Below are 56,753 nucleotides of genomic sequence, written 5' to 3' on the forward strand. Positions count from 1 at the left end.
GTACACAGTTGGGGAAAGTGACGTACATGCAGAAAACAGGACATATCATTCCGGGTGTGGACAGGGAGTGTGAAGGGCGTCGCATGGAGACTCCGGAGTTCGAGGAATTCGCCCCCAGGGCCGGCTGCGCGTGTGCGGGCTGCGTCCACTGGCGCCGTGCCGTCTCCGCCTCCTCCCGCTCCGGACGTACCGGCCGTCTGACGGCCCGTAAGGCCGTCGCGCTGGCCGCTGTCGCCGGCGCGACCCTCGCCGCGGGCCAGGCGATGCCCGTGGCCGCCGCCGCCCAGGCTCCGCTCCGCCCGAGTGTCCCGAGGGGTGACCAGCCGCCGGACACCCCACAGGGCCGGACGGCTCCACTGCACGGCAGTGCCGGGGCGTCGGCCCCCGCGCTGGCCCCCGCGACGACCCGTGCCCAGATCATCAACCGGGCCAAGGTGTGGGTCGCGGCCAAGGTCCCGTACAGCATGGACGACTACTGGTCGGACGGTTACCGGCAGGACTGCTCGGGATACGTGTCGATGGCCTGGAACCTCGGCAGCAACGAATGGACGGGCAGCCTGGACAAGTTCGGTGTCCGGATCTCCAAGGAGCAGCTGCAGCCCGGCGACATCCTGCTGTTCCACAACGCGGCCAACCCGGAGCGCGGCTCACACGTCGTCATCTTCGGCGGCTGGACGGACTCCACGCACAAGAGGTACACGGCCTACGAGGAGACCCCGCCGAGGGCGCGGAAGCTGGCCACCCCGTACGCGTACTGGACCAATTCCAGCCGTTATGTTCCCTACCGCTACAAGAACCTGAGCGACAGCAAGGCCGGTGTGGAGAGCGCGGACGAGCAGCCGTCGGCGACCGCCGGTGTTCCGGGCCTGCCCGGCTATTCGGGCGGCGCCGCCGCCGGTTCGGGCGCCGTCGCGCTGCCCGGTTCCTCGGCCTGGCCCCTGACGCAGAAGAACGGCGGGGGCGTGGCCGCGGCCGGTTCCGCCCTGGCCGTCGGATCGCGATCCGTCCTCCCGGACGGCACGCCCGACTTTCCGGGCCCGGGCATGTTCCGTCCGGGCGCGGACAACCCGCACATCACCCGGCTGGGTCGCCGGCTGATCGAGAAGGGGTTCGGCAAGCACTACACCGAAGGACCCGGGCCGCGCTGGGGCGAGATGGACCGGCGCAGCGTGGAGGCGTTCCAGCGCGCCCAGGGCTGGCGCGGTGGTGCGGCCGACGGCTTTCCCGGGCCGGAGACCTGGCGGCGCCTGTTCTCCTGACTCTTCTCCCGCATGTTCCCGATTCCTTCCCCCGGTCCGTAACCCGACGCACCGAGCACGACGACTGCCGGCGCGGAGGCATGGAGGCACGCATGACCACGAAGACACCGCAGAACCCGGAGCCCGAGGGGGCGCCGGAGGAGGCCGACACCCCTCCCGCCCGGCTCATCCAGAGCGAGTCGACCACCGACATCCCCGTCCACCTGCTGTTCCGGGAGGACTCCGACATCGGCGAGCCGACCGTCTCCCCCTCGGTGGTGGGGCGGCGGCTCGGCACCGGTGAACAGCCGCGGGTGCGTCCGCCCACTCCGCCGCGCCGTCAGCCCCCCGACGTCGACCCCCAACTCGTCGAGCGGCCCGCCCGGGTGCTGCCCGGTCTGCTGGGCGTGCTGGTGGGGCTCACCGGAGCGGTCGGCAGCGGGGTGATCTCGTGGTGGGCGGGCTTTGTGTCGCCGTCCGCCGTGCGCCTGCTGGAGCTGCCTCCGTCGGCGTCCACGGGCCTGGGGTTGCCGCAGGTGGCGGCGTACATCGGTGCGGGTGTGCTCTTCCTCGTCGGCTTCGGCGGACTCATGCGGGGGCACACCGGGGGTGCCTGGGTGCTCAGTGTGTTCGGGCGCTACCGGGGCACCATCCGTCGCACCGGGCTGATGTGGGTCAACCCGCTGGTGCTGCGCCGGCGGGCCGACGTACGGCTGCGGCACTGGCGCAGCGAGCCGATGGCCGCGGTCGACGCCAACGGGCTCGCGCTGCAAGTGGTGGTGCTGGTGACCTGGCGGGTCAGCGACACCGCGCGGGCCGTGCTCGGCATCGACGACCACGAGATCTATCTGCGGGAGTGCGTCGAGTCCGCGCTGGCGCGGGTACTGCCCCAGGTGCCGGCCGACCTGCCAGGGACGACGGCGGTCGTGAGCCTGCGCAACGTCGAGGCGGTCGGTGACGCGCTCAGCCGGTTGGTGGCCGCGGAAGCGGAGCCGGTCGGCCTCGAGGTCTTCGCGGTGCAGCCGACCCGGATCGAGTACGCCCCCGAGGTCGCGGCGCGGATGCAGCGCCGCCGTATCGCCGCGCTCGACGCCGAGCACCGCGACACGGTGCTCAGCTCGCTCGTGGACTCGGTGGAGGACACGGTGATCCGGCTGACCACACGAGGCCTGGTCGAACTCGACGACTACGAGCGCAAGGCGCTGGTGAAGGACCTGACGGTGGCGTTCTACACGGGCCGCACGGGTGACGGGGCGTGAAAGGGAGTTGAATTGGTATGGACATGTTCAACTCCCGGTAATACCGTGGGGCTTGGTCTAGACCTGAACGCTGCGCGCACGGCTCAAGGAACTCCCCACATCCTCCAGGAGCGGCAGCATGCGCATCCGTACGACCAGGAAGGCGAAGTGGTACGCGGCCGTGCTCGGCCTCGCCACCGCGGGCACGTTCGTGCTCTCCACGGGCGGTGCCAGCGCCCACGGTTACACCGACCAGCCGCTCAGCCGGCAGAAGATGTGCGCCGCGAACGGCGGCATCGTCTCCGGCTGCGGCGACATCCAGTGGGAGCCGCAGAGTGTCGAGGGCCCCAAGGGCTTCCCGGCCGCGGGGCCCGGCGACGGGCAGATCTGTTCGGCCAACCACACCAACTTCGGCGCACTCGACCAGCCCAGGACGCCCTCGGGCACTGCCTGGCCGACGACCAGGGTGACGGGCGGGCAGAGCTACAGCTTCCGCTGGCAGTTCACCGCCTCGCACTCGACGACCGACTTCAAGTACTACGTCACCAAGCAGGGCTGGAACCAGAACCACGCCCTGACCCGGGCCGATCTCAACACCACCCCGTTCCTGACGGTCCCGTACAACGGTCAGCGTCCGCCGTCCACGCTCAGCCATGCCGGCACGCTGCCGACCGGGCTGAGCGGGCACCACGTCATCCTCGGGGTGTGGACGATCGCGGACACCGCCAACGCGTTCTACTCGTGCGCCGACGTCACGTTCTGACCGGTCCCGCCTCCCGGCTCGCTTTCTGAGCCTTCCTTGAGGAGCACCGGCGCCCCGCGCGGGTACGTTCCACGCACGTCGTCGCCATGACCATGACGGCGTGCGTGGAGTCGTACTCAACTCGGGGGAGTCATGGACTACTTGTTCTACGCGGTGCCCGGCCTGATCATGACGGGGGCACTGGTCCAGGCGGTCGCGGTGGTCCGTCGCTCGCTGCGGTTGCGCAGCAACTGGAACAGCGGTCTGACCGCCGAGGCACGCTGCCTGCGGACGTACACGACGACCGGCGGGGGCGGCGAGACCTCCGTGAGCACCACGCTGCACCATGTGTACGAGTTCGCGACCCGTGAGGGCCGCACCGTGCGCTTCGAGGAGGCGGGCGGCCCGCGGACCACGGTCGAGGGCGACATCGTCCCGGTCCACTACACGGCCGCTCACCCCGAACGCGCCACGGCGTACACCCCGAGCCGGGGCAGGGCCCTGGCGGGCGCCGTGGGCGTGCTGGTGTTCCTCTCGGTGATCGTCGCGTTCTGTGTCGGTTTCATGGTGACCTACGCCGAGGCCTTCGCCGCGGACGACCCGTTCACGGGCATGCCGTAGGGCGGCCGCGCTCCCGGCCGGTTCCACGGGTCTCCCTGTCTGACGCTTCGTCAGCTAATCTGCGCGCCCATGGAGTCCACGAGGGGTACCGTCGCGGAACTGGTCGCGCAGGGGTGGAACGACCACCGGACGGGACTGTGGTTCGAGGGGCGGTCGCTCACCCGGCACGAGGTGACCGCGGGGGCCGCGGCCAGGGCGGCGCTGTTCGCCGATCTGCTCGCGCCGGGAGACACGCCGCACCTCGGGGTGCTGCTCCACAACACGCCCGAGTACCCGCTCTGGCTGAGCGCGGCGGCCCTCGCCGGTGCGGCCGTCGCCGGGATCAACCCCACCCGCGCAGGGGCGGAGTCGGCGCGCGACATACTGCACACCGAGTGCCGCGTCCTGGTCACCGAACGGGCCTTCCTCCCCCTGCTGGACGGGCTCGACCTGCCGGGCGTCCGGCTGCTGGTGACCGACACCGACGCCTGCGCGGACCTCCTCGCCGGGTACGCGGGGGCCGCGCCGGACGTCTCGCGGGCCACCCCCGCCGACCGCCTCCTGCTGTACTTCACCTCCGGTTCCACCGGAGCGCCGAAGGCCGCGATCTGCACCCAGGGGCGGCTCGCGGCAGCAGGCCGCTCCCTGGTCCGCCACTTCGGGCTGGGTGCCGACGACGTCCACTACATCTGCATGCCGATGTTCCACGGCAACGCGGTCATCGCGGACTGGGCACCGGCGCTCGTCTCGGGCGCCGCGATCGCGCTCAGGCGCCGCTTCTCGGCCTCGGGGTTCCTGGACGACGTGCGTGCCTGCGGGGCCACGTACTTCACCTACGTCGGACGCGCCGTGAGTTACGTCCTGGCGACGAAGGAGCGGCCCGACGACCGGGACAACCCCCTGCGGCTGGGCTTCGGCACGGAGGCGGGCGCTGTCGACGCCGCCGCCTTCGAGCGGCGCTTCGGGGTGCGGCTCATGGAGGGCTACGGCTCGTCGGAGGGCGGAGCCGCCGTGCAGCGGACGGCGGGGACCCCGGCCGGTGCGATCGGCAGGGCTGCGCCGGGCGACGACCTCGCCGTCGTCGACCCCGTCACCCGCGAGGAGTGCCCGCCCGCGGTCTTCACCGGGAACGGCCGGCTGTTGAACGGCGACGAGGCCATCGGGGAACTGGTCAACCGCGGGCCCCATCACTTCGAGGGGTACTGGCGCAACCCGGCCGCGGACGCCGCACGCCGCCGCGAGGGCTGGTACTGGACAGGTGACCTCTTCTACCGGGACGCCGACGGGTTCCTGTACTTCGCCGGCCGTACCGACGACCGGCTCCGCGTCGACAGCGAGAACCTGGCCGCCGCGACGATCGAGGGCATCCTGTCCCGGTACCGGGGCGTGCGCTCCGTGGCGGTGTACGCGGTGCCGGACCCGGTGGCGGGGGACCAGGTGATGGCGGCGATGGCGCTGGAGCACGCCGGGTCCTTCGATCCGGACGGCTTCGCCGCGTTTCTGGCCGCCCAGCCGGATCTGGGGACGAAGACGGCGCCCCGCTTCGTGCGGGTGGTGGACGTGATGCCGGTCACGGCCACCAACAAGATCCACCGGGTGGGGCTGCGACGGGAGGCATTCCGGTGCGCGGATCCGGTGTGGTGGAGGCCACCGGGGGAGTCCGCCTACCGGCGCCTCACCGATGAGGACGTGGCCGGGTTCGTGGCGGAGTACCGGGCCCGGGAGAGGGAGGAGCTGCTGCCGCCGGCCGTCGTGCGGCCCGCGGCAGGGGATCGGCTCCCGTGACACGAGAAGAGGCCCCTCGCTTTCGCGAGGAGCCTCTCGTCCGTGCGCCGCCAGGGACTCGAACCCCGGACCCGCTGATTAAGAGTCAGCTGCTCTAACCAACTGAGCTAGCGGCGCAGACTCTGTCGCGTTTCACTTTCGTGTCCGGCGACAAAAGAAATACTACCTGGTCCGCAGCGGTGCTCGTGACCACCCTCAGATCGCGAGCGACAGCAGAACCGGGGCCGCCCCCTTGTTCAGGCGGTCCGCCGCCTGCCGCAGCCGGTGTGCGTGCTCCACCGGCAGGGACAGGGCCAGACAGCCGACCGCGCTGCCCGCGGTGATCGGGACGGCGGCGCAGACCGTGCCCACCGCGTACTCCTGCAGATCGAGGACCGGGACCGTCGGCGGATGGGCGTCGAGGCGGGACAGCAGCAGCTTCTCGCTGGTGATCGTCCGCGAGGTGAGCCGGGCCATCTTGTGCCGGGCGAGGTGGTCCCGGCGGCCGTTGACGTCCAGCTGACCGAGCAGGCTCTTGCCGACCGCGCTGGCATGGGCCGAGGAGCGGAAGTCCACCCACTCGTGCACCGCGGGTGTCGCGGGACTCTCGGCGCACTGGGTGACGAGCACCTCGCCGTCGACGTAGCGGCTCATGTAGATCGCGGCGCCCACCGACTCGCGCAGATCGTCGAGCGTGTGCTGGAGCTTCTCGCGCAGTGCCTGCTCGCGGTCGTGGGCGGAGCCGAGACGGCTCAGGACGGCACCGGTGACGTACGCGCCGTCGGCGGTCTGCTCGACGTACCCCTCCCGGTGCAGCATCCGCAGGAGCGAGGTCAGCCGGTGGGTGCCGAGACCGGTCCGGCGGGCGAGCTCGGCGTCGGTGACGCCGGAGGCGCGCCCCGCCACCGTCTCGAGGACACGCAGTGCGTCCTGGGCCGAGTGGTACGGAGCGGTCGGCTCATGAGTCAGCGCCACGGACTCCCCCTGCGCTTTTCGGGCCGTACTCGGGACAGCTTCGCTGCCTCCACGATACGGCTCAAGCCCGCGCCGGGGAGTGGGAGTTGACGAACTCCGTGGCGTGATTCGGCCCCCTCAGCAGGGGCCCATCACGCTGGCATATGCCATGGTCATGAACCGACCGCCCGTGCCGGGCGGTGCCGCGATCGGCTTCCCGACGTCACAGCACCGCGCTGAGGAATTCCCGCGTTCGCGGCTGCTCCGGCTCGCTGAAGATCTTCTCCGGCGCGCCCGCCTCGATGACCTGGCCGGAATCGAACATCAGGACCCGGTCGGAGATGTCCCGGGCGAAGTTCATCTCGTGGGTCACACAGAGCATGGTGATGTCCGTGGTGTGAGCGATGTCGCGGAGGACGTCGAGCACACCGGCGACCAGTTCCGGGTCGAGCGCGGACGTCACCTCGTCGAGCAGCAGCACCTGGGGGCGCATCGCCAGGGCCCGGGCTATCGCCACCCGCTGCTGCTGCCCGCCCGAGAGCTGGCTCGGGTACTTGTCGAGGTGCTCGCCGAGTCCGACCAGGTCGAGCAATTCGCGTGCCCGCTGCTCGGCCTCGTCCTTCGACATGCCGAGGACGGTGACCGGCGCCTCGGTGATGTTCCGCAGCACCTTCATGTTCGGGAACAGATTGAACTGCTGGAAGACCATGCCGATGCTCTTGCGGATCTCGCGGACCTGCTTCTCGCCGGCCGGGAAGAGCTGCTGCCCGGCGACCGTGATCGTGCCCTCGTCGGGCTTCGTCAGGGTCATCAGCATCCGCAGGATCGTGGTCTTGCCGGAGCCCGACGGGCCGATCAGGGTGACGTGCTTGCCCGCGTCGACCGTGAAGTCGAGCCGGTCGAGCACCGTGTGGTCGCCGAAGCGCTTGGTGACCTTGTCCAGCCGGATCAGCTCGCCGGTGGCCCTCTGCGGGTCGGCGTGGGCGTCGGGTTCTTTCATGAGAGGGGTGTCAGCGGACAAGGCGTCGCTCCAGGGCTCGCAGGAGGAGGGAGGCGGGATAGGAGATGAGGACGAAGGCCACACCGATGACCGTGAGCGGCTCGGTGAACTGGAAGTGCTGCTGGGAGAAAAGACGTGCCTCACCGAGCATGTCGAGGACGGTGATCGCCATCAGCATCGGCGTGTCCTTGAGCATCGAGATCACGTAGTTGCCGAGGGCGGGCACGACCCGGCGGATCGCCTGCGGGAGGATCACCGCCGTCCAGGTGCGGCGCATCGGCAGGCTCAGCGCGGTCGCGGCCTCCCACTGGCCGGCGGGCACCGCCTCGATCCCGGCGCGGTAGACCTGCATCGTGTACGTGGAGTAGTGCAGACCGATCGCGACCACACCGGTGGTCAGCGCGGAGAAGGCGAGGCCCCACTCGGGCAGCACGTAGAAGAGGAAGAACAGCTGGACCAGCAGCGGCGTGTCGCGGATGAACTCGGTCACGACCCCCACCGGCCAGCGCACCCACCGGGTCGGCGTGCGCATCAGCAGCGCCCACACGAGACCGAGGACGAAGGCGATCAGCGAACCGAGGACCAGTGCCTGGAGGGTGACGAGCAGGCCGTCCCAGAAGTGCGGCAGGAAATCGCGGACGGCACCCCAGTCCCACTTCACGAGACACCACCTCCGACCGTTGTCGTCTCGGACCGCCGTACGGAGCGGGCAGGCTCGGTCGCCTTGCCGGCCCCGGCCTTGAGCCGGTTCTCGAGCCCGCGCATCAGCCGGGTGAGAAGGAAGGCGATCACGAAGTAGATGAGCAGGATGTACGTGTAGATCTGTGCGCTCTCCTGCAGCGCGAGCCGCACCAGGTTGCCGCTGAAGGCCAGGTCGCCCATGCCCATGACGGAGACCAGGGCGGTGCCTTTGAGCAGTTCGACCAGCAGGTTGGAGAACGGCGGGATCATCTCGGGCACGGCCTGCGGCAACAGGATCTTCCGCATCCGCTGCCACGGCGTGAAGCTCAGCGCTATCCCGCCCTCGCGTTGCGCGGGGTCGACGGAGTTGAGAGCGCCGCGCACGATCTCGGCACCGTAGGCCCCGTACGTCAGACCCAGGGCGAGCGTGCCCGCCCACAGGGGCACCAGCTGCCAGCCGAAGGCGAGGGGCAGCACGAAGAACACCCAGAAGATCATGATCAGGGCCGAGGTACCGCGGAACACCTCGGTGTAGAAGCCGGCGAGGAAGCGGACGATCCAGCGCCGGTGGGTGCGTGCGATGCCCACCGTGAAGGACACGGCCGTCGCGAGCACCGCGCTGAGCACGAGCAGCTGGACCGTGGTCCATATGCCCTTCAGTACGAGTTCCCAGAGTCCGGAGGTCATCCGCGGCACAGCTCCTTCGCGGTCATGTCCGTCATCTCGGCCTTGCCGAAGCCGAACGGACGCAGGACACGGAAGAGCTCGCCGCTCGCCTTCATCTTCCTCAGCTCGGCGTTGAAGGCGTCCCGCAGCCCCGTCTCGGTGGGCCGGAACGCGAAGCCGCCGCCGTCGACGTGCGGCTTGCCCTTCACCAGCGGGGCGAAGGGCCTGGTGGCCTCGGTCTTCCGGGAGTTCTTGACGACCTCACGGACGGTGAGCGCGGTGCCCGCGAACACGTCGACCCGGCCCGCCTCGACGGCGTTCAGCCCGGCGACCTGATCGGGGACGATCAGTATCTCGCTCTCCTTGTAGCCGGCCTCGACGGCGTACTGGATCTCCGCGTATCCGGTCCCGGTGGCGAATTTCGCCTTCTTCGCGACGACGTCCTTGTACGAGTGCAGGCCCTTGGGGTTTCCCTTGCGCACGATGAAGGAGTCGAGCATCTGGTAGTCCGGGTCGGCGAAGATGACCTGCTGGCAGCGCTCGGGGTTGATGTACATCCCGGCCGAGACGACGTCGAACTGCTGTGAGTTCAGCCCGGGGATGAGGGAGCCGAACTCGGTCGGCACGGGCTGGACGCGGTCGACGCCGAGGCGTTTGAAGATGACCTTCGCCAGCTCCGGGGCCTCGCCGGTGAGGTTTCCGTTCGTGTCGATGTAACCGAAGGGGATCTCGCCGGCGATGCCGAGGCGAACGACGCCCTGGGCCTTGAGCCGGCTGAGCAGATCTCCGCCGCGCGTCGTCGACGCCGTGGCCACACGGCTGCAGCCGGCGGCGCCGAGCGCGCCGACGGCGGCGATGCCGGCGAGCAGTGACCGTCTGGTGGTTCCGGGTTTTTCTGCGTCATTCGTCCGTGGTGGAGCCATGGGCGCGCGGCTACCCGGGACCATGCGATGTATTCAGGCCGATTTTCGGCACCGCGCTCCCGGAGCGGTGTGCGCGAGGGCCGCGTCCCCGCTCCGTCGCGGCGCTGAGCGGCCACGACTGCGCTCGGTGGGCGCTCAGTGACCCGGCACGTATCCACGTTTCTTGTCGACCACGTTCACAAGCGGTTTTCCCGCCTCCCAGCGTTCGTACAGTCCGACGAACTGTGCGCCCAGTTCGTCGCGCCAGCCCACCGTGTCGCCGCTCATGTGCGGGGACACGAGCAGCCCCGGCACGTGCCACAGCGGGCTGTCGGGGGCGAGCGGCTCGTCGCGGAAGACATCCAGCGCGGCGCCCGCGATCCATCGTTTTGTCAGTGCCTCGGCGAGCGCGCCCTCGACCACGAGGCCCCCGCGTCCCACGTTGACGAAGCGGGCCGAGGGCTGCATGACGCCGAAGCGGCGTGCGTCGAACATGCCCTGTGTCTGCTCGGTCAGCGGCGCCGCCGCGACGACCCAGTCGGCACGGGCCATCAGACGGTCGAGGTCGGCCGGGCCGTGGACGCCTGTACGCGGGACGCGGCCCACGATCGACGTCGTCACGTCGAGCGCCCTGAGGGTGCGGGCGATCGCCCGCCCGATCGGTCCGGAGCCGACCACGCATGCGCGCGTGCCCGCGACCCGTGTCGTCTCGCGGTGCCGCCAGCGGCGTTCCCGTTGCAGGTCCCATGTGCGGGGCAGGTCCTTGGCCATCGCCAGGACGAGCGCGGCCACGTACTCGGCGACGGGGCGCTCGAAGACGCCGCGCGCGTTCGTCACCACCGTGTCGGACGCGGCGAGTTCGGGGCACAGCAGATGGTCCACGCCCGCACTCGCGGCGTGCACCCAGCGCGGCCGCGGGCCGTCACCGGGCCAGGCGTCGCGCACGGCCCGCGAGGTGAAGTCCCAGACCAGCAGCACATCGGCGTACGGCAGCCGCCGGGCGAGGGCCGAGTCGTCCACGTGCTCGATCCGCACCCGGCCGGTCAGCCGGCCGAGCCGGGGCAGCGGCTCGGCGTCCAGGACGAGCAGCGTGGGACGGCCGGGCGGGCGGGCGGTCATACGGGAACCGTGCCTCCGTTCGGCGGAGACGGCCGGGGGCGGCCGGGCGGGCGTCCGACATGCGCGGATGGAACACGGTCGCACCCGGGGCGACGGCCGTCAATCGCTCGGGACGCCGCGGTGGCCGCCGCGTCGGCGTTACTCGGCGCGTGGTTCGGGAAGGCGTCCCAGCACGCCGGGATGGGCGTCGTCTCCGCCAGGCAGGTGACGGGGGCGGGCGGCTCAGCGCCACCTGGGTACCCGGGCGGCGCGTCCCCATCAGGCTCTGTTGGGGGGACGCCTCCCACGCCCCGCGGGCGGTGGGAGGGACAGGCAGCACACCAGGGTCCCGCACTGCCGGAAGAACAGGAAGGTTGGGCATGACCGCACTCGGATTCCTCTACCCGGGCCATTACGCCGAGGACGACTACCCCCGGATCGAACAGCTTCTGGCCAGCGACATCCGGGTGGATCTTGTGCACACCGACGCGGGGGAGGGCGCTCACCGCGTGGACACGCTCCGCCGGATCGGCTCGCCGCAGCTGCTCGCGGCGGGGGTCGAGGAGCTGCGGCTCTCCGGCGTCGAGGCGGTGGTGTGGGCGTCCACCAGCGGGAGTTTCGTGCTCGGCTGGGAAGGCGCCCACGAGCAGGTGCGCACCCTCGCGCGCACGGCCGGTATGCCGGCCTCCGCCACCTCGTTCGCGTTCGTGCACGCGGCCCGGGAGATCAGGGCGCGGCGGGTGGCCGTCGCGGCGCCGTATCCCGCCGATGTGACGGACCTGTTCGCCGCGTTCCTGCGGGCCGCGGACGTGGAGGTGGTGTCCGTCCGCTCCGCCGGGGTGGCCACCGCGGGGGAGGTGGCGGTCTGGAGCGCGAAGGAGGTGAGCGCGCTCGCGCACGAGGCGGACCACCCCGATGCCGAGGCGGTCCTGCTGCCCGACACGGCGCTGCACACGGTCGCGCATCTGGCGGCCCTGGAGAAGGAGCTGGCGAAGCCGGTCCTCACGGCGAACCAGGTCACGGTGTGGGAGGCCCTGCGCCTGGTGGACCGCCGTGTGAACGCCCCCGGTCTCGGGACCCTGTTCACCAGGGAGCCGATCGTCCAGGTGTGAGCGCCCGGTCCGGGCTGACGGGCCGGGAATAACCGGGGACTGCCTCCTGTTGTGCGTCGAAGTCGCGACACACACGCAGGAGGCAGTTCGGTGGACGAGATCCGAGGCACGGCACAGGGCACCGCGCCCGTACCCCTGTCCGTACTTGACCTGGTCACGGTCGGTGCGGGCCGTACCGCCACCGACGCACTCCGGACCAGCGTCGCCCTCTCACGTCTCACGGAGTCCCGCGGCTACCACCGCTTCTGGGTCGCCGAGCACCACTCGATGCCGGGCGTGGCGTCCTCGTCGCCCGCCGTGATCCTCGCCCACCTCGCCGCCCACACCGAGCGCATCCGGCTCGGCTCGGGCGGAGTGATGCTGCCCAATCACGCCCCGCTCGTCATCGCGGAGCAGTTCGGCACGCTCGAGGCCCTGGCCCCCGGCCGTGTCGACCTGGGCCTCGGCCGCGCTCCGGGCACCGACGGCGCCACGGCCGCCGCACTGCGCCGTACCGACCGGCTGAACGAGGGCGCGGACGACTTCCCCGAGCAGCTCGCCGAGTTGACCCGATTCCTCGACGACGACTTCCCGGACGGTCACCCCTACTCCCGTATCCACGCGGTTCCGGGCCCCGTCCAGTCCACCTCACCGGGGGGCGTCCAGTCCCCGCACCGGCCGCCGATCTGGCTGCTGGGCTCCTCCGGTTTCAGCGCCCGCCTGGCCGGCATGCTCGGCCTGCCCTTCGCCTTCGCCCACCACTTCTCGGCGCAGAACACCGTCCCGGCGCTCGACCTGTACCGCGAGTCCTTCCGGCCGTCCGCGGTGCTCGATGCCCCGTACGCCCTCATCGGTGTCGCCGCGCTCGCCACCGACGAGGAGAAGGAGGCCCGCCGCCAGGTGCGGGCCGCCGCCCTGAACATGCTCCGGCTGCGTATGGGCCGTCCGGGTCTCGTTCCCACGCCGGAGGAGGCGGAGGCCCACGAGTTCGGTCCGCTGGAGCAGGAGTTCTTCGAGTCCTGGACGGCGAACGTGATCCACGGCACGGCGGACGAGGTCCGCGCGGGCCTGGACGATCTCCAGAAGCGCACCGGTGCCGACGAGCTGATGCTCACCTCCAACGCCCACGGCGGCGACGTACGCGTGCGCTCCTACGAGCTGATCGCGGACGCCTACGGTCTGCCGACCGCCTGAGGCCGCCCGCCCGCACCGGGGAGGACCGCGCGGACGGGGCCGTCGCGGTCATGATGGGTGGCAGGCCTCCGGGTCCACCAGCTCGGAGATGCGGTCCGGTGGCACCGGCCGGGAGTACAGCCAGCCCTGGCCGGTGTCGCAGCCGATCCGTCGCAGCCGGCTGGCCTGCGCGGAGGTCTCCACGCACTCGGCGGTGACGGTCAGGCCCAGCCGGTGCGCGAGCTGGATCATGGCCTCCACGATCACCTCGTCCGCGGGGTTGGGGTGCACGCCCGTGCCCTCGTACTGGAAACCGCGGACGAACGATCCGTCCAGCTTCAGCACCGACACCGGCAGCCGGCTGAGGTAGGCGAGGTTGGAGTACCCCGTCCCGAAGTCGTCGATGGCGATCCGCACCCCCATGTCGCTGAGCGCCTGGAGCGCCTGGAGGGGGCGGCCGGCCGATCCCATGACCGCGGACTCCGTGAGCTCCAACTGCAGCAGACGGGGTGCGAGTCCCGTCTCGGCGAGGGTTCCCGCCACATCGGCCACCAGGTCGGAGTCCCAGACCTGACGCACCGCCACGTTCACACTGACGAAGATCGGCGGCTCGTCCGGACGCTCCAACTGCCATCGACGCGCCTGACGGCAGGCGGACTTGAGGGCCCAGCGTCCGAGCTGCACGATCGAGCCGTCCTCCTCGGCCAACCCGATGAACCGGTTCGGCGTGAGCGTGCCGAACTGCGGGTGATGCCAGCGCACCAGTGCCTCCACACCGCGCACCCGTCCGTCCTCCATACCGACGAGCGGCTGGTACTCCAGGGCGAACTCACCCCGCTCGATGGCCGGGCGCAGACCGGAGGACAGGGCCTGCCGGGTCATGCGGTGTGCGTTGCGCTCGGGGTCGAAAAGGGTCCAGCGGCCCTTGCCGTCGGCCTTCGCCCAGTACAGCGTCGTATCGGCGGCCTGCATCAGACCGGTCGCCGTCGTCCCGGCCGCGTGCCGCTCCACCACGCCGATGGACGCCGAGACGGACAGGCGCTGCCCGGCCAGGTCGAACGGTGCCTGAAGCGCCTTGAGCACCGACTCGGCCAGCTCGGCGAGTTGGTCGGTGCCCGTCGAGTCCTCGACGAGCAGGGCGAACTCGTCGCCTCCCAGCCTGGCCACCAGGGGAGTGGCCGCCCGCGCGTAGCCCGCCTCGTCCGCGCACGCCGTCAGGCGCTCCGCGACGGCCGCGAGCAGCCGGTCCCCGACGCGATGCCCGAGGGTGTCGTTGATGGCCTTGAAGCCGTCGAGGTCCAGATAGCACAGTCCGACCCGGCCGGTGCCGCTCTCCTCGTACGATTCGGCCTCCAGTGCGGCCGACAGGCGTTCGAAGAACAGGGTGCGGTTGGGCAGCCGTGTCACCGGATCGTGCATCTGCAAGTGACGTAGCTGAGCCTGGAGTTCGCGGCGGGCGCCGATGTCGGCGACCGAGAGCAGTACGGCCTGCTCCGACTCGGGCAGCGGGGTGACGGTCACCTGGACCCAGAGCGAGTGGCCGTCGGGATGTTTGAGCCGGCGCGTGCAGCGCAGCCGCGCCTGGCGGCCGCGCAGCACCTCGCGGTAGGCGTGCCAGGTGCGGGCGTCCGAGGACAGGTCGACCAGATCGGCGGCGGCCTTCCCGGCCAGAGTGCCCGTGCCGGTGGCGAGCAGTGACCCCATCGTCTCGTTGGCGGTGACGACCAGGCCCTCGCGGTCGACGACCGCCATGGCGAACGGGGCCGCGGTGAACGCCGCTCCCAGCGGGTGGGACCGGGAGGCGTGCGGTGCGGGGTCGGTGGCCGGTGGGATCGGATGTCCCCCCGGGAGGGACGACGGTTCGGACGCACCGGACGTGCGGTCGTTACTTCCTGTGACAGCCGGGCCGACGAGGTCTGCCGCGGGCGTCGGCCCTTCGGACGTTCCGCTCACCGATCGCTCCCGCAGTGCACTCGTTCTTCGTACGGATCTCGTGTGTCTCGCCGGGGTCGACGGTCGCGTGGTCGGCGACCGTACGCGTCGTGTTCGTGCAGGAAAGTGTGCCGATCATAGAGGCCGGCCCAGAGGCCTTGCAGCCGCTGTCCGGTACCCCGGAGCGGGCGCACGCTCTGACAGATCGTTTCTGCCCGCAGCGGGCGCCGGTCTATCAGGCCGTCCGCGGTTGTGACGTTGCGTGAGTGGTGGGGGTGTCGGCCCGCATCGGCCGCCCCGTCGGTTTTCCTGCGCCGTCGTGCGCTCCCGCGGCGCACTGCCCCTCCCTCGGTCGACGCGGTTTCCCTCTGCCCTTTTCCCCCGTCTGAGGGGGTCTCACCCTTCTGGTGCAGACAAACAGGACGTAGTAATACAAGTCGGACAAAGCTGGGTGCGGAGCCCCTGAACCGCACCCGGAGGTCGACGTGCCGCGTCCGCTCCCCGCCAAGGGGCCAACCAGGTACGTCCCCAAGGCGCTCGTACGGGGCAGGACGCCCATGCTGCGCAGGACCGCGGCCATGGCGACGTCGATGGCCGCGCTGGTGGCGACCTCGCTCATCGCCGGACCCTCACTGGTCGGACTGCCCACGGCACCCTGTGAACTTCCGCGCAGCGAGGCCCATCACTCGGAGGGCGTCGACACCTGGAACACCGACTACACGCGGCCCGCCCACCCGCTGGACGCCGTCCTGGTCTTCCTGTCCTTCCCGGACGCGACTCCGGTGACCACGCCCAACGAGCTGACCAGCGACTACTTCCCGGCCACCAACCGCTTCTTCGAACGTGCCTCCTACGGCCGCTTCTCGGTGCGCCCGCATCCCCTGAGCCACTGGATCCCCATGCCCCGCCCCTCCGACTGGTACGCCATCGGACGGGACTGGGACCCCGAGCACCGGTCCGCGTATCTGAACGACGCGGTCGCCGTGGCGGACAAGGAGGTCGACTTCTCGAAGTACGACATCGTGTACTTCGTGGCCGACCCGGACGCGCCCGGAGTCGACTCGGACGCCACGAAGGTGGTCAACCTCGACACCCCCATGCGGGCCGACGGCACCGACATCCGCCGGATGGTCACGGTCTTCGAGAAGCATCCGCCGGACCACCTGGTCCTCGCCCATGAGACGGGCCATGTCTTCGACCTGCCCGATCTCTATCACCGCCCCACCGACGGCAAGGGCGACTGGGACACCTACGTCGGCGACTGGGACCTCATGGGCAGCCAGTTCGGCATGGCTCCCGATCTGTTCGCCTGGCACAAGTGGAAGCTGGGGTGGCTGGATCCGCGGCAGGTGGTGTGTGTGCGGGGCGCGGTCACCCGGCTGACGCTGGAACCGCTCGAGTCCAGCCCGGCCGTGCCGCAGGTGCCGGTGCACGCGGACACGGAGCGGGACACCGGGACGTCCGGTGCGGCGGGCAGTCCGGGGGAGCGCTTCCTCGGGCCCGGACTGGAGGCGTTCGGTTCGGGGCGCGGCACCAAACTGGCGGTCGTGCGGACGGGGTCGGACAGTGCGCTCGCCATCGAGGCACGTGGGGCGCTGGGCAACGACACCGGGGTCTGCCTGCAGGGCGTCCTCGTCTACCGCGTCCACGGCGAGACGGAGTCGGGCGGTGGGCCGATCGAGGTACTGGACGCCCATCCGCGGACCGCCGCCTGCTGGGGCAACTCGGTCTATCCGGCCCTCGCGGACGCCCCGATCTCGGTCGGCGAGAGCTTCACGGTGGCGGCCGGCGCGGTGAAGGTGAAGGTGGAGGTGGAGGACCGCACCGCGACCGGGGCGTGGACGGTGAAGGTCACCAAGAAGTGACTCCGGGTGTGCGGTCACCACGGGGCGTCTGCTCGCGGTCGGAGGGCAGGCCCCCGACACCCGTATGAGCCGAACCGCACGACGGGGTGTGGCTGAGGGTCGGCGGGGAGGGGCTCACGCCCGCGGTTCGCTGTGTTCGTCCCGGAGGCAGGGCCTGTGCGGGGGGTGGCTCGGGCCTGCGGTCCACCGTGGCCGGTGCTCGGCGGCCACGGCCCCGGACAGGTGAGGCCTCCGGATGCGCCCCGAAGGCCTCGGGACGGCTGCGGACGCCGGTCCACTGGAACCGACTCGAAAGGGGGTGTGGATGGCGAAGCCCCCACCACGAGCGGCGACACCGCGCAAAAACGACGATGGCGACCCCGTTCGCGCTGTCCGCGAATCTGGATCGCCATCGCCATCGTGCGCCGCCAGGGACTCGAACCCCGGACCCGCTGATTAAGAGTCAGCTGCTCTAACCAACTGAGCTAGCGGCGCCTGCTGACGTCGTAGACCTTAGCATCCTGGTCGGTGGGAGGAAAAATCGATATCCGTACAGCCGCGGAGGTGGCCGTACGGGCCGCCCGGACGGCCGCCCACAGCACGACCTCCGGCCCGGGAAGCCATGGGTGACAGGTGTCGGGCGCGACCAGCCAGCGGGATTCGGGGCGTGTGGCGGCGGTGCCGGCGGGGCGGATCGCGGGCACGGTCACGGCGTCACCGGGGCCATGGCACAGCAGTGGCGGAATGGCCTGGACCCGGCCGCCCCACTCCTCCCAGTCGAGCAGCGCGGGCAGCCGGCGGGCCGTACCGGGCGCCGCGAAGAGCAGCATGCGCCCGCGGTGCTCGGCGACGGGCCCGGAGCCCGGGCCCTCGTCCCAGAGCCGGTCGAGCATGCGCCGCCCGAAGATCGCGGGCGCGTTGATGATGTCGAACGCGGTGCCGCAGGGCAGCACGACCGGGGCGGAGGGACGGTCCGCCCAGTGCGCGAGCATGCTGCGGGGGCAGGCTCCCGCGGAGGCGAGCCAGATGGCTCCCTCCGAGGTGACGCCGGAGACGTCGAACCGGTCGGGGAGGTGTCGGCGGGATTCGTCGGACGGCGCTCGACTGCTCATGACACCCAGGTCTACCCGCAGTGAGCGAACCGTCTCCGAGGGTTGCCGAAAACCGGGACAGGGTGGGGCGGGAAGGGGTATTGTGCCGCCCGGCATATGCCAAAAGATCATTCGGGTCGGCGGCCGGGGCGGTTCCCCGCCGCCGCACCGGTCAGCCCAGGTTCTCGGGCCCGCTCGCCTCGACGCCGCGCATCAGATCGTGGCCGAACTCCACCATCTTCTTGGCGTAGTCCTCGGTCCACTCCGCCTGTTCGGCGATCGCGGCGGGCGTCAGCCGGTCGAAGCGGCGTGGATCGGCGAGCTGGGCAGCGGCTACCGCCTGGAACTCCACCGCCCGGTCCGCGGCCGCGCGGAAGGCCTGGGCCAGTTCCGTGGCGCGCGCCAGCAGGGCCCGCGGGTCGTCGATCGACTCCAGGTCGAAGAAGTGCTCCGGGTCGGAGGCCGCCTCCGCCGGCTCGAAGAGCAGGGGCGCGGGGCGTAGCCGCGGCTCGTTCCGACGCGGCGTGGGCTCCGCCATGTCTTCTCCTCCTCGTAGGGTCCGAGTGGCACCGCCCTTCGGGTGGGCCACCGTCCATTGTCTCGCGTCGACGCAAGAGGGCCTCGACGCGCGAGTCCGCGGGAGCGGGCGCCGACCGGGCCGCACGCCTCGCGCAGTCTCAAGGCCGCCCGCTCTCGTGATGTTCCCGTCGAACGGAATTTTCCGGCCGCCGGGGCGTTTTTGCCGGTCGGGGACCTGCCGGCCCGGCGACTGGTGCCGCCGGGCGCCCGGCCCCGGGGCGGGCGCCCGGTCAGGCCGTCCCGGTGTGCCGTCGGTCACCGGCCGTACGGCCGTCCCGGTGGCCCGCCCGTCAGGGACGCCAGGCCACCCGGTGTTCCGCCAGACGGGTCAGCACCGCGTGGTTCGCCTCCCATCCGTCCGGGAACTTCACGGTCACCCCCAGCTGCACCGGTTCCGTCGACGGATGGTCGTCCAGCAGATCCGAGACCCCGGCCCGGCACACCACGATGCATGCATGGCGGTGGCGGGAGGCCAGCACGCACAGCCGGCCCGTCTCCAGGTGGAACGCCGTCGCGTCCGGACGGCCCGACAGGGGATGCAGCACCACCGTCACGTCGAACTCCCGGCCCTGCAGCCGGTTGGCCGTGTCCACCGTCACGTTCGTCACGCCGAGGTCCGCCAGCGCCGAGCGCACCGCCGCCGCCTGGTCCCGGTGCGCCGTGCCGACGGCGATCCGGTCCGCGGTCAGCGGCGCAGGATCCGCGGCCCGCTCCGAGACCGACGCCCCGCCCCGCTCCAGCAGACGCCGTACGACCAGGGCGACCGCCCGCACCGCCTCGGGATCCGTGCGCGGGGTGTACCGGGCGGGCAGCTCGAGCAGCCCCCAGCCCGACTCGGCCGCCTCGTCGATCACCCGGTCGGGTCCCGAACCGTCGGAGTCCACGCCGAAGGTGAGCCGCCGGTCCCCGTGCCCGGTACCGCTGCGGAACGGTGTGTACGGATAGAACGCGTCCGACACCAGAGGTGCCGCCGACGCCGGAAGCCGCCATGACACCGGCAGCCGGTGCTGCGGGAGCGTGGGGTTGTGGGCGAGGAGCGTGGTCACGGCGGACGCCGAGGGGTCGTACGACAGTCCGGCCCACTGCTCCGCGCCCACGATCGCGAACGGGTCCAGCTGCCCCGGATCGCCGACGAACAGCGCCCGCTCGAACAGGCTCGCCACCGCCAGCAGCGCATCGGAACGCATCTGGTAGGCCTCGTCGACGATCGCGTGCGGCCACGGCTCGACGTCCTTGACATGCGCCCACTTGGCGGCGGTGGAGATGACGACGTCCAGGCCGGCCAGATCGCCCGCCTTCGCCGACTTGCGGACGTGCGGCAGCTCGTCGAGAGCTCTGTCGTAGGGGTCCGGATCACTGCTGTGCAGCCGGCCGACCGGAAGCCCGGGGTCCTTCTCCGCCAGCCGCAGCACCAAGTCGTCCACCTGCGCGTTGGTCTGCGCGATGACCATCAACGGCCGTCCCGCGGCGGCGAGTTCCCGCGCGGCCCGGACCACGAGTGTGGACTTCCCGGCGCCCGGCGGTGAGTCGACGACAACTCCGCGGTGCGCCCCGTGCAGCGTGTCGTGGAGGATCGCCTCGGTGGCCCGGGCGGCCGCGGCCCCCGGATCGAGGGCCCCGCCCGGCTGGGCGAACACGGTCACAGAACGTCCTCCTCGGTCACCGGATCCGGCTGCGGCACGGTGTCGGCCTCACCCGGAGGCCCGCCGTGCGTCCAGGGCGTCTCCTCGGGCTCGGGCAGCTTCGCCCCGCCGCGCTGCTCGTGCTCGAAGAGGGTGAAGCAGACGCGGTCGCCCTTCTCGGGCACGGAGCCCGCCTCCGGCTCCTTGCCGCGCCCCATCTTGTCGACGATCCGAAGGACCACGAGACCGCCGCCCTCGGCGAGTTCCTCGTGCCCGACGAACTCGGCGGCCTGGGGCTTGCCGGCCAGTGACCGGTACACCTTGGTGCGCTCCCCGAGATGGGGCCGGTCCTCGGTCCGTACCGTCAGCAGCGGGCGCGGGCTCGGCCGCTTGCCCTCGCTGTACGTCATCACGACGTCCGTGACCTCGCCCGCGAACGCCTCGCCCGACAACCGCCGCCCGGCCATGACGAGCGGGTCGTCCAGCGCCTCCTGGGCGTCGAGGCGGGCCTGTTCGCGCTCGCGCGCGGCGAGTTTGTTCGCCGCCGTGACCGCGTCGTCCCGGCGCGGCTGCGGTGGTTCGCCCGCGGCCACGCGGTCCCGGTGGCCGGTGAACGACCAGCGGTCACGCGTCCACCGGTCCGCCACATGGCCGCCCTCCTCGAGTTCGTGCAGCAGGTCGAGTCCACGCCACACCGCGTCCCAGGTCGGACGCGTGCACGTCTCGACGAGCGCGCGGATCGAGTGTTCGGCGGCGGTGAGCTCTCCGAAGCGGTCGTCCGCCTCGACGCCGTCCTCGGCGGCGGCGAGCCGGGTCCGCACCTGGTCGTAGCGCTCGATGGCCGGGGCGAGCAGCTTGTTGTCGAAGGCCGGGTCGGTGGCCGGCCCGGCGGGCGGGCACAGCAACTGACCGTTCCCGTCCCGCGCCAGCTCGGCCCGCAGCGCCGCGTCCGCGCCCGATGTGCCCTCCGGCGGGTCGATCCAGGCCAGCAGCGCTCCCAGGTGCTGGTCCTCCAGAGAGGACTGCCCGGTCGCCCAGTGCCGCGGCAGCAGATCCGTGACGGCGAGCAGCAGCGAGGATCCGGGGACCCGGGAGCGCTCCCCGAAGTGGGTGAACCACCGGCCCAGCAGCGGTACGCGGGTGGGTGCCGGGAACGGGGTCTCGGGGTCCTGCTCGGCGGTGCGGCGGAACCGCATGGAGCGGCCCAGGAGCCGGACGAAGTCGATGCCCGCGCGGCTCGGCACGATCAGCTGCGGCGCGTCCGCGCACAGGTCGACCTCGACCTTGACCCGCTTGCCGGTCTCCGGGTCGGTCTCGGAGCGCTCGGCGGCCTCGACCGCCTCGGCGAACCCGTCGATGTACGGCAGGACGACGTCCGCGAGGTCGGCGAGGAACGCGAACCTGAGGTCGCGGTCGCGTGGTTGCGGCACGACGAGCAGCCGCGGCGCGGCCCGGTCGGTGCCGACGAGCGCTCCGAGCGGTGCTCCGGCCTCGCCGGCGGTGGTGAGCGGAACGAGCACGAGGGGCCGCTCGGACAGGTGCCGGTGCCGGACGGTGGCGAGGGCCTGGGCGCGGCCCGACCGGACGGCCTCGAGCCGGGCGAGGGTCGCGATCAGCGACATACGGCGTCCTCCCGGCCGGCGAGTGCCTCCGCCCGCAGTTCCGCCGCCCTGCGCAGCGCCGCCACCGCCGGGTCGTCCGGGTCGCCGGCCGTGCCGTGGGCGGCGGCCAGGACCTCGTCCACCGTGGTCAGCCCGCCCAGCTCGGCCCGCAGCGACCTTCCGAAGGAGGTGACCGCGCCCTCGGCGCGTGCGTGGTCCCGGCAGTGGAAGGCCAGTTCGCACGCGGCGAGGCACTCGGGTGCGTAGGTCGCGGGGACCGACTCCACCGCGCTGGTCAGCTCCTGCCGCGGGAGGTCGGGCGCGAAGCACGTGCCCTGCGGGAGGCCGTCGGCGATCTCCTCGATACGGACGAGGCGGGTCAGCTGGCGCCGGGTGACCGCACGCTGCTTGCGGACGTCGAGCGCGGAGGCGGTCGGCAGGTTGCTGAAGTCCTTCGGGCAGACCAGCAGGACCCGGTGGCGCACCACGGGAGGGGCGGCGTCGCCGTCCGGGGCGCTGCCCTCGGCGTCGGGCCCGTCAGGCTCCGCGCCGAGGCGTGCGGCGACCTCCTCCAGAGCCAGCACGTACACCGCCGACTGGCGGGCGGCCGCCCCCACCTTCGCCGGGTCGGCGGCTCCGTCCAGCATCGGGAAGGACTTGATCTCCACGACGGTCCAGCTGCCGTCCGGGTGCACCACCACGGCGTCCGGTTCGAGGAACGCGAGGGAGCCCGCCACGGGGAGGGCGAGCAGGGGGTGGTCGAGCAGGGTCCAGCCGCCCTCCTGGACGGCCTCGCGCAACGCCAGCGCCGTCCGGGCCGTGCGCCCTTCGGGACCGGCCGCGGTGAGGTCGGGGACACGCGCCCCCGCCGGCGCGTCGGCGCCCGGGTCCAGCTTCTCGTGCACCAGCCGCAGCAACTCCGCGCCGCCGTCGGCCTTGACCCTGGCCTCGAACGCGTTGCCCCGCACGAAGGCGAACTGCGACTGCCCGAACGCCGAGGGCGCTCCCAGCGCTCCCGCCAGCGCCGCCTTGTCCACCCCGGCCCCGTCCAGGAGCGCGCGGCGCCTGCACCCGGGGTTCGCGGCGAGGGCGGCGAGGGCGCGCGCGTCCAGCGGCTTGGGCGGTACGGAGGGGCCGCGCAGGTCAGCGAGCCGCTGCCGCAGCGCCGTCCCCCGCGTCCGCGGAAGAGGCACCCGGCTCGGCTCCCGATCCGGAGCGGGAGATGCGCTGTCGGGGAATTCGCTCACCCGTCGAAGTCTGGCACCCGGCACTGACAATTGGGGAACCTGTGGTGCGTGGTGCGTCCGCCGCGGACACGGACGGCCGCTGCAGCCGGGTGCGCACCACGTCCGCCGCACGCATCACCGACGGGGCCAGCAGGAAGCCGGCGCCCATGACGGCGACACCCGCGACCGCGTCGAGCGAGTAGTGGTTCGCGGTGCCCATCACCACGATCGCGGTCAGCAGCGGATAGGCGACGCCCGCCACCCTCGTCCAGCGCCTGCCGCCGAATCGCCACAGCATCACCCCGCACCACAGCGCCCAGCCGACGTGCAGGCTCGGCATCGCGGCGTACTGGTTCGTCATCCCGCCCAGGCCCCGCGGTGCGCTCGCGTCGCCGCCCCACCAGCCGTAGGAGCTGTACTGGGCCATCGTGTCGACGAAGCCGTGGCCCGGGGAGAGAAGCCGGGGCGGGCAGGTCGGCAGCAGCGTGAAGCCGATCAGACCGATGAACGTGGAGGTCATCAGCCAGGTACGGGCCGCCCGGTAGTGCTCCTGACGGCACCTGAACAGCCACACCAGGATCACCGGGGTCACCACGTAGTGCAGTGACGCGTACCAGAAGTCGGCCGGTATGCCGAGCCACGCCTCTCGGGTGAAAAGACGGTTCAGGGGGTGCTCGGCGTTGATGCGCAGCAGCTTCTCCAGGCGCAGTATCGCCAGGCCGTGGTCGACGGCGGAGGAGACATCGCCCCGGGCGAGCAGCCGGCCGGCGGAGTAGCACATGTACACCAGCAGGATCAGGGGCAGTTCGGTCCACCAGCGCAGCCGGGTCAGCGGGCTTCCCCCGATGCCTGGTGCCTCGGCCTGCGGCATACGATTCGCCCTCCCCGTTCCGCTCTGCTGCGGCTCCCGTTGCCCGGTCTGCCACCTTACGGCGTATGCGCCCCCTCTTGAGGGGCACCCCGGCGGACAAGACGCAGAGATCGCCCACCGGGTTGCCCGGTGACAGGGTGCGCGATGATGGTCTGACGTTCTTGTTGACTTCTGATGGATTCATCCCGAAAGGTCGCTCATGGCACCGCGCATCCTGCTGGCCCGGCACGGACAGACGGAGTGGTCGCTGTCCGGCAAGCACACCGGCAGGACCGACGTACCGCTCCTGGAGGAGGGCAAGCGGGGTGCCGAGCTGCTGGGCCGGCGCCTGCACCGGGCACCGTTCGACGGGCTGGACGGTGTCGAGGTACGCACGAGTCCGCTGGCACGCGCGCGTGAGACGTGCGAGATCGCCGGGTTCGGCGAGCGGGCGAGCATCTGGGACGCGCTGCTGGAGTGGGACTACGGCGCGTACGAGGGCAGGACGCCGGCCGAGATCCAGGCGGTCCGGCCGGGCTGGCTCATCTGGCGCGACGGGGTGCCCGAGGGGGAGACCCTGGCCGAGGTCGGCGCGCGGGCGGACGAGGTCGTCGCCTGGGCCCGCGCGGCGGATCGCGACGTGCTGGTCTTCGCGCACGGGCACATCCTGCGCTCCGTAGGGGCGCGGTGGCTCGGGCTGCCCCTGGAGTTCGCGGCCCGCATCCGTCTCAACCCCACGTCCCTCTCGGTCCTCGGGTGGGCCTACGGGGAGCCGGCGATCGAGTCCTGGAACGACTGCGGTCACCTCACGGCATGACCGCTCACCGCGGGGGCACGGCTCAGGTCGTGCGCGGCAGGCAGGCGTGGCGGTCCAGGAACGCGGACACCCCCGCTGCCCGGCGGTGCGGCAGCAGGACCCGGGCCGTGCCCGCCAGCATCGTCTGGATCCGGGACGACTGGACCTGGTCCAGGAGGTCCAGGACGCGCAGCCCGGCTTCGGCCGCCTCGTCGGGGCGGCCGCCGCGGGCCAGGTCGTCGGCGAGTTCCGCGGTGTAGAGGGCGATGTTCCGGGAGAAGTGCGGGTCCTGGAGATGAGCGGCGCGCCGGGCGTGCCGGGCGGCGCGCGGCCAGTCGCCCACGGCCGACCAGCACTGCGCCTCCAGGCCCTCCAGTTCGGCCTCGCCGTAGAACGTCATCCACTCCGGGTCGGTCTCCGACGGCCCGCGTTCGAACAGGGCCTGCGCCCGGGCCAGCGCCTGCTCGCAGCCCGCCCGGTCGGCGAGCCCCGCCCAGCCGCCCGCCTCGCGCAGCGCGAGCAGCGACATCAGGCGCTGGGACCCCAGTGGGCGCGCGGCGCGCTGGGCCGCCTGCGCCGCCCGTACCGCCTCCCGGGGACGACCGGCGTCACGGGCGAGGAAAGCGGTGTTGCAGAACGCGTGCGCCTCCAGGGCCGGGTCCCCGGACATCCGGGCCGTGGCCAGTGCCTCCGCATAGTGCGAGCGGGCGTCGTCGAACCGCCCGGAGTCGTGGGCCAACCAGCCGACCGAGATGGCCAGTTCACCGGCGCCCACGTACAGCCGGTCGGTGACCGACTGCCGGGTCGTGCCCGCGTCGAGCAGCGCGTACGCGGTGCGCAGCGGAGCCGCCGCACGGCGGTACAGGCCGTCCGCGCCGTGCCGGTCGTCGAGCAGTCTGATCTTGCGTACGGCCTCCTCGAGCGCGCTCGCCTCGGACGAGCCCGCGCGAGGGACGGGGCGTCCGGCGGCCGCTGCCGCACCGCCGAAGGTGAGCCCGAAAGGGCCGAGGGATGCGGTCGCCACCGTGACGGTGCCGCCGGTCATGAATGCGCGACGCAGCACGTCGCTCTCCTCGTGGTTCTGTTCGCCGTACGCGTGTCCGTCGTACGACTCGTGCGTCTCGTAGGTGTCTGGCGTCTCATACGTCTCGAAGGCCTCGTGTGTTTCACCTGAGGCGAACGGACGGCGGATGGTGTGGACGGGGGGCGTTTCATGGGTGGTCCGCGCCCCGCGGCCGCGCACCGCGGAGCGGGGGGCGAACCCCAGGTCCGTGAGAGTGCGTCCGGGGAACATGTGGAGGAACACCCGTTCGTAGGCGTAGTTGGGGCAACGGATCTCGCCGGCCTCCACACGTCCGATGTACCGGGCGTCACAGCTGACCCGCTCGCCGATCTCCCGCGCGGCGCGTCGTACCGCCGCGGCGAACTCGCCCGGTGAGCGCTGCCCGCGCAGCTGCCGGAAGGCGAGGTTCGGCCGTGGTGGTCGGGGGTGCTGGGACGAGGTCATGGTCGGGCTCCTTCGTGCGAACCGTCGAACCATGCCGGATTCGGGAGGACTTGCCCGCGTGGTGCCAGTTGTTCTCTGCGTCCGGCGGTGCACGAACGTACCCGTCCCGCGAGAGCCGTCACGCGAGGTTTGCCTACAAACCGGATATCTCATGCGCGATCTGCCATGAACTGCCATCCTTTGCGGCGGCGTTCTGCCCGTTGCCGTTGACGTTCCGGAGCGTTTAACCCGATGGACCGGGAGCCCCCCGAACTCCCGACCCAACTCACGCGTCGAGGAGGGGTTCCGCCATGGAGGCCGGGATGCAGAGCACGCAGAGCACCGATTTCCGTACGTCGCAGTCGACCGCGCGGCACATGCCGACCCGGGAGTGCAGCGCACCGCCGCAGCAGGCCCCGGACCTCGTGACCGTGCCGGCCCGGCAAGGACTCGAGGCCGTCGACATCCTGCGTCGAGGCGCGGGCGACTGCGTCGGGCCCGTCATTCACGACGACGGCTGCGACACCCTGGGTTTCCTGGTCCCCCCCGGTACCGCGGACGCCTGGGACGTGCCCGGCAGCACGTGCACACAGACTCAGGGGCGCGGCGCCGGCCAGGCCGCTCCGGTCCCTCCGGTCGAGGGCACGGGCTGGCTACTGCCTCCGGGCGACGCCGAACTGGCCACGGACCCCACCGTGCTGCGCGAGGCCCTCGGGGAAGCGGCGCGCACGCTCGAGGCAGCCGACAGCTGTCGGTGAGCGGGTGGTGACGGTCCGCGTCGGCCGAGCGCCCAGCACACCGCCGGTGGGCCGGCCATCGCCTTCCCCTCGATAATGGCTGAATGGGCAGGTCACGGAATGCGCGGCGCGGGCAGGCCGCGGAGGCCGTCGTCGAGACGGTCGAGGGCGGGCTCGCCCAGCTGATACCCGACCGGGAGCGGGTGCGCGCCTGGACCCTCCTCATCGACGGCGCACCCCAGTCGCACGTCGACCTCGACGACCCGTCCTACCTCGCGTTCGAGTATCAGCGCCGCCTCGGTCATGTCATCGACCTGACCGCTCCGCCCGGCCGTCCGGTGCACGCCGTGCACCTCGGCGGCGGCGCCTTCACCCTCGCCCGCTACACCGCCGCCACCCGGCCCCGCTCCACCCAGCAGGTCGTCGAGCGCGACGCGGCGCTCGTCCGACTCGTGCGGCGCGCTCTGCCCCTGGATCCGAACGCCCGTATACGGGTGCGCTCCACGGACGCCCGGGAAGGGCTCGCCAAGGTGCCGGACGGCTGGGCGGACCTGGTCATCGTGGATGTGTTCAGCGGAGCACGCACGCCCGCGCACCTGACGTCGGTCGAGTTCCTCACCGATGTACGCAGGGTGCTGAACGACGGCGGCCGGTACGCGGCCAACCTTGCCGACGGGCCACCGCTCGCCCATCTGCGCGGCCAGATCTCCACCGCCGCGGCCGTCTTCCCCGAACTCGCCCTGATCGCCGACCCCGCGGTACTGCGCGGCAAACGCTTCGGGAACGCGGTGCTCGTGGCCTCCGCCCATCCGCTTCCGGTCGCCGAACTGACCCGCCGTGCCGCCTCGGACCCGCACCCGGCACGCGTCGAGCACGGCAAAGCACTCACCGACTTCACCGGGGGCGCCGCGGCGGTCACGGACGCGGCGGCCGTGGCGTCACCCGCGCCGCCGCCGTCCGTCTTCCGCTGATCCGGGCCCCGGCCCTCAGTAGTTGCCGATCTCCACGTGCGGCGGACCGTCGTGCCACGTGCAGAACACCGACACCCGGTTCACGCCCGAGGCGAACTCCACCCTGATCCAGGACTCGGTCTTCCACACCTGCATCGACCAACCGGGCCCCGGCGTGGCCGACACCAACGACGCCGATGTGCTGCCCAGGTCGAAGACCGCGCGGCCGCCGTCGGTGTCGTAACTCTTCACCCGGCCGTACCCGGAGGGCGACGAGGACGTCGTGGGAGCGGGACTCGGACGCGCGCCGGCTGTCCTCACCGGGGTGGGCGCCCGGCTCGAGGCGGGCCCGCGGCTCGTGCTCGGGGACGACTCGGGGCGTTCCGCCGGCGACGCCGCCGGCTTCGCGCGCTGCGTGGTCGCGTCGCCCGCCGTGATGGGCAGCGCGCGCGGCGGATCGTAGGCGGTCCCGGCCATCACCGTATGGACGCCCCACCACGACAACGTGACCGCCGCGCCCGTGGCGACCGACCACGCCAGCACGTGTACGAATCCCTTGACCATCCCCGCCATACTGCCCCACGCGCCCCACCGGTGTCTCACGGGTCGCACACAGTTCCGGCCGTCCCCGCGGGGCCCGGGCGGCCGGTCCCCTTACCACGGTCGTCGCCCCGCCGGCTTCGCCCGACCGGGGGGATCGTCGTCCCCGTATGGCGTACGGTGCCGCCCATGGCACGTGTGCTCGTGGTCGAGGACGACCAGTTCGTACGCTCGGCGCTCATCAGGCACCTGACGGAGGCCGGGCACACCGTGCGCAGTGTCGGCACCGCACTGGAGGCGCTGCGCGAGGTCGCCCATCTTCCGTTCGACGTCGTGATCCTCGACCTCGGACTGCCCGACCTGGACGGGTCGGAGGCGCTGAAGATGCTGCGCGGCATCACGGACGTGCCGGTCATCATCGCCACCGCCCGCGACGACGAGGCGGAGATCGTCCGCCTGCTCAACGCGGGCGCGGACGACTACTTGACCAAACCCTTCTCGGTCGAGCACCTGTCCGCACGGATCGCGGCGGTCCTGCGCCGTACCCGCGTCGCCGAGGCCGCGCCGCCGTCCGTCATCCGGGTCGGCGGCCTCGCGATCGACCCGCTGCGCCGCCTCGCGGAACTGGACGGTGCGCAACTCGAACTGACCCGACGCGAGTTCGACCTGCTCGCCTTTCTCGCCGGCCGGCCCGGCGTCGTCGTGCCGCGCCGGGAGCTGCTCGCCGAGGTGTGGCAGCAGTCGTACGGGGACGACCAGACCATCGACGTCCATCTCTCCTGGCTGAGGCGGAAGCTGGGTGAGACGGCGGCGAGGCCGCGTTATCTGCACACCCTGCGGGGAGTGGGCGTGAAGCTGGAACCACCGAGGACGGAGCCGTTGTCGTGAGGTGGGCGCTGGTCAAGGTCTGTGTGGCGGTGACCACCATGGTCGTGGTGGCCTTCGCCGTTCCGCTCGGGCTCGTCATCAAGGAGATGGCACGCGACCGCGCCTTCTCGAACGCGGAGCGGGAGGCCGCGGCGATCGCGCCCGCCCTGTCCATCACCACCGACCGGGACGAGTTGGAGAAGGTGGTCGCCTCGGCGGGTCCCGGCGATGCGATGGCCGTGCACATTCCGGCGGGCGAGGGCACGAAGGCCGTCGACATCGGGTCCGGTCGCGCGCCGGCCAAGGACATCGCGACCATGCGCCGGCTGGGCCGGGCGTCCATGGCGGAGGTCCCGGGCGGCTCGGCGCTCCTCCAGCCCACCGCGCTGAGCTCCGGCGACATCGCCGTCGTCGAGGTGTACGTCCCGGAGTCCGAGGTGTCGAACGGCGTCGCCACGGCCTGGGCGGTGCTTGCCGCGGTCGGCGTCGCCCTCGTCGTCGGCTCGGTGGCGGTCGCCGACCGGCTCGGAGTGCGGATGGTGCAGCCCGCCCAGCGCCTGGTCGAGGGCGCTCACGAGCTGGGGGAGGGGCGACTCGCGGCCCGGGTGCCGGAGGAGGGGCCGACCGAACTGCGCCTTGCGGCCGTCGCGTTCAACTCGATGGCCGACCAGGTCGTCCAACTGCTCGCCAACGAGCGTGAGCTGGCGGCCGATCTCTCCCACCGTCTGCGCACTCCGCTGACGGTGCTGCGGCTGAACGCGGCCTCGCTCGGCGACGGCCCGGCCGCCGAGCAGACGCGGGCGGCGGTGGCGCAACTCGAGCGCGAGGTCGACACGATCATCCGTACGGCACGGGAGGCCAAGCCGCAGACCGCGGCGGCGGGTCCGGGCGCCGGGTGCGACGCGGCCGAAGTGGTGCGCGAGCGTATGGAGTTCTGGTCGGCGCTCGCCGAGGACGAGGGCCGCAAGTGGCGGGTGGCGGGGGTCGACCGGCCCGTGCGCACACCCGTGGCCCGGGCGGACCTCGCGGCCGCGCTCGACGCGCTGCTCGGGAACGTCTTCCGGCACACTCCGGAGGGCACGGCGTTCGCCGTCGACGTGCACAACGGCGAGGACGCGGTGATCGTGCTGGTGTCCGACGCGGGGCCCGGCATCCTGGATCCGCAGGCCGCGATGGCCCGGGGCCGTGGCTCGGGCAGCGCCGGATCCACCGGCCTCGGTCTGGACATCGTGCGGCGGCTCGCCGAGTCGACCGGCGGAGATGTGCGGATCGGCTCGTCCGTGCTGGGCGGCACGGAAGTGCGCATCTGGTTCCAGCTCGACGGGCGGGCACCGGTGCGGCGCGGGCACCGAGTGCGCCGCAGACGCGCCTTGGTCTCTGCCTTTAACCGGCCCCGATCCCTTCCTTAAGCGCACCCTAAGATCCCCGGGTGCCGTCCGGATGATCTGATTTGTGCGATTCCGGCTCGCTAGCGTGCTGCCGCATCCCACCCCCCGTGAGCAGCGAAGGCAGGCACGCGATGAGCAGTACGCACCGGCGCAGGGTCAGCGGCAGGAACAAGGCGATCGGCGGGGTCGTCGCCGCCCTTGTCGTGGGCGGCGGAGCGCTTCTGGTCACCGGCACCGCGCATGCCGCCGGAGTCGGTGCCGCCTACACCAGGACCAGCGACTGGTCCACGGGATACACCGCGCAGTACGTCGTCTCGAACGACGGCGACCGGACCAAGGACGACTGGACGCTCCGGTTCGATCTGCCGGCCGGTGCGAAACTCAGCTCGCTGTGGAACGGCACGTCGACGGTCAGCGGGCAGCACGTCACCGTGAAGCCGCCGTCCTGGGACAAGGACGGGCTGGCGGCCGGCGAATCTGCGACCGTCGGCTTCGTCGTGACCGGCTCCGGGAACCCGACGGGCTGCCTGATCGACGGCGCCAGGTGCTCCGCCGACGACGGAGCGACGCCGGAGCCCAGCGGGCGTCCTACCCAGTCGGCGACCCCCACCGCGACGCCGACCGGGACGCCGATCCCCACCGGGACACCGACCCCGACCGGCACGCCGTCACCCACCGCCTCCGGGACCCCCGGCTCCGGGACGAGCACGAGCGCCGGCTTCGCACCGTACGTCGACACCTCCCTCTACCCGGCCTTCGACCTGATCGCCGCCGCCGACGCGACCGGCGTGAAGAACTACAACCTGGCCTTCGTCACCGACGGCGGCGGTTGCACCCCCAAGTGGGGCGGTGTCACCGCCATCGGCAGCGACGCGGTGGCCGCGCAGACAGGCGCCCTGCGCGCCAGGGGCGGCGACGTCCGTGTTTCCTTCGGCGGCGCCTTTGGATCGGAACTGGCCACGGGCTGCTCCTCGGCGGACGCGCTCGCGGCGGCGTACGGGAAGGTCGTGGACGCGTACAAGCTGACCAAGGTCGACTTCGACGTGGAGGGCGGCGCGCTGCCGAACACGGCCGCCAACTCCCGCCGCGCCCAGGCCATCACCAGGCTCCAGCAGCAGCACCCGGGTCTGGACGTCTCGTTCACCCTCCCCGTCATGCCGGAGGGGCTGACCCAGGACGGCGTGAACCTCGTGGCCGACGCCAGGGCCAACGGCGTGAAGATCTCCACCGTGAACATCATGGCGATGGACTACGGAGCCGCGTACAGCGGTGACATGGGCACCTACGCCACCCAGGCCGCCACCGCCACCCAGGCTCAGCTCAAGAGTGTGCTGGGGCTCTCCGACGGCGCGGCCTGGAAGACGGTCGCGGTCACCCCGATGATCGGCGTCAACGACGTGTCGTCGGAGATCTTCAAGGTCGAGGACGCCGCCCAGCTGGCGGACTTCGCCCGGTCCAAGGGCCTCGGCGGGCTGTCGATGTGGTCGGCCACGCGGGACAAGCAGTGCGACGGCGGCGCCAAGCCCACGGCCGACCCGACGTGCAGCTCCGTCGTCCAGGACAGGTTCGCCTTCTCCAAGGCGTTCGCCGCCTTCAAGTAGGGCTCGGCGCACCGGACCGCCGGGGACGCGGCACCTCCCTCCCGCGCCGCGTCCCCGGCGGTCACTCCTGCGGCGGCGGCAGCTTTCCGGTGCGGGCCGCCAGGGAGTACCAGTGCGCGCTCGACTTCGGCTGCCGGGCAAGCGTCGTGTAGTCCACATAGACGACCCCGAACCGCTTGCTGTAGCCGTGCGCCCATTCGAAGTTGTCGAGCAGGGACCACAGGTAGTAGCCACGCACATTGGCGCCGTCCGCGATGGCACGGCGGATCTCCGACAGATGGCTGTGCAGGTACGCGATCCGCTGCGGGTCGTGCACGCGCCCGTCGGGGTCGGGCTTGTCGTCGTAGGCCGCGCCGTTCTCCGTCACGTAGAGCGGCAGGCCGGGCACCTCGCGGTTGTACCGCATGATCAGCTCGTGCAGGCCGGCCGGGTCGATCGCCCAGCCCATCTCCGTGCGCTCGCCGGGGCTCTCATGGAAGGCCACGTCCTCAGCGCCCGGCCAGGGTGTGCCCGCGGCCCTGCCGTGACCGCCCGGCCGCGGACGGCCCGTGGCCGGCTGCGTCGCGGCCGACACGAGGGTCGGGGTGTAGTAGTTGAGGCCCAGCGCGTCCAGCGGCTGGTTGATCGTCGCAAGATCGCCGCCCTGGACGTACGACCAGTCCGTGAGCGACGACGTCGCCGTGAGCAGGGTTTCCGGGTAGGCCCCGTGCAGCATCGGGCCGTGGAAGACGCCGTTGGCCAGATCGTCGATCTTCCGCCCGGCCGCCAGGTCCGCCGGATCCTGTGACACCGTCCGCACCGGGCACGAGTTGAGGCTCACCGCCACGGTGTTGCGGGCCGGCATCACGGACCGGAGCGCGGACGCACCGAGGCCATGGGCCAGGTTCAGATGGTGGGCCGCCCGCAGTGACGCCGCCGCGTCGGTGCGGCCCGGAGCGTGCACCCCGGCGCCGTAGCCCAGGAACGCGCTGCACCAGGGCTCGTTCAGAGTGATCCACTGCTCGACACGGTCGCCCAGCGCCTCACCCACCAGCCGCGCGTACTCGGCGAACCGGAAGGCGGTCTCACGCTGCGGCCAGCCGCCCGCGTTCTCCAGGTCCTGCGGCAGGTCCCAGTGGTAGAGCGTGATGGTCGGCCTGATGCCGTGCGTGAGCAGCTCGTCGACGAGGCGGCGGTAGAAGTCCAGACCCCGCTGGACCACGGGCCCCCGGCCGGTCGGCTGCACCCGCGACCACGAGACCGAGAAGCGGTAGGCCCCCAGGCCGAGTTCGGCCATGAGCGCGACGTCGTCGCGGTAGCGGTGGTAGTGGTCGACGGCTATGTCACCGGTCTCGCCGCCGACCGTCTTGCCCGGGGTGTGGCTGAAGGTGTCCCAGATGGAGGGGGTGCGGCCGATCTCCCGCACCGCGCCCTCGATCTGGTACGCCGACGTGGCGGCCCCCCACAGGAAGGCGCGGGGAAACGTCACCTGCGGCGCGGACACGGTCATCGTGGGGGCTCTCCTGGGTCGGCTGACCCCATTGTGCATGGGAGCGCTCCCATTCGGAAGAGGGTACGCGGTGGAAAGTCCGTGCGGGGCGTGCGCCCGCCGCCGGTACCGCACTGCGGCCGAGTCCCGCCGCCGGGTCCGCCCGGTGTGCGGTGCCGGTCAGGCGGACTTCCGGACCACCAGTTCCGTCGGCAGGACGACCTCCCGGTGGCCCTTGCCCCGCTGGGCGATCTCCTCGAGCAGAAGGCGCGCCATGGTGCGGCCCATCTCCTCGATGGGCTGGCGCACGCTGGTCAGCGGGGGATCGGTGTGCCGGGCCACGATCGAGTCGTCGAAGCCGATGACGGCGACGTCGTCGGGCACCCGCCGCCCCGCCGCACGCAGTTCGAGCACGGCACCCGAGGCCGTCACGTCGGAGGCGGCGAAGACGGCGTCGAGGTGGGGGCGCCGGCGCAGCAGCTCCCGCATGGCGGCCCGTCCGCCCTCCTCCGTGAAGTCGCCGACCGCGATCAACTCCTCGTCGACGGTGATGCCCGCCGTCTGCAGGGCCTCCCGGTAGCCGTCGAGACGGGCCCGGGCGACATCCATGTCCAACGGCCCCGTGATGGTGGCGATGGTCCGCCGGTTCCCCTCCAGCAGGTGCCGGACCGCGGCCCGGGCGCCGCCTCCGTTGTCCGCGCGGACGTGTCCCAGCGGCTCCGGATGGCCGCGCCGTCCCGCCAGCACGGTCGGAATCGCCAGTTCGTCCAGCAGGTCCGGAAGCGTGTCGTCGCGGTGGACGGCCACCATCAGCACGCCGTCCACCCGCTGCTCGGTCAGGTACGTGGCGAGCCGCGCGCGCTCGCTCTCGTCGCGCACCAGCACCAGCAGCAACTGCATCCCGGCGCCCGAGAGCCCGGAGGACACGCCCCGGATGATCGCCGAGAAGTACGGCTCGGAGAAGAGCCGGGTCTCGGACTCGGGGACGACCAGGGCGACCGAGTCCGTGCGGCGGGTGACCAGGGAACGGGCGGCGCGGTTGGGAACGTAGCCGAGTTCGGCGATCGCCTGCTCCACCGCCGCCCGGGAGTGGGCGCTCACCTTGGGGGAGCCGTTGATCACCCGCGAGACCGTGCCGCGGCCGACGCCGGCGCGAGCGGCCACGGCGTCCAGCGTCGGGCGCCTGTCGCGGGCGGCCTCAGGCGGCTGTGCGGCAGAACTCATTGTTCACCTTCCGGCGTTCTGTAAGGGGTGCTTCATTGTGACCCGGAATTTTCGGCGATCGCTTCCACGGACCGGTCGGCCCTGCTCCTGCATGCCTGCATTCCATCCGTGACCTGCGCCGATTCCCCAACAGTACGGCGGGCACCTCGACACTGAGCGGCCCGCGGCGCGACACGTTCACGTGACGTACGGGACACGCTCGCGCAACAACGCTGTTTTCAAGTCTTGACACATGGCCCGCCAGGAAGGAGTCTTCCGGCATGCCGCGTGGGAGCGGTCCCACGGGTAGCCCCGGGGGCCGTCTCGCGCGGCCCCGAAGCACCGATGGCCTTTCCCTCTACCTCGCATGGCACACCGTTGACCAGCATCTTCGCACTGCACGCCCGTGCTGTGGGCTGGCCGCTGCTCGAACCGAGAGGGGCAGGTCCGGACCGTCGACCGCTGGCGGTCCGAATCCTGAGGTCCGTTCCCCCACTGGAACAAGGAGTAGTGGAATGCGCATAACTGGCACCGGCGGCGGTCGCGGCCGCAGAGCGGCGGTCCTGACCACCTCGGTCCTGGCGGCCTCGGCCCTGCTGCTCACGGGCTGCAGCAGCGACGACGGCGATTCGGACGCCTCCGGCTCCGACGGCAAGATCACCCTCACCGTGGCCGACTTCGGGCAGTTCGGCTACAAGGAAGCCGATCTGTTCGCTCAGTACCACAAGCTCCACCCGAACATCACGGTGAAGGAAGAGACCACCGCCAACGAGCAGGACTACTACCCGAAGCTCCTTCAGCAGCTGAACACGGGCAGCGGTCTGGCGGACGTCACGGGCATCGAGGTCGGCCGCATCAAGGAGGTCGTCGACACCCAGGCCGACAAGTTCAGCGACCTGAGCAAGTCGATCAACGTGAGCGACTGGGTGTCCTGGAAGGAGAAGCAGGCCACCACGAAGGACGGCGCGGTCATCGGTGCGGGCACCGACATCGGCCCGATGTCGCTGTGCTACCGCAAGGACCTCTTCGAGAAGGCCGGTCTGCCGACCGACCGCGAGGCCGTCGCCAAGGCCGTCGCGGGCGGCTGGGAGGACTACCTCAAGCTCGGTGAGCAGTACAAGAAGAAGGCGCCCTCCGGGACCTACTTCATGGACTCCGCGAGCGCCATGTACAACGCGGTCGTCAGCTCGGACGCCAAGCAGTACTACGACGCCGACGGCAAGCCGATCTACAAGGACAGCCCGGCCGTTCAGCAGGGCTGGAACCTGGCCGCCGAGGCCGCCTCGAAGAAGCTGAGCCAGGGCCTGCCGCAGTTCACCGACGCCTGGACGGCGGCGCTGCGCAAGGGCTCCGTGGCCACGGTGGCGTGCCCCGCGTGGATGGCCAACCAGATCTCGAACAACTCCGGTGACGCCTACAAGGGCAAGTGGGACATCTCCCGCGCGCCCGGTTCGACCGCGGCCAACTGGGGTGGCTCGTTCCTGGCCGTCCCCAAGAGCGGCAAGCACGTCAAGGAGGCCACCGACCTGGTGAAGTGGCTGACGGCCGCCGAGCAGCAGGCCGCCGTGTTCAAGGCGGCCGGCATCTTCCCGTCGAACCAGGGCGCCTACGAGCTCCCCGACGTGAAGGACGCCAAGCTCGCCTACTTCAGCGACGCCCCCATCGGGCAGATCTACGCCGAGGAGGCCAAGACCATCCCCGAGGCGGTGCTCGGCCCGAAGGACGGCGTGATCAAGGACACGATCTCCACGCAGATCAACAACATGGAGCAGCGGGGCACCAAGCCCGCCGACGCGTGGAAGGCCGCGACCGACACGATCGACAAGGCGATCGGCTGACGCTCGCCGGTGCGGGCGGCTCCACGGCCGCCCGCACCGGCCCGGCCGCGAAGTCGGTCCGGCGGACCCCACGGCAGGAAGGGTCCGATCCGTGTCCGGCCGAGCGTCCGGCTCCGTACGGGTGGAGAGCGTCGCGGCGCCCGCCGGCGCGGCCCCTGGTGCCGTGCCGGACGCGCCACGTGGTCCCTCTGCCCGCCGGTGCACGTCCGGCAGCGCGATCGGGCCCGGCACCTGAGCCACAGGGCCGGGCATCCGGCGGCCGGGTCCGCACCGCACGGACCTCAAGGCCAGGGCGTGCAGCGGGCCGGTGCCCGAACCGACGTGCTTCAGGCGCGTCGGTACCGGCGCCCGGCCCTGGACGCGTCTGCGGCCCCGTACCCGGCCGAACCCCCAGAGAAGGACTTCCTCCGTGGCAACAACAACCCCCACCCGGGGCGCCTACAGCCCGCCGCCCGGCGGCTCCGGCGCCGCGTCGAACGGAAGCGACCGGCGATCGTGGCGCAGCCGGCTCTGGCGCTTCGACGACGTGGCCTCCCCCTACGCGTACATCGCCCCCTTCTTCCTCATCTTCGGCGCCTTCGGGCTCTATCCGCTCCTCTACACCGGCTGGATCGCCCTGCACCGGGTGGAGATGACGAGCCTCAGCCAGTCCGAGTGGGTCGGCTGGGACAACTTCGCCAAGATCCTCCAGGATTCCGAGTTCTGGACGGCCGTCGCCAACACCTTTGTGATCGGCGTCATCTCGACCGTCCCGCAGCTGCTCGTCGCGCTGGGCCTCGCCCATCTCCTCAACTACAAGCTGCGCGCAAGCACCTTCTGGCGGACGGTGATCCTCACCCCGTACGCCACCTCGGTGGCGACCGCGGCCCTGGTGTTCGCCCTGGTCTTCCGGGCCGACGGCGGCCTGCTCAACTGGGTGCTGCACTTCGTCGGGTTCAGCAACATCGACTGGGGCAACGGGGAGTGGACGTCCAAGATCGCCATCTCCATCATCGTGATCTGGCGCTGGACCGGCTACAACGCGCTGATCTATCTCGCGGCCATGCAGGCCGTGCCGACCGATCTGTACGAGGCGGCCTCGATCGACGGGGCGACGCGCTGGCAGCAGTTCCGCAAGGTGACCATTCCCTCGCTGCGGCCGACGATCCTCTTCACGATCGTCATCTCCACCATCGGTTCCATGCAGCTCTTCGGTGAGCCGCTGCTGCTGCAGGGCGGAACCCTCGGCTCGATCGGTGGCAACGAGCACCAGTACGAGACGCTCAGCATCTACCTCTTCAACTACGGCTGGAAGCTGGGGCACCTGGGTCCGGCCGCGGCCGTGGCCTGGGCGATGCTCGTCCTGCTGCTGCTCATCGCCCTGATCAACTGGATCGTCAGCCGGTTCGTGCGCAAGAGCGCGGCGTGACGGGAGCGAAATCGATGACCACGACCAGTCCCACCAAGACCGCACCGACCCTCCTCCCGGCAGGACAGCCCCGGACCGAGGGCACGGGCCGCAGCCGTTTCAAGCTCGGCGCCGGCCAGCAGCTCAAGGGCGGCCCGCTCACCTACGCGGCCCTCGTCATCGTCGGCCTGGGTTCGCTCTTCCCCCTGTACTGGACGCTGGTGGCCGCCTCGCATGACCAGCAGCGGGTCCTCGACACCCCACCGCCGCTCGTGCCGGGCGGCCGTCTGTGGAGCAACCTCCAGTCGGCCTGGGAACAGGCGCACCTGGGGAAGGCCATCGTCAACAGCATCATCGTGTCCGGCTGCATCACGGCGGCGACGCTGTTCTTCTGCACCCTCGCGGGCTACGCCTTCGCCAAGATGCGCTTCCGCGGGCGCGGTGCCCTGATGACCGCCGTCATCGCCACGCTGACCATTCCGCCGCAGCTCAGCGTCGTTCCGCTCTTCATGATGATGTCGGACATCGGGTGGGGCGGAAAGCTGGAGTCGGTGATCTTCCCGACCCTCGTCGGTGCCTTCGGCGTCTTCTTCATGCGGCAGTACCTCTTGGAGGCCCTGCCGTACGAACTCATCGAGGCGGCCAAGGTGGACGGTGCGAGCAACATCAGGATCGTCTGGAACGTCGTCCTCCCCGTGGCCCGGCCCGCGATGATGGTGCTGGGCATGCTCACGTTCGTGCAGGCGTGGAACGACTTCTTCTGGCCCTTCCTGGCCCTGAACCAGGAGAACCCCACCATCCAGGTGGCCCTCGGCCAGCTCAGTGCCTCCTACACCCCCGACCAGAGCATCGTCATGGCCGGAGCCCTGATCAGCACACTGCCGTTGCTGCTGGTGTTCGTGATCTTCGGCAAGCAGATCGTCGGGGGCATCATGGCGGGCGCCGTGAAGGGCTGACACCGTCCACGCCGGGCCGGCGCCCCGGCAGTAGCCCGCGCCTGCCCCGTCATCCGCCGTCCGGCAGGGCCCGCCCCGCACGCGGGCTCCACCGGACGGGCCCGGCCCGCGCCCGGCCCGCATCCTCCTCCCGCCGGACCACTGTCCGGCCTTTTCCCCCGATACTTTGGGAGCGTTCTCACGATGACCGCCGTACGACCCGAGGCGACCCCCTTGTCGGCTCCGGCCACCTCCTTCCCCCAGGGCTTCATCTGGGGCGCCGCCACCGCCGCCTACCAGGTGGAGGGTGCCGCCTCCGAGGACGGCCGCACCCCGTCCATCTGGGACACCTACAGCCACACCCCCGGAAGGGTCCGCAACGGGGACACCGGGGACATCGCCGCCGACCACTACCACCGCTACCGCGACGACGTGGCGCTGATGAAGGACCTCGGCCTCAAGGCGTACCGTTTCTCCATCTCCTGGTCCCGGGTGCAGCCCACCGGGCGCGGACCCGCCGTCGAGCGTGGCCTGGACTTCTACCGCCGGCTCACCGACGAACTGCTGGAGGCGGGCGTCACCCCCGTCGCCACCCTCTACCACTGGGACCTGCCGCAGGAGTTGGAGGACGCGGGCGGCTGGCCGCACCGCGACACCGCATACCGTTTCGCCGAGTACGCCGACATCATGGCCCGGACCCTCGGTGACCGGATCGGGGTGTGGACGACCCTCAACGAGCCGTGGTGCTCGGCGTTCCTCGGCTACGGCTCCGGTGTGCATGCGCCCGGCCGGACCGACCCGGCGGCCACCCTGCGCGCCGCCCACCACCTCAACCTGGCCCACGGTCAGGCGATCGGGGCGCTGCGCGCGGTTCTGCCCGCGTCCGCGCAGACCTCCATCACCCTCAACCTGCATCAGGTGCGCCCGCTCACCGACAGCGCCGACGACGCCGAGGCCGCCCGTCGTATCGACGCGGTCGGCAACCGGGTCTTCACCGGCCCCATCCTCGACGGGGCGTATCCCGAGGACCTGCTCGAGGACACCGCGCGCATCGTCGACTGGGGCAGCCTGGTGCACGACGGCGACCTGGCGGAGATCTCCCGTCCCATCGACGTGCTCGGCGTCAACTACTACTCGCCGACCGTGGTCTCGCTGGCGGCCGGCGGCGTCGGCGCCACCAAGAACGACGGGCACGGCGCCAGCGACCACTCGCCGTGGACCGGCTCCGACCACGTCGCCTTCCACCTCGCCAACGACAACCTCACGGCGATGAACTGGGCCATCGACCCCAGCGGCCTGCACACCCTGCTGACCGACCTCGCGAAGTCGCACCCGCAACTGCCGCTGATGGTCACGGAGAACGGTGCCGCCTTCGACGACTACATCTCGCCCGAGGGTGTGGTGAACGACCCGCAGCGGATCGCCTACCTCCACGCCCATCTGGACGCGGTGCGCAGGGCCATCGCCGACGGGGCGGACGTCCGCGGCTACTTCCTGTGGTCCCTGCTGGACAACTTCGAGTGGTCCTACGGCTACTCGAAGCGCTTCGGCACGGTCTACGTCGACTACTCGACGCAGCGCCGCATCCCCAAGGCGAGCGCCCACTGGTACGCGGACGTGATCCGGAGGAACGCGCTGCCCGCCGTCGACGAGCAGAACAACGGCTGATCGCCCGGCCGAGGGGCGCCACCACTCAGTGGCGGCGCCCCTCACCAGTGCCCCACGGCCGGGAGTCCCCGCCGGCGGAGGATGATGGGAGCGGGGGCGTCAGGACGGAGACTGTTACATTCCTGGCCGAACGGCCGCGAGCACGATCCTGGCCTGGCGGCTGCGAACGGGAGGCGGAGACCATGGCAGTCAACGCAGGGCGGGGACGGAACGGTCGACGGCCGACGCTGGAGGAGGTCGCCGCACGCGCCGGTGTCGGCCGGGGCACGGTCTCCCGGGTGATCAACGGCTCGCCCCGGGTCAGCGACACGACGCGGGCGGCCGTCGAAGCGGCCGTCGCGGAACTGGGCTACGTCCCCAACACGGCTGCCCGCGCCCTCGCGGCCAACCGTACGGACGCGATCGCCCTCGTCGTCCCTGAGTCGGAGACCCGTTTCTTCGCCGAACCGTACTTCTCGGACATGCTGCGCGGCGTGGGTGCCGAACTGTCGGACACCGAGATGCAGCTGCTGCTGATTTTCGCGGGCAGCGACCGTGAACGCCGAAGACTGGCCCAGTACCTGGCGGCCCACCGGGTCGACGGCGTTCTGCTGGTCTCGGTGCACGCCCACGACCCGCTGCCCGACCTCCTGGCGCAGTTGGACATCCCGGCCGTGATCAGCGGCCCGCGCTCGGAGCACGAGGCGCTGCCCTCGGTGGACTCCGACAACTACGGCGGCGGCCGCTCGGCCGTGGAGCACCTGATCGACCGCGGCCGTGCCCGGATCGCCACCATCATCGGCCGCCTCGACGTCTACGGCGCGCAGCGACGCATCGACGGCTACCGTGACGCCCTGCGGGAGGCGGGGCGGGAGGTGGACGAGGGGCTGATCCTGCCCGGTGACTTCACGGAGGAGGGCGGCCGCCGCGCCATGACGGAACTCCTCGCCCGCCGCCCCGACGTGGACGCGGTGTTCGCGGAGTCGGACGTGATGGCGGCGGGTGCCCGTCAGGTGCTGCGCGAGGCGGGCCGGCGCATCCCGGACGACGTGGCCCTGGTGGGCTACGACGACTCGGCGATAGCCCGCCACATGGATCCGCCCCTGACGAGCGTGCGCCAGCCGATCGAGGAGATGGGCCGCGCGATGATCGACCTGCTGCAGGACGAGATAGCGGCCGCCGGCTCGTCGGCCTCGCGGGGCCCGGCCCCCCGTCAGGTGGTCCTGCCGACGGAGCTGGTGGTGCGCGCGTCCTCCTGAGCAAGGACGCGGCGGTGTACGGGAGTTCGCCGCGGTGCGGCGGGCGGGGCCGCGACGATCGGGCCGTACCGGTCAGGTGATCCGTCGTGCCCGGGCATGCCGGTCGTGCGGTGTGCCGCGGGACGGGACCGAGGACGATCGGCCGGTGGTCGTGCCGCCCCGGGGAGGGAGATCCGGTCCGGGCTGTCGCGCCGGCCGAGTGCGACGCCCTTCCAGGAGATCCGCGTGTGCATTCCGACCGACCCCACGCCGCCGACGCGGTCGACCGGGCCGCGGGGGTTCGGCGCTCGTCGGGCCCGGGGCGCGGCGCACGGAGTGGGGCCGGTGTCCCGAGGACCCAGGCTTCGTGGTGCCGGCGGACCCGGACTGCAACCGCTTCTACGTCATCGGCACCGGGAGGGGAGCGGACAGCGCCGGAAACGCAACCGGTCGGTGACCCGCTCCCACGGGTCACCGACCGACTTCGAAGGGTGAGTGACGGGACTCGAACCCGCGACATCCTGGACCACAACCAGGTGCTCTACCATCTGAGCTACACCCACCATGACCGGTGTTCTTCAAGTGGTTCCCCCACCGGCCGAGAAAAAGTGTACAGGGTCCGAAGGGGTGCTCGCGCCTGCGTTTCTCCGAGGTCCGTCAGGGTCTCGTCAGGGCCACGGGGAAACCCCTACCGGGCGGGCAGCACATGACGGGCCGCGATCGAGCGGGCCGTGTCCGAATCGGGGCCCGGCTGCGGCACGAAGATCGCCTCCCGGTAGTAGCGCAACTCCGCGATGGACTCGCGGATGTCGGCCAGTGCCCGGTGGTTCCCGTTCTTCTCGGGACTGTTGAAGTACGCGCGCGGATACCAGCGGCGCGCCAGCTCCTTGACCGAGCTGACGTCCACGATCCGGTAGTGGAGGTAGCCCTCCAGCGTCGCCATGTCGCGGGTCAGAAAGCCGCGGTCGGTGCCGACGGAGTTGCCGCACAGCGGGGCCTTGCCGGGTTCCTTGACGTGCTCCCTCACATACGCGAGGACCTGCTCCTCGGCGTCGGCGAGCGTCGTGCCGGCCGCCAGTTCCTCGAGCAGTCCCGAGGAGGTGTGCATCTGACGCACCACCTCCGGCATCGTCTCCAGCGCCGCGTCCGGCGGCCGGATCACGATGTCCACCCCCTCGCCGAGTACGTTCAGCTCGGAGTCGGTGACCAGCGCGGCCACCTCGATGAGCGCGTCGTCGGACAGCGAGAGTCCGGTCATCTCGCAGTCGATCCACACCATGCGATCGTTCATGTGTCCCACCTTATGGCCCTGCCGGGCCGTGCGGACCGCTCCTGCATGCGGGAATGCGGCCGGGCGCGGTCCGGCGCGGGTACGGGAGCCGGGCGGTCCTCGCTGCCGGCCCACCCGGTCCGCGGGCCGGTGGGCCGGCCGAGAGCCCGCGGGGCGGCCGGAAAGCCTGCACGGTCCGCCCCGAAGGCAGCCGGGCCGGCGGCGCGGCGGAAGGCGCCCGAGCCGGCCGGCGTGGGACGCGTCACACGACGTACGGTCCCGGGGATCTTTCAGGACGTACGCGGGCCGAGCGGGATCCGGTGGCCTGTACGGCCGTCCCGGCTCCCGCCCGTGCCCGGCGGCACCGCGGCGTCAGTGCGTGCTGCGCTGGCCGGGCAGGCCGCCGCGGCTCGCCGCGTACAGCTCCGGGACGTGCTTGCCGTTGTCCGTGGAGAGCGATGCGGAGGGGCCGAGCGCGCTCGCGGCCGCCGTGCGGCGGGTCTGCATCGGCACCGGGGCTGCCTCCTGCGGGGCCTGCGGTGACGCCGTTCCTCCGATGCCGTCCGTGTCCCCGGGACGGTCGCCCTGCGGGCGGCGCGCCCGGTACGCGGCCCGGTACGCGGCGGGCGACGAGCCGAGCTGGCGCCGGAAGTGCCCGCGCAGCGCGACCGGTGAGCGGAAGCCGCAGCGCCCGGCGACCTCGTCGACCGAGTAGTCCGAGGTCTCCAGGAGCCGCTGTGCCTGGAGCACTCGCTGGGTGATCAGCCACTGCAACGGTGCGCTGCCCGTGAGTGAGCGGAAGCGTCGGTCGAACGTGCGCCGGCTCATGTACGCGCGTGCCGCCAGCGTCTCCACGTCGAACTGTTCGTGGAGGTGTTCCAGGGCCCAGGCGACGACCTCCGCGAGCGGGTCGGCGCCGATCTCCTCGGGTAAAGACCTGTCGAGGTAGCGCTCCTGACCGCCGCTGCGGCGCGGCGGGACCACCAGGCGCCGGGCGAGCGCGCCGGCCGCCTCGTTGCCGTGGTCCGTGCGCACGATGTGGAGGCAGAGGTCGATGCCCGCCGCAGTGCCCGCGGACGTCAGTACGTCCCCGTCGTCCACGAACAGTTCGCGCGGATCGACGTGCACCGACGGATAGCGCTTGGCCAGCGTCGGCGCGTACATCCAATGTGTGGTGGCCGGGCGGCCGTCCAGCAGTCCGGCGGCGGCCAGGACGAAGGCGCCGGTGCACAGCCCGACGATGCGGGCGCCTTCCTCGTGGGCGCGGCGCAGTGCGTCCAGCGCCTCCTCCGGTGGCGGTGAGGTGATCGACCGCCAGGCCGGCACGACGACGGTGCCCGCCCGCGAGATCGCCTCGAGGCCGTACGGCGCGGTGAGTTCCAGGCCCCCTGTGGTCCGCAGCGGGCCTTCCTCGCCACTCGCCACCAGCAGTCGGTAGCGCGGCACTCCGGCGTCCTGGCGGTCAATCCCGAACACCGACAGCGGTATGGAACTCTCGAAGATGGGGCCGCCGCTGAACAGCAGCACCGCGACGATCTCCTTGCGCCGTCGCCCGGACAGTTTCCGAGCCGCGGCATCCGGCGCGGCAGTGGAGTCGTGGCTCATCCTGCTAAGCCCCCCTCGGTGGTCGCGGCTCCTCGGTTGCGTCGTTCCTGCACGTTTCCCCTCGGTCCTGCACGAGTCCCCCGCCGTAGACAGTCATGATCGAATCTACTGTGTCCCGTGGTGCCGGCGTGACCAGTTCACCATCCGGCACATTGTCGACATGGCAACTTGGCGTGAAGCATTCGATCACGAAGCGTTGCACTCGTGGGCCGTGCAGGGAAGTGCGCCTCGCCTCGGTGGCCAATCCGCATAGGGTGCGTGCGCCTTCGGTGACCCTTTCGGTGCAGGTCGAACGGGGGGTGGCGGGGTGTTCGACGCTCCCATGCGCAGGGTCGAGAAGTTGGCTGAAAAGAAGCGGGGGCGTGCGCGGAAACCGGTCAGTCGACCGGAGTGCTTTCCCCAGTGTGACGCCCGCCCCTGTGCGCCCCCGTTCCGGTCCCGCCGTGCGGTGCGCGTGCCTCGGCCCTCAACTGCGCCGCGCCGCGCTCCGACTGCCGCAGCAGCGCGCGACACGCCGAGGTGACGGCCGTCAGGCCCAGCGCCGCGCTGATCGCCGCGGCCGTCGAGATGCCGTACCAGACGAGCACCACGGGGACCAGGACACAGCAGAAGGCCGCCCAGCGGACCACATCGCTCGCCCTGTCCGGCGCGGGGTGCTTCCGGGCGGTGCGGGGTGCGGACACGACGTGCTCCCTAAAGCGGTGGGTCACCGGAATCAACGCGTCCCCGCCCGGCGGGTCACTGCCGGATTCCGCCGGACACGGCTCCGCGCTCCGGCGTACGGCACCGGGCGGCGCCCTGTGCCGAGCCGTTCCGGTTCCTGAGTGAACCCCGGGCAAACCGCCTGTACGGGGCAGCAGCCATTGCGTTACGGGTGCCCCCTCGTGCATGCTCCCTGGAACCCCGCGAAGGGGGTCTCCCGGTTCGAGCGGAGCAGAGAGCCGGGGTGTGCGCGGGATCTGGGCTAAGGAGGCGTGCCGCCGTACCCTTGGGGGTATGGGGTTGGGAAGATGATTCCCGGACACAGCTCCGCTGCTCACTGTCGTCCCACCCACGAGGATCACAACGCCGAGACACCCATGGCCGGTCAAGAATTCTTCGATCCCGCGGACCGCAAGCGCCCCGTCGCCGATCCCACGGCGGCCGAGCCCTTGGCGGCGGAAGAACCGCGCACGTCCTGCGACCCCGCGTTCAAACACGGTGTGGTGGTCGGCTTCGACGGCTCGACGTCCAGCGAGCGCGCCCTCGCGTACGCCATCGGCATGGCCCGCCGCTCCGGTTCGGGCCTGATCATCGTCCACGTGGCCAACCGGCTGCCCACCACCGTGTGGGCCGGCTGTGAACCCCCGGTCTTCGTCGACGTGCCGGACCACCGCACCGAGGTGCTCGGGCTGGAACTCGCCTGTGCGGAGCACCTTGCCGAGGTTCCGTGGATCCTGGTGGAGCGCGGGGGCGACATCTGCCACGAACTCGAGGAAGTGGGGCGGGAGTACGAGGCGGACGCGATCGTCGTCGGCTCCACGCACGGCATAGTCGGCAGGATCTTCGGCTCGGTGGCCGGACGCCTCGCCAAGCGCGCCAAGCGCCCCGTGATCGTCATTCCCTGACACTTCTTCAGCAGGCCCTCCCCGAGGGCACCTTGGGGTGCCCTCGGCAGGCGCTGTCGCAACCCGGGCGTTGTCGTTCCGCAACTCGGCGTCGGCCCAGGTGAGATGACGCGCGGGTAGTGCCCTCCCCTTTGCATGACCGCGTAAATCTACTGGTGCGTAGAGGTGTTTGTGCCTTTGTGAAGGGCATATATCGGTCACCGTACAACCCGTACAAGCAGGACAGAAGGGAGCCCGCCGTGGACAATGACGTCTCTGCGGGAAGCACCACCTCGATCGTAGGCCGGCTGGCGCTGGGTATCACACTGCTGGCCTTCGGTCTCGGAACCACCAAGGTGATCGACGGTGTGACGACGGCCGACGCCGTGTCACTGGCCCACTACGTAGGCGGCGTGGCCCTGTTCCTCGTCGGCCTGCTCGCTTTCCGCGACCGCGACACCGCCACGGGTACGGCCTTCGCGGCGCTCGGCGCGCTGTGGTTCACCTGGGCCGTCGGGGCCGGCAGCCAGGTGTCGGACAACGCGGCCGGACTGTTCCTGCTGCTGTTCGCCCTGGTCGCGCTGAGTCTCGCGCTCGGGGCCGGCGGCGTCCTCGACCAGGCCACCTACGGGCTGCTCTGCGTCTCGATGCTCCTGCTGGCCGTGGCGGGCTTCGCGGGCAGCGACTCCCTGGGCAAGGTCGGCGGCTGGTTCGCGGTCGCCGCGGGTGCGGTCGCCTGGTACGCGGCGACGGCGGTGCTGGCCAAGTGGCCCACGGCCCTTCCGCGACGTGCTGCGGGCCGGGGGGTGACGGCCGCCGGCTGACGCAGCGCCGGGCCGGGAAAGAAGGGTCCCCCCGTCGGCCGAGGTCGGCGATGCGGGGGAGGGCGGTCCCGGCCCCGAAATGAGCGACCCCCTGTGCTGGTGGCACACAGGGGGTCGTTCACATGCCGGCCGGTGAACCGGGCGCCGCTATTCCACCGTCACCGACTTGGCCAGGTTGCGCGGCTTGTCGATGTCCCGGCCGAGCGCCAACGCGGTGTGGTAGGCGAGGAGTTGGAGCGGAATGCCCATCAGGATCGGGTCCAGCTCGTCCTCGTTCTTCGGCACGACGACCGTGTGGTCCGCCTTCTCCTGCTCCCGGTGGGCGACCGCGAGGATCCGGCCGCTGCGGGCCTTGATCTCCTCCATGGCCGCGCGGTTCTTCTCCAGCAGGTCGTCGTCCGGCACGATGGCGACGGTCGGCAGGGCCGGCTCGATCAGCGCCAGCGGGCCGTGCTTGAGCTCGGAGGCCGGGTAGGCCTCGGCGTGGATGTACGAGACCTCCTTCAGCTTCAACGAGGCCTCGCGGGCCACCGGGTAGCCGCGCACACGTCCGATGAAGAGCATCGAGCGGGCCTCGGCGAACTGGTCCGCGAGCTGCTTGATCTCCTCCTCCTGCTTGAGGATCTCGGAGATCTGCTGGGGCAGCCTGCGCAGACCCTCGATGATCCGCTTGCCGTCGCGCACGGACAGGTCGCGTGTGCGGCCGAGGTGCAGGGCGAGCAGCGCGAAGGCGACGGTGGTGTTGGTGAAGCACTTGGTGGACACCACGCACACCTCGGGTCCGGCGTGCACGTACATACCGCCGTCCGCCTCACGCGCGATCGCCGAACCGACCACGTTGACGACGCCCAGCACCCGCGCGCCCTTGCGCTTCAGCTCCTGCACGGCGGCCAGCACGTCATAGGTCTCACCCGACTGGGAGACCGCGACGTACAGCGTGTCGGGGTCCACGACCGCGTTGCGGTAGCGGAACTCCGAGGCCGGCTCGGCGTCCGCCGGGATACGGGCGAGCTCCTCGATCATCTGGGCGCCGATCATGCCCGCGTGGTACGAGGTGCCGCAGCCGAGGATCTTCACCCGGCGCACGGCGCGCGCCTCCCGGGCGTCCAGGTTCAGGCCGCCGAGGTGCACGGTGGAGAACCGGTCGTCGATCCGGCCGCGCAGCACCCGGTCAACGGCGTCGGCCTGCTCGTGGATCTCCTTGTGCATATAGGTGTCGTGGCCGCCCATGTCGTACGACTCGGCCTCCCACTCGACGGTGGTCGGCTCGGCCGTCGTACGGGTGCCCTCGGTGGTGTACGTGCGGAAGTCGTCGGCCTTGAGGGTGGCCATCTCGCCGTCGTCGAGAGTGACTATCTGGCGGGTGTGGGTGACCAGCGCGGCGACGTCGGAGGCGACGAACATCTCCTTCTCACCGATGCCGAGCACGACCGGGGAGCCGTTGCGGGCCACCACGATGCGGTCCGGGAAGTCGGCGTGCATCACGGCGATGCCGTAGGTGCCCTCGACGACCCGCAGCGCCTGGCGGACCTTCTCCTCGAGGGTCTCGGCCTGCGAGCGGGCGATGAGATGGGTGAGGACCTCGGTGTCGGTCTCGGAGAGGAACTCGACGCCGTCCGCCTCCAGCTTCCTCCTCAGGTCGGCGGCGTTGTCGATGATGCCGTTGTGGACGACGGCGACCTTGTTGTCGGCCGACATGTGCGGGTGGGCGTTCACGTCGGAGGGGGCGCCGTGGGTGGCCCAGCGGGTGTGGGCGATACCGGTGGTGCCCTTGAAGCGCGCGGGGACCTTGGCCTCGAGGTCGCGGACCCGGCCCTTGGCCTTGACCATCTTCAGGCCGGCCGTCTTCGGCGACGTCACGACGATGCCCGCCGAGTCGTAGCCGCGGTACTCGAGCCGCTGCAGGCCTTCCAGCAGCAGCGGAGCCACGTCACGCCTACCGATGTATCCGACGATTCCGCACATATATGTCCCTGATCTCCCTTTTGCTCCGTTGTGATGAAGTGCCCCTCGGCGTCTCAGCCGTAGACGATGCGGCGCAGCTGCCGGAGCGTGAGCTCGGGAGGCGCCACCGCGCGGTACTTCAGATCCGCCTCGATCCGTTCGAAGATCGTCGCGTTCACCAGGCCCTGGGCCTGCAACTCGCGATGGCGGCGACGGACGAAGTCCTCGGTCGTCTCGTCGAAGAAGGCGAGCACGTCCTGGACCACACGCAGCGCCTCGCCCCGGTTGAGGGGCGTGGATCGCGTCAGGTGATCAACAAGTTCGTCGTGCACCCGGTAGATCCTGGGGTACGGGAACCGGAATCGCAAGAATCGTGCCCGATTTCGGGCAGGGCGCAGTTGAAACTCTTATGGGACCCTGTTTGACCGCTGTCCATTCTGCGTCTTGCGTCACGTTGTTCATGTGGAGGAAGTTCGGGCCACATGGACATACCTCGTATGGGAGTTCCCGAGAAGCTCGCGGCCAGCATGAGCATGGCGGAGCAGCACGAGTACCTGCGCGCGAGATTCTCACGGCGCACGATGATGAGAGGCGGTGCCGTCACCCTCGGTGCCGTCGCGGGTGGCGCGTTCGTCCCGGGGGCCACCGCCCAGGCGGCGGTCCCGACCCAGCGCACGGCCCCGGCGGCCGAGTCCGTCGACGGCGCTCTTGTCGCCCCCTTCGGACGCCACCTGGCCTTCGGCAACGACCCGCGCACCGAGATCACGGTCTCCTGGCAGGTCCCGGTCGCCGTCAAGAACCCGTTCATCCGGATCGGTGCCCACCCCTGGGACCTCTCCCGCAAGATCTCGGCGGAGGTGCGCACCCTGTACACCCCGGCGGGGGTCGGTGCCAGCGGCGACCACACGCAGTACTACCTGCACGCCAAGCTCACCCACCTGCGTCCCGGCCAGACCTACTACTACGGGGTCGGCCACGCGGGCTTCGACCCGGCCGAGCGCCACCTGCTGGGCACCCTCGGCACCTTCACCACCGCCCCCTCGCACGCCGAGCCGTTCACCTTCACGGCGTTCGGCGACGAGGGCGTCAGCTACCACGCGCTGGCCAACAACAGCCTCCTCCTCGGCCAGAACCCGGCCTTCCACCTGCACGCCGGCGACATCGCCTACGGCGACCCGGCGGGCCAGGGCAGGACGGACGACACCGGCTTCGACTCACGTGTGTGGGACCAGTTCCTGCTCCAGACGGAGTCCGTCGCCAAGCAGGTCCCCTGGATGCCGGCCTACGGCAACCACGACATGGAGGCCTGGTACTCGCCCAACGGCTACGGCGGCGAGGAAGCGCGCTGGACCCTGCCGGACAACGGACCGGACAAGAAGAACCTGCCGGGCGTCTACTCCTTCGTCTACGGCAACACGGCGGTCATCTCGCTGGACGCCAACGACGTCTCGTTCGAGATCCCGGCCAACCTGGGCATCTCCGGCGGCACCCAGACCAAGTGGCTGGAGGCCCAGCTCAAGAAGTACCGGGCGAGCCACGACGTCGACTTCATCGTCGTCTTCTTCCACCACTGCGCCTACTGCACCTCCACGTCGCACGCCTCTGAGGGCGGAGTACGGCAGGAGTGGGTGCCGCTGTTCGAGAAGTACACCGTGGACCTGGTCATCAACGGCCACAACCACCAGTACGAGCGCACCGACGTCATCAAGGCGGGCGCGGTCACCAAGAAGCTGCCGATCGGCGGCACGGCGTACTCCGAGTCCGAGGGCGTCGTGTACGTCACGGCGGGCGCGGCGGGCCGCAGCCTCTACGCCTTCAGCGCCCCCCTGTCGTACGAGGGCCACGAGAACGAGGTCGAGTCGGTGGCCTCCTTCATCAACGCCAAGGACGGCAAGGTCAACGAGAACGTCACCTGGTCGCGCGTGCGCTACCTCGACTACTCGTTCCTGCGCGTCGACGTCACGCCCGCGTCCCGGGGCCGCCACGCCACGCTGACGGTGCGCGGCATCGCCGAGTCCGGTGAGCAGGTCGACCACTTCACCGTGGCGCGCCGGGCCAAGTAGGGCCGCCGCCCCGCCCGCAGGGCGGAACGGGCCGACGGCGGGCGGTCCTCACATCCGCTTGAGGACCGCCTGCTTGGCCGTCGTGAACTCCTCGTCCGTCAGGACGCCCGCCCGGTGCAGGTCGCCGAGCTCCCGCAGACGGCGCAGCAGGGCGTCGTGGGCGTCCTCGACGGCAGGCGGCGGAGCCTGGGCGGGCAGCGTGAGCCCCTCCCTCGCCGGCCGTACGTCGTCCACGGGCGCGGCGGGGTGCGGCAGACGTGCCTGCACGGCCGCCGCGACGAGCGCCATCAGCGAGTCCTTCTTGAAGCCCCACAGTTCCACCGCGTGGGGGTCGTACTTCGGCGGCGCCTTGGTCTCGGCGCCGCGCACGGTGAAGCGCAGGTGGCCGTTCTCCAGGCCGGCCGTCGGCTGCCAGGTCACGGCGGTGATGTCGGTCACGGCGAGGGTGCGGGCGCCGCCGGCCGACTTCGCCTCCTCCGTCTTCCAGTTCCACTCCAGCCGGACGTGCTCGCCGTCGAAACTCGCCGTGCCGTCGCCTGCGGAGACGGACAGCGGGACGGAGGGACCGGGCAGCAGATAGCTCTCGACCGGAGCGGACGGCACCTGGTCCAGCACGATCGCGGTGCGGACCTCGTCCACCAGGTACTCGGCGACGCCGTAGCGGTCGGACTCGACGGTGAGCCGGAAGGGGTCGTCGGACTCCGCGAGCCTGCCCCCGGTCGCCTGCAGCAGCGGGTCGGCGCCGTCGCGCAGGCGCAGCCTCAGCCGCCCCGACTTCCGGCCCTGCTCGAACGATATGCCCGCCAACGCGCCCAGCGGGACGGTGAGTTCACCCAGGGTCCGGCGCAGCAGACTGACGCCCCGGTCCCGGCCCGGCGTCAGCCGTAACGTGTCACCGTCGAAGGCCCACGTGCCGTCCTTCTGGATGATTTCCGCCATGAGGGTGATTGTTCCATCGAGTGTGCGAGAGAGTGGTCTATACCCATCGGGTCCGGGCCGGACGAGCCCGTCAACACTCGTGGAAGGGAGCGCATGTGAGACTGCACCACAGAACGCCCCGCCTCCTCGGTACGCTGCTGCTCATGGCGGCTGCCGGACTCTCCGTCGCAGTCGGCGCGACACCCGCCGCGGCCGACCGCCCCGCGGTTCCTGCGGTCCAGGTGGTCCCGGCACCCGCCTCGGTCGAGGCGGCCGGTTCCCCGTACCGGATCACCCGCGGCACGCAGATCCACGTCGACGACTCACGCGCGGCCCGCCAGGTCGGCGACTATCTGGCCGACGTCCTGCGGCCCTCCACGGGCTACCCCCTGCAGGTCACGACGCACGGCTCCGGCGGCATCCGGCTCCGTCTTGCCGGTGGTCCCTTCGGGGACGAGGGCTACCGCCTGGACAGCGGCGCACGCGGGGTCACGATCACGGCCCGCGAGCCCGCCGGGCTCTTCCACGGCGTGCAGACCCTGCGCCAGCTGCTGCCCGCGGCCGTCGAGAAGAAGACCGCGCAGCCCGGGCCCTGGACGGTCCAGGGCGTCACCGTCAAGGACTCCCCGCGCTACGGCTACCGCGGCGCCATGCTCGACGTCTCCCGTCACTTCTTCACCGTCTCGCAGGTCAAGCGCTACATCGACGAGCTGGCCCTCTACAAGATCAACACCCTGCATCTGCATCTGAGCGACGACCAGGGCTGGCGGATCGCCGTCGACTCCTGGCCGCGCCTCACGACCCACGGCGGTTCGACCGAGGTGGGCGGCGGCAAGGGCGGCTACTACACCAAGGCGCAGTACAAGGAGATCGTCCGTTACGCGGCCTCGCGCTATCTGGAGGTCGTCCCGGAGATCGACATGCCGGGCCACACCAACGCCGCCCTGTCCTCGTACGCCGAGCTGAACTGCGACGGCGTCGCGCCCCCGCTCTACACGGGCACCGAGGTCGGCTTCAGCTCGCTGTGCGTGTCCAAGCAGGTGACGTACGGCTTCGTGGAGGACGTCGTCCGCGAGCTGGCCGCCATCACCCCGGGCCGCTACCTCCACATCGGCGGTGACGAGGCCCATTCCACCAGCCACGACGACTACGTGTCGTTCGTGGACCGGGTGCAGCCGATCGTCGCCAAGTACGGCAAGACGGTGATCGGCTGGCACCAGATCACCGGCGCGCACCCGGTCAAGGGCGCCCTCGCGCAGTACTGGGGGCTCGACGACACCGGCGCCGACGAGAAGGCCCAGGTCGCCGAGGCGGCACGGAACGGCACCCGGCTCATCCTGTCCCCGGCCGACCGGCTCTACCTCGACATGAAGTACACCGAGGACACGCCGCTCGGTCAGGACTGGGCGGGACTGGTGGAGGTCCAGCGGTCCTACGACTGGGACCCGGGAAGCTACCTCCCGGGGGCTCCGGCGTCGGCGATCGCCGGTGTCGAGGCACCGCTGTGGACCGAAACGCTCGTCAAGAGCGCCGACATCGACTACATGGCCTTCCCGCGGCTGCCGGGCGCGGCCGAACTGGGCTGGTCACCGGCCTCCACCCACGACTGGAACGACTACCGGGTGCGGCTCGCGGCGCAGGCGCCCCGCTGGGAGGCACTCGGGATCGGGTACTACAGGTCGCCGCAGGTGCCCTGGCCCACCCGATAGGCAAGGCGATCAGGGCGGGCACCCCGGTGGACCGTACACCGGGGTGCCCGCCCGTCTGTGTGGGCCCGCTAAAGGCCCGCGATCGGGTTCCTCAGGTTCCCGACCAGCTGGAGTGCCGCCGAGGGATCGGCCAGGTCCACCATCTGCCGGTTGTCGCGCAGCTGGAGCCGGTTGAGGCAGGACAGCGCGAACTCCGGGGCGAACATGTCGTACTGCCGGAACCTGTCGGCGAGCCGGGGGTTGGCGTCCTGGTACTCGTGGACCGTCTCGGCGACCGTCCGCCAGAAGTCCTGCTCCTCCAGTACGCCATCGGAGGCGAGATGGGCGGCGACGAAGCGGAGGAAGCAGTCGAAGACGTCCGTGAAGATCGACAGCAGCTTCTGGTCCTCCGGGACGTCGACACGGATCCGCGCCACCTCGGGGGGCAGCACCGCGTCCGGGTCCATGACCGCGATCTCCTCGGCTATGTCCTTGAAGATCGCGCGCTGCACGACGCCGTCCTTCAGGACCAGGATGACGTTCTCGCCGTGCGGCATGAAGACCAGGTCGTAGGCGTAGAAGCTGTGCAGCAGCGGGGTGAGGTACGCCCGCAGATAGCGGCGCAGCCACTCGATCGGCACGAGCCCCGAGCGCTCGATCAGCGCGCCCGCGAAGGACGCGCCCTCGTGGTCGACATGGGCGAGGGACGCCATGGTCGCCAGCGTCTCGCCCGGCCGGAGCGAGGCGACGGGGCTCTCGCGCCACAGGGCCGCGAGCATCTTGCGATAAGGGGAGTAGCGGTCGGTGGCGGCTTCGTACTCCAGGTGGCGGTAGCCGACGGCCGCCCGCTCGCGAATGATCGTGAGACCGGTCGACCTCAGCACCGGATCGCTCGCGACGAGCCGCTCCAGCCAGTCGTTGATCGCCGGGGTCGCCTCCATGTAGGCGGCCGAGAGACCGCGCATGAAGCCCATGTTCAGGACGGACAGGGCCGTCTTCACATAGTGCTTCTCCGGATTGCTCGAGTTGAAGAAGGTCCGTATGGACTGCTGGGCCAGGTACGCGTCGTCGCCCTCGCCGAGGCAGACGAGGTGGCGCCGGGCGACCTCGGCGGCGAAGGTGATCGTGAGCTTGTTCCACCACTGCCACGGGTGGACCGGTATGAGGAGGTACTCGGCCGGGTCGAGGCCCTGGCCGGTGAGCTGCCCGTGGAAGCGTTCGACCGTCGCGGCCCCCAACTCCTGTCGCAGGAAGGTCTCGTACTCGATGCCCACGCCCGCCGTGAACGCCGCCCGTGAGCGGTGTGCGGCCAGCCACACCAGCCGGACGGGGCTCGCGGTCTCGGGTGCGTAGGACAGGTACTCGTGGATGCCGAAGCCGAGCCGTCCGTTGTTGGCGACGAAGCAGGGGTGGCCCTCGGTCATCCCGGTCTCGATGTCCTGGAACCCGCTCGCGGTCAGTTCGGCGGCGCTGAGCTGCGGTTTGCCGAGCTTGTAGCAGGTGCCGGAGAGGGTGGAGGAGATCTCCTCCAGGTAGACCGGGAGCACCTCGTCGCTCAGCCCGAGGGAGCGGCGCAGTTCGACGAAGAAGTCCAGTGCCGCGAGCGGGAGTTCGGCATCCCCCTGATGGCGGGTGATCGAACCGGGGTCCACTTGCCAGTGATCGAGGGTGCCGACGGTCGCGGTGAACCGGTAGCGGGTGCGCCCGTCGTCGCTGCGGACGAGGTAACGGCCGTCGGACTCCGGCTCGGGGGTGATCAGGCGCTCGTGCGCGAACTCGGCGAGCGCCTTGCGTACCAGCAGGCGGTTGGCCTTCTCCCAGCGTTCGGGGGAGAGGTGGGAGACCGCGTCGGCGAGGGTCATGCCGCCACCGCCCTCTCGAACTGCGCACGGGTGCAGAAGCTGAGCAGCGCCGTCTTCTCCGGCTTCAGGATCTCGCGCTCGGGCACGAACCCGACGGCCGCGTTCAGGGCGTGCACGGCCGTGTTGTGGACGTCCGGCTCGACGACGACGCGTGCGGTCGCCGGGTCGTCGAACAGACGCCGCATCACGGCGGTGATGACGGCCCGGGTGAATCCGTGCACCGGGGTCTCGGCCGGCGCGACCAGGAAGTGCATGCCGACGTCGCCGGGCCGGGGCTCGTACAGACCGACCAGCTCCCGGTGGGCCGGGTCGTACCTCTCCATCAGGAAGGCGGGTTCGCCGTCGTGCAGTCCGAGGAGGGCGTCCCGGTGCTCGTCGGCCGCGATCTCCATGTAGGCGCGTTCGACGTCCTCGAGCCTGGCCTCCTGCATCATCCAGAAGGCCGCCTTGGGGTGCGTCACCCAGCCGTGCAGGAGCTCGGCGTCCTCGAGGGGGTCGAGGGGGCGGAATGCGAGGGTGCCGGGGGTGGTCGTGCTCATACTGCGAACTCCTGGAAGGCGATGGACTTCTCGACGGGGTAGTACTCGGTGCCGAGCAGCTCCCGGATGATGTACGCGTTCCGGTACGGGCCCATGCCCAGGTCGGGACTGGTGATGCTGTGCGTGTGCACACCGGCGTTCTGCAGGAAGACGCCGCTGCCCGTGGTGTCGATGGAGTAGTTCCGGGCCACGTCGAAGTTGCCGTGCTCGTCGTAGCGCAGGCGGTCGCGGACCGGGCTCAGGAACTCCGGCTCGGTGTACTTGTAGCCGGTGGCGAGGATCAGACCCTGGGAGCGGAGCTCGAAGTCCTTCTCCTGTTCCTCCTGACGGAAGCCGAGGGTGTACCCGCCGTCGTCGTAGCGGGCGCTGACCAGAGCCGAGTTGGTCAGGAGCCGGGTGGGGACCGGGCCGTCGAGGTTCTTCTGGTACAGCAGGTCGAAGATCTCGTCGATCAGGTCGCCGTCGATGCCCTTGAACAGCC

The 56,753-nt window shown here is 71.1% G+C and carries 49 protein-coding genes and 3 tRNA genes (1 of these 52 running past the window's edge); 23 read left to right on the forward strand and 29 right to left on the reverse strand.

The annotated features are described in order from the left end of the window. The first annotated feature begins 83 nt into the window (after nt 1-83). The 5 genes from ACSHXN_RS25500 (at nt 84) to ACSHXN_RS25520 (ending at nt 5,603) form a co-directional block, all read left to right on the forward strand. Nucleotides 84-1,259, forward strand: coding sequence for a peptidoglycan-binding protein (locus tag ACSHXN_RS25500; protein ID WP_355797908.1), 1,176 nt, complete (start codon nt 84-86; stop codon nt 1,257-1,259). 92 nt (nt 1,260-1,351) lie between these two features. After that, the gene (locus ACSHXN_RS25505) at nt 1,352-2,497 is read left to right on the forward strand and encodes an SPFH domain-containing protein (RefSeq protein WP_355129216.1); all 1,146 of its coding nucleotides are present in this window, start codon (nt 1,352-1,354) and stop codon (nt 2,495-2,497) included. 118 nt (nt 2,498-2,615) lie between these two features. Beyond that, complete coding sequence (locus ACSHXN_RS25510; RefSeq protein WP_355129218.1) at nt 2,616-3,239, forward strand: lytic polysaccharide monooxygenase auxiliary activity family 9 protein; 624 nt, start codon at nt 2,616-2,618, stop codon at nt 3,237-3,239. 132 nt (nt 3,240-3,371) lie between these two features. Next, entirely contained in the window at nt 3,372-3,839 is a 468-nt protein-coding gene (locus ACSHXN_RS25515; RefSeq protein WP_356109677.1) for a DUF3592 domain-containing protein, read from the forward strand. A 69-nt stretch (nt 3,840-3,908) separates the two neighbouring features. Continuing rightward, nucleotides 3,909-5,603, forward strand: a complete 1,695-nt coding sequence (locus ACSHXN_RS25520; protein ID WP_438303767.1) for an AMP-binding protein — start codon at nt 3,909-3,911, stop codon at nt 5,601-5,603. Nucleotides 5,604-5,646: 43 nt separating this feature from the next. Here the strand turns inward: ACSHXN_RS25520 and ACSHXN_RS25525 are convergent. The 7 genes from ACSHXN_RS25525 to ACSHXN_RS25555 all read right to left on the reverse strand — a co-directional run bounded on the left by ACSHXN_RS25525 (nt 5,647) and on the right by ACSHXN_RS25555 (nt 10,904). After that, nucleotides 5,647-5,720, reverse strand: a tRNA-Lys gene (locus ACSHXN_RS25525). Nucleotides 5,721-5,798: 78 nt separating this feature from the next. Beyond that, nucleotides 5,799-6,557, reverse strand: coding sequence for an IclR family transcriptional regulator (locus ACSHXN_RS25530; protein ID WP_356291691.1), 759 nt, complete (start codon nt 6,555-6,557; stop codon nt 5,799-5,801). 202 nt (nt 6,558-6,759) lie between these two features. Then, a complete protein-coding gene (gene ehuA, locus ACSHXN_RS25535) occupies nt 6,760-7,536 on the reverse strand; it encodes an ectoine/hydroxyectoine ABC transporter ATP-binding protein EhuA (RefSeq protein ID WP_355129226.1) in 777 nt (258 codons plus the stop codon). A 10-nt stretch (nt 7,537-7,546) separates the two neighbouring features. Then, on the reverse strand, nt 7,547-8,197 hold the full coding sequence (ehuD, locus tag ACSHXN_RS25540) for an ectoine/hydroxyectoine ABC transporter permease subunit EhuD (protein ID WP_059127691.1): 651 nt from the start codon (nt 8,195-8,197) through the stop codon (nt 7,547-7,549). Beyond that, nucleotides 8,194-8,904: an ectoine/hydroxyectoine ABC transporter permease subunit EhuC gene (ehuC, locus tag ACSHXN_RS25545; protein WP_355797918.1), complete on the reverse strand. Its 711-nt coding sequence runs from the start codon at nt 8,902-8,904 to the stop codon at nt 8,194-8,196. Before ehuC ends, ehuD begins: the two co-directional genes overlap by 4 nt. Then, nucleotides 8,901-9,806, reverse strand: a complete 906-nt coding sequence (gene ehuB, locus ACSHXN_RS25550; protein ID WP_355129230.1) for an ectoine/hydroxyectoine ABC transporter substrate-binding protein EhuB — start codon at nt 9,804-9,806, stop codon at nt 8,901-8,903. Before ehuB ends, ehuC begins: the two co-directional genes overlap by 4 nt. Nucleotides 9,807-9,941: 135 nt before the next feature. Beyond that, a complete protein-coding gene (locus ACSHXN_RS25555) occupies nt 9,942-10,904 on the reverse strand; it encodes a D-2-hydroxyacid dehydrogenase (RefSeq protein WP_355129232.1) in 963 nt (320 codons plus the stop codon). A gap of 359 nt (nt 10,905-11,263) precedes the next feature. Between ACSHXN_RS25555 and ACSHXN_RS25560 the strand changes: the two genes are divergently transcribed. Both ACSHXN_RS25560 and ACSHXN_RS25565 read left to right on the forward strand, forming a co-directional pair. Further along, nucleotides 11,264-11,995, forward strand: a complete 732-nt coding sequence (locus ACSHXN_RS25560; protein ID WP_355129234.1) for a maleate cis-trans isomerase family protein — start codon at nt 11,264-11,266, stop codon at nt 11,993-11,995. Nucleotides 11,996-12,085: 90 nt separating this feature from the next. Continuing rightward, entirely contained in the window at nt 12,086-13,168 is a 1,083-nt protein-coding gene (locus ACSHXN_RS25565) for an LLM class flavin-dependent oxidoreductase (RefSeq protein ID WP_438303768.1), read from the forward strand. Nucleotides 13,169-13,216: 48 nt separating this feature from the next. Here ACSHXN_RS25565 and ACSHXN_RS25570 read toward each other — a convergent pair whose 3' ends face one another. Then, a complete protein-coding gene (locus tag ACSHXN_RS25570) occupies nt 13,217-15,100 on the reverse strand; it encodes a putative bifunctional diguanylate cyclase/phosphodiesterase (RefSeq protein WP_356291689.1) in 1,884 nt (627 codons plus the stop codon). Between the two features lie 464 nt (nt 15,101-15,564). Here ACSHXN_RS25570 and ACSHXN_RS25575 point away from each other — a divergent pair, with 464 nt between their 5' ends. After that, on the forward strand, nt 15,565-16,944 hold the full coding sequence (locus tag ACSHXN_RS25575) for a M6 family metalloprotease domain-containing protein (protein WP_356109686.1): 1,380 nt from the start codon (nt 15,565-15,567) through the stop codon (nt 16,942-16,944). Between the two features lie 400 nt (nt 16,945-17,344). On the opposite strand, the gene ACSHXN_RS25580 is transcribed toward ACSHXN_RS25575, so the two are convergent. The 7 genes from ACSHXN_RS25580 to ACSHXN_RS25610 all read right to left on the reverse strand — a co-directional run bounded on the left by ACSHXN_RS25580 (nt 17,345) and on the right by ACSHXN_RS25610 (nt 23,913). Continuing rightward, a tRNA-Lys gene (locus ACSHXN_RS25580) sits at nt 17,345-17,418 on the reverse strand. Continuing rightward, nucleotides 17,409-18,035, reverse strand: coding sequence for a bifunctional DNA primase/polymerase (locus ACSHXN_RS25585; protein ID WP_355129241.1), 627 nt, complete (start codon nt 18,033-18,035; stop codon nt 17,409-17,411). The genes ACSHXN_RS25580 and ACSHXN_RS25585 overlap by 10 nt, the downstream gene beginning before the upstream one ends. A 151-nt stretch (nt 18,036-18,186) precedes the next feature. Next, nucleotides 18,187-18,552 carry a hypothetical protein gene (locus ACSHXN_RS25590; protein ID WP_355129243.1) on the reverse strand — a complete coding sequence of 122 codons (366 nt, stop codon included), beginning with the start codon at nt 18,550-18,552 and terminating at the stop codon, nt 18,187-18,189. 331 nt (nt 18,553-18,883) lie between these two features. After that, complete coding sequence (locus ACSHXN_RS25595) at nt 18,884-20,236, reverse strand: AAA domain-containing protein (RefSeq protein WP_355129245.1); 1,353 nt, start codon at nt 20,234-20,236, stop codon at nt 18,884-18,886. Next, nucleotides 20,233-21,837, reverse strand: a complete 1,605-nt coding sequence (locus tag ACSHXN_RS25600; protein WP_355129246.1) for a hypothetical protein — start codon at nt 21,835-21,837, stop codon at nt 20,233-20,235. Before ACSHXN_RS25600 ends, ACSHXN_RS25595 begins: the two co-directional genes overlap by 4 nt. Continuing rightward, complete coding sequence (locus ACSHXN_RS25605) at nt 21,828-23,009, reverse strand: hypothetical protein (RefSeq protein ID WP_356109690.1); 1,182 nt, start codon at nt 23,007-23,009, stop codon at nt 21,828-21,830. Before ACSHXN_RS25605 ends, ACSHXN_RS25600 begins: the two co-directional genes overlap by 10 nt. Beyond that, nucleotides 22,960-23,913 carry a phosphatase PAP2 family protein gene (locus ACSHXN_RS25610; protein ID WP_356109693.1) on the reverse strand — a complete coding sequence of 318 codons (954 nt, stop codon included), beginning with the start codon at nt 23,911-23,913 and terminating at the stop codon, nt 22,960-22,962. The genes ACSHXN_RS25605 and ACSHXN_RS25610 overlap by 50 nt, the downstream gene beginning before the upstream one ends. Nucleotides 23,914-24,112: 199 nt before the next feature. Between ACSHXN_RS25610 and ACSHXN_RS25615 the strand changes: the two genes are divergently transcribed. Next, nucleotides 24,113-24,709 carry a histidine phosphatase family protein gene (locus ACSHXN_RS25615; protein ID WP_356109695.1) on the forward strand — a complete coding sequence of 199 codons (597 nt, stop codon included), beginning with the start codon at nt 24,113-24,115 and terminating at the stop codon, nt 24,707-24,709. 22 nt (nt 24,710-24,731) lie between these two features. Here ACSHXN_RS25615 and ACSHXN_RS25620 read toward each other — a convergent pair whose 3' ends face one another. Further along, on the reverse strand, nt 24,732-26,195 hold the full coding sequence (locus ACSHXN_RS25620; protein WP_355129254.1) for a hypothetical protein: 1,464 nt from the start codon (nt 26,193-26,195) through the stop codon (nt 24,732-24,734). A 356-nt stretch (nt 26,196-26,551) separates the two neighbouring features. Here ACSHXN_RS25620 and ACSHXN_RS25625 point away from each other — a divergent pair, with 356 nt between their 5' ends. Next, the gene (locus tag ACSHXN_RS25625) at nt 26,552-26,932 is read left to right on the forward strand and encodes a hypothetical protein (protein ID WP_355129377.1); all 381 of its coding nucleotides are present in this window, start codon (nt 26,552-26,554) and stop codon (nt 26,930-26,932) included. 83 nt (nt 26,933-27,015) lie between these two features. Beyond that, a complete protein-coding gene (locus tag ACSHXN_RS25630; RefSeq protein ID WP_355129256.1) occupies nt 27,016-27,882 on the forward strand; it encodes a spermidine synthase in 867 nt (288 codons plus the stop codon). A gap of 15 nt (nt 27,883-27,897) precedes the next feature. On the opposite strand, the gene ACSHXN_RS25635 is transcribed toward ACSHXN_RS25630, so the two are convergent. Next, a complete protein-coding gene (locus ACSHXN_RS25635; RefSeq protein ID WP_355129258.1) occupies nt 27,898-28,425 on the reverse strand; it encodes a hypothetical protein in 528 nt (175 codons plus the stop codon). A gap of 165 nt (nt 28,426-28,590) precedes the next feature. Between ACSHXN_RS25635 and ACSHXN_RS25640 the strand changes: the two genes are divergently transcribed. The 3 genes from ACSHXN_RS25640 to ACSHXN_RS25650 all read left to right on the forward strand — a co-directional run bounded on the left by ACSHXN_RS25640 (nt 28,591) and on the right by ACSHXN_RS25650 (nt 32,257). Then, nucleotides 28,591-29,289 (forward strand): response regulator transcription factor, encoded by a 699-nt coding sequence (locus ACSHXN_RS25640; protein ID WP_355129260.1) that lies wholly within the window; start codon nt 28,591-28,593, stop codon nt 29,287-29,289. Further along, the gene (locus tag ACSHXN_RS25645) at nt 29,286-30,677 is read left to right on the forward strand and encodes a sensor histidine kinase (RefSeq protein WP_438303770.1); all 1,392 of its coding nucleotides are present in this window, start codon (nt 29,286-29,288) and stop codon (nt 30,675-30,677) included. Before ACSHXN_RS25640 ends, ACSHXN_RS25645 begins: the two co-directional genes overlap by 4 nt. Nucleotides 30,678-30,787: 110 nt before the next feature. Beyond that, nucleotides 30,788-32,257: a glycoside hydrolase family 18 protein gene (locus ACSHXN_RS25650; RefSeq protein ID WP_438303771.1), complete on the forward strand. Its 1,470-nt coding sequence runs from the start codon at nt 30,788-30,790 to the stop codon at nt 32,255-32,257. A 61-nt stretch (nt 32,258-32,318) separates the two neighbouring features. Here ACSHXN_RS25650 and ACSHXN_RS25655 read toward each other — a convergent pair whose 3' ends face one another. Then, nucleotides 32,319-33,746, reverse strand: a complete 1,428-nt coding sequence (locus ACSHXN_RS25655) for a GH1 family beta-glucosidase (protein ID WP_356291678.1) — start codon at nt 33,744-33,746, stop codon at nt 32,319-32,321. A gap of 159 nt (nt 33,747-33,905) precedes the next feature. Beyond that, on the reverse strand, nt 33,906-34,949 hold the full coding sequence (locus ACSHXN_RS25660; RefSeq protein ID WP_355129266.1) for a LacI family DNA-binding transcriptional regulator: 1,044 nt from the start codon (nt 34,947-34,949) through the stop codon (nt 33,906-33,908). A 494-nt stretch (nt 34,950-35,443) separates the two neighbouring features. On the opposite strand from ACSHXN_RS25660, the gene ACSHXN_RS25665 reads away from it, so the two are divergent. The 5 genes from ACSHXN_RS25665 to ACSHXN_RS25685 all read left to right on the forward strand — a co-directional run bounded on the left by ACSHXN_RS25665 (nt 35,444) and on the right by ACSHXN_RS25685 (nt 41,994). Then, the gene (locus tag ACSHXN_RS25665) at nt 35,444-36,766 is read left to right on the forward strand and encodes an ABC transporter substrate-binding protein (RefSeq protein WP_355129268.1); all 1,323 of its coding nucleotides are present in this window, start codon (nt 35,444-35,446) and stop codon (nt 36,764-36,766) included. A 409-nt stretch (nt 36,767-37,175) separates the two neighbouring features. Further along, the gene (locus ACSHXN_RS25670) at nt 37,176-38,174 is read left to right on the forward strand and encodes a carbohydrate ABC transporter permease (protein WP_355129269.1); all 999 of its coding nucleotides are present in this window, start codon (nt 37,176-37,178) and stop codon (nt 38,172-38,174) included. Nucleotides 38,175-38,188: 14 nt separating this feature from the next. Next, a complete protein-coding gene (locus ACSHXN_RS25675; RefSeq protein WP_059127667.1) occupies nt 38,189-39,109 on the forward strand; it encodes a carbohydrate ABC transporter permease in 921 nt (306 codons plus the stop codon). 183 nt (nt 39,110-39,292) lie between these two features. Next, entirely contained in the window at nt 39,293-40,756 is a 1,464-nt protein-coding gene (locus ACSHXN_RS25680) for a GH1 family beta-glucosidase (protein ID WP_355129271.1), read from the forward strand. Between the two features lie 182 nt (nt 40,757-40,938). Further along, on the forward strand, nt 40,939-41,994 hold the full coding sequence (locus ACSHXN_RS25685; protein WP_355129273.1) for a LacI family DNA-binding transcriptional regulator: 1,056 nt from the start codon (nt 40,939-40,941) through the stop codon (nt 41,992-41,994). A gap of 469 nt (nt 41,995-42,463) precedes the next feature. Here the strand turns inward: ACSHXN_RS25685 and ACSHXN_RS25690 are convergent. The 4 genes from ACSHXN_RS25690 to ACSHXN_RS25705 form a co-directional block, all read right to left on the reverse strand. Next, nucleotides 42,464-42,536 (reverse strand) — tRNA-His (locus ACSHXN_RS25690). 125 nt (nt 42,537-42,661) lie between these two features. Then, a complete protein-coding gene (gene orn / locus ACSHXN_RS25695; protein WP_355129275.1) occupies nt 42,662-43,264 on the reverse strand; it encodes an oligoribonuclease in 603 nt (200 codons plus the stop codon). Nucleotides 43,265-43,615: 351 nt separating this feature from the next. After that, on the reverse strand, nt 43,616-44,848 hold the full coding sequence (locus tag ACSHXN_RS25700; protein WP_355129277.1) for a helix-turn-helix domain-containing protein: 1,233 nt from the start codon (nt 44,846-44,848) through the stop codon (nt 43,616-43,618). 377 nt (nt 44,849-45,225) lie between these two features. After that, nucleotides 45,226-45,531 carry a hypothetical protein gene (locus ACSHXN_RS25705; RefSeq protein ID WP_355129279.1) on the reverse strand — a complete coding sequence of 102 codons (306 nt, stop codon included), beginning with the start codon at nt 45,529-45,531 and terminating at the stop codon, nt 45,226-45,228. A gap of 396 nt (nt 45,532-45,927) precedes the next feature. Between ACSHXN_RS25705 and ACSHXN_RS25710 the strand changes: the two genes are divergently transcribed. Continuing rightward, complete coding sequence (locus ACSHXN_RS25710; protein ID WP_355129281.1) at nt 45,928-46,455, forward strand: universal stress protein; 528 nt, start codon at nt 45,928-45,930, stop codon at nt 46,453-46,455. A gap of 239 nt (nt 46,456-46,694) precedes the next feature. Next, nucleotides 46,695-47,258 carry a GPR1/FUN34/YaaH family transporter gene (locus tag ACSHXN_RS25715; RefSeq protein ID WP_355797964.1) on the forward strand — a complete coding sequence of 188 codons (564 nt, stop codon included), beginning with the start codon at nt 46,695-46,697 and terminating at the stop codon, nt 47,256-47,258. A gap of 147 nt (nt 47,259-47,405) precedes the next feature. Here the strand turns inward: ACSHXN_RS25715 and glmS are convergent, their stop codons facing one another. Next, nucleotides 47,406-49,223 carry a glutamine--fructose-6-phosphate transaminase (isomerizing) gene (glmS, locus tag ACSHXN_RS25720; protein WP_355129285.1) on the reverse strand — a complete coding sequence of 606 codons (1,818 nt, stop codon included), beginning with the start codon at nt 49,221-49,223 and terminating at the stop codon, nt 47,406-47,408. Between the two features lie 53 nt (nt 49,224-49,276). Beyond that, nucleotides 49,277-49,534: a hypothetical protein gene (locus ACSHXN_RS25725; protein ID WP_355129287.1), complete on the reverse strand. Its 258-nt coding sequence runs from the start codon at nt 49,532-49,534 to the stop codon at nt 49,277-49,279. Between the two features lie 165 nt (nt 49,535-49,699). Between ACSHXN_RS25725 and ACSHXN_RS25730 the strand changes: the two genes are divergently transcribed. After that, the gene (locus ACSHXN_RS25730; RefSeq protein WP_355129379.1) at nt 49,700-51,265 is read left to right on the forward strand and encodes a purple acid phosphatase family protein; all 1,566 of its coding nucleotides are present in this window, start codon (nt 49,700-49,702) and stop codon (nt 51,263-51,265) included. A 48-nt stretch (nt 51,266-51,313) separates the two neighbouring features. On the opposite strand, the gene ACSHXN_RS25735 is transcribed toward ACSHXN_RS25730, so the two are convergent. Then, nucleotides 51,314-52,204, reverse strand: coding sequence for a DUF4429 domain-containing protein (locus ACSHXN_RS25735; protein ID WP_356109721.1), 891 nt, complete (start codon nt 52,202-52,204; stop codon nt 51,314-51,316). Between the two features lie 143 nt (nt 52,205-52,347). Between ACSHXN_RS25735 and ACSHXN_RS25740 the strand changes: the two genes are divergently transcribed. Beyond that, nucleotides 52,348-53,892: a beta-N-acetylhexosaminidase gene (locus ACSHXN_RS25740; RefSeq protein ID WP_438306500.1), complete on the forward strand. Its 1,545-nt coding sequence runs from the start codon at nt 52,348-52,350 to the stop codon at nt 53,890-53,892. 68 nt (nt 53,893-53,960) lie between these two features. On the opposite strand, the gene ACSHXN_RS25745 is transcribed toward ACSHXN_RS25740, so the two are convergent. The 3 genes in view from ACSHXN_RS25745 to ACSHXN_RS25755 are tightly spaced (each overlapping or abutting the next) and all read right to left on the reverse strand, a layout consistent with a single transcriptional unit that may run on beyond the window. Then, nucleotides 53,961-55,733, reverse strand: a complete 1,773-nt coding sequence (locus ACSHXN_RS25745) for an IucA/IucC family protein (RefSeq protein WP_355129291.1) — start codon at nt 55,731-55,733, stop codon at nt 53,961-53,963. Next, nucleotides 55,730-56,272 carry a GNAT family N-acetyltransferase gene (locus tag ACSHXN_RS25750; RefSeq protein WP_355129293.1) on the reverse strand — a complete coding sequence of 181 codons (543 nt, stop codon included), beginning with the start codon at nt 56,270-56,272 and terminating at the stop codon, nt 55,730-55,732. Before ACSHXN_RS25750 ends, ACSHXN_RS25745 begins: the two co-directional genes overlap by 4 nt. Further along, nucleotides 56,269-56,753: the final stretch of a lysine N(6)-hydroxylase/L-ornithine N(5)-oxygenase family protein gene (locus tag ACSHXN_RS25755; protein ID WP_438303772.1), read on the reverse strand. 793 nt of this gene lie beyond the right edge of the window; the window shows 485 of its 1,278 coding nt (coding positions 794-1,278); the start codon falls outside the window, past its right edge; its stop codon occupies nt 56,269-56,271. The genes ACSHXN_RS25750 and ACSHXN_RS25755 overlap by 4 nt, the downstream gene beginning before the upstream one ends.

It is taken from the genome of Streptomyces sp. HUAS TT11 (assembly GCF_051553595.1).
GTDB lineage: Bacteria > Actinomycetota > Actinomycetes > Streptomycetales > Streptomycetaceae > Streptomyces.

Coding starts and splice junctions, on each gene's coding strand:
- ACSHXN_RS25735 (WP_356109721.1), bottom strand. CDS start 52,204: ATGGCGGAAATCATCCAGAAGGACGGCACGTGGGCCTTCGACGGTGAC.
- ACSHXN_RS25515 (WP_356109677.1), top strand. CDS start 3,372: ATGGACTACTTGTTCTACGCGGTGCCCGGCCTGATCATGACGGGGGCA.
- ACSHXN_RS25740 (WP_438306500.1), top strand. CDS start 52,348: ATGGCGGCTGCCGGACTCTCCGTCGCAGTCGGCGCGACACCCGCCGCG.
- ACSHXN_RS25500 (WP_355797908.1), top strand. CDS start 84: ATGGAGACTCCGGAGTTCGAGGAATTCGCCCCCAGGGCCGGCTGCGCG.
- ACSHXN_RS25620 (WP_355129254.1), bottom strand. CDS start 26,195: ATGACCTCGTCCCAGCACCCCCGACCACCACGGCCGAACCTCGCCTTC.
- ACSHXN_RS25630 (WP_355129256.1), top strand. CDS start 27,016: ATGGGCAGGTCACGGAATGCGCGGCGCGGGCAGGCCGCGGAGGCCGTC.
- ACSHXN_RS25635 (WP_355129258.1), bottom strand. CDS start 28,425: ATGGTCAAGGGATTCGTACACGTGCTGGCGTGGTCGGTCGCCACGGGC.
- ACSHXN_RS25590 (WP_355129243.1), bottom strand. CDS start 18,552: ATGGCGGAGCCCACGCCGCGTCGGAACGAGCCGCGGCTACGCCCCGCG.
- ACSHXN_RS25655 (WP_356291678.1), bottom strand. CDS start 33,746: ATGACCGTGTCCGCGCCGCAGGTGACGTTTCCCCGCGCCTTCCTGTGG.
- ACSHXN_RS25520 (WP_438303767.1), top strand. CDS start 3,909: ATGGAGTCCACGAGGGGTACCGTCGCGGAACTGGTCGCGCAGGGGTGG.
- ACSHXN_RS25505 (WP_355129216.1), top strand. CDS start 1,352: ATGACCACGAAGACACCGCAGAACCCGGAGCCCGAGGGGGCGCCGGAG.
- ehuC (WP_355797918.1), bottom strand. CDS start 8,904: ATGACCTCCGGACTCTGGGAACTCGTACTGAAGGGCATATGGACCACG.
- ehuB (WP_355129230.1), bottom strand. CDS start 9,806: ATGGCTCCACCACGGACGAATGACGCAGAAAAACCCGGAACCACCAGA.
- ACSHXN_RS25600 (WP_355129246.1), bottom strand. CDS start 21,837: ATGTCGCTGATCGCGACCCTCGCCCGGCTCGAGGCCGTCCGGTCGGGC.
- ehuA (WP_355129226.1), bottom strand. CDS start 7,536: ATGAAAGAACCCGACGCCCACGCCGACCCGCAGAGGGCCACCGGCGAG.
- ACSHXN_RS25615 (WP_356109695.1), top strand. CDS start 24,113: ATGGCACCGCGCATCCTGCTGGCCCGGCACGGACAGACGGAGTGGTCG.
- ACSHXN_RS25730 (WP_355129379.1), top strand. CDS start 49,700: ATGGGAGTTCCCGAGAAGCTCGCGGCCAGCATGAGCATGGCGGAGCAG.
- glmS (WP_355129285.1), bottom strand. CDS start 49,223: ATGTGCGGAATCGTCGGATACATCGGTAGGCGTGACGTGGCTCCGCTG.
- ACSHXN_RS25700 (WP_355129277.1), bottom strand. CDS start 44,848: ATGAGCCACGACTCCACTGCCGCGCCGGATGCCGCGGCTCGGAAACTG.
- ACSHXN_RS25560 (WP_355129234.1), top strand. CDS start 11,264: ATGACCGCACTCGGATTCCTCTACCCGGGCCATTACGCCGAGGACGAC.
- ACSHXN_RS25650 (WP_438303771.1), top strand. CDS start 30,788: ATGAGCAGTACGCACCGGCGCAGGGTCAGCGGCAGGAACAAGGCGATC.
- ACSHXN_RS25750 (WP_355129293.1), bottom strand. CDS start 56,272: ATGAGCACGACCACCCCCGGCACCCTCGCATTCCGCCCCCTCGACCCC.
- ACSHXN_RS25585 (WP_355129241.1), bottom strand. CDS start 18,035: ATGAGCAGTCGAGCGCCGTCCGACGAATCCCGCCGACACCTCCCCGAC.
- ACSHXN_RS25510 (WP_355129218.1), top strand. CDS start 2,616: ATGCGCATCCGTACGACCAGGAAGGCGAAGTGGTACGCGGCCGTGCTC.
- ACSHXN_RS25680 (WP_355129271.1), top strand. CDS start 39,293: ATGACCGCCGTACGACCCGAGGCGACCCCCTTGTCGGCTCCGGCCACC.
- ACSHXN_RS25665 (WP_355129268.1), top strand. CDS start 35,444: ATGCGCATAACTGGCACCGGCGGCGGTCGCGGCCGCAGAGCGGCGGTC.
- ACSHXN_RS25675 (WP_059127667.1), top strand. CDS start 38,189: ATGACCACGACCAGTCCCACCAAGACCGCACCGACCCTCCTCCCGGCA.
- ACSHXN_RS25745 (WP_355129291.1), bottom strand. CDS start 55,733: ATGACCCTCGCCGACGCGGTCTCCCACCTCTCCCCCGAACGCTGGGAG.
- ACSHXN_RS25660 (WP_355129266.1), bottom strand. CDS start 34,949: ATGAGTTCTGCCGCACAGCCGCCTGAGGCCGCCCGCGACAGGCGCCCG.
- ACSHXN_RS25555 (WP_355129232.1), bottom strand. CDS start 10,904: ATGACCGCCCGCCCGCCCGGCCGTCCCACGCTGCTCGTCCTGGACGCC.
- ACSHXN_RS25710 (WP_355129281.1), top strand. CDS start 45,928: ATGGCCGGTCAAGAATTCTTCGATCCCGCGGACCGCAAGCGCCCCGTC.
- ACSHXN_RS25685 (WP_355129273.1), top strand. CDS start 40,939: ATGGCAGTCAACGCAGGGCGGGGACGGAACGGTCGACGGCCGACGCTG.
- ACSHXN_RS25640 (WP_355129260.1), top strand. CDS start 28,591: ATGGCACGTGTGCTCGTGGTCGAGGACGACCAGTTCGTACGCTCGGCG.
- ACSHXN_RS25610 (WP_356109693.1), bottom strand. CDS start 23,913: ATGCCGCAGGCCGAGGCACCAGGCATCGGGGGAAGCCCGCTGACCCGG.
- orn (WP_355129275.1), bottom strand. CDS start 43,264: ATGAACGATCGCATGGTGTGGATCGACTGCGAGATGACCGGACTCTCG.
- ACSHXN_RS25625 (WP_355129377.1), top strand. CDS start 26,552: ATGCCGACCCGGGAGTGCAGCGCACCGCCGCAGCAGGCCCCGGACCTC.